General features: G+C 34.1%; 56 protein-coding genes (2 of these 56 cut by a window edge). 22 read left to right on the top strand and 34 right to left on the bottom strand.

The features are described 5' to 3' along the window. Positions 1 to 326, bottom strand: the 5' portion of a protein-coding gene (locus AC4FQ5_RS10565; protein ID WP_491143089.1) for a DUF445 domain-containing protein. Its footprint begins 919 nt before the window's first position; 326 of the gene's 1,245 nt are visible here — the first part of the coding sequence; it begins with the start codon at positions 324 to 326; the stop codon falls past the left edge of the window. Positions 327 to 473: 147 nt separating this feature from the next. On the opposite strand from AC4FQ5_RS10565, the gene msrB reads away from it, so the two are divergent. The 3 genes from msrB to AC4FQ5_RS10550 all read left to right on the top strand — a co-directional run bounded on the left by msrB (position 474) and on the right by AC4FQ5_RS10550 (position 2,231). Beyond that, positions 474 to 959, top strand: coding sequence for a peptide-methionine (R)-S-oxide reductase MsrB (gene msrB, locus AC4FQ5_RS10560; protein WP_491143087.1), 486 nt, complete (start codon positions 474 to 476; stop codon positions 957 to 959). A gap of 126 nt (positions 960 to 1,085) precedes the next feature. Further along, positions 1,086 to 1,841 (top strand): murein L,D-transpeptidase catalytic domain family protein, encoded by a 756-nt coding sequence (locus AC4FQ5_RS10555; protein ID WP_491143086.1) that lies wholly within the window; start codon positions 1,086 to 1,088, stop codon positions 1,839 to 1,841. Between the two features lie 15 nt (positions 1,842 to 1,856). After that, entirely contained in the window at positions 1,857 to 2,231 is a 375-nt protein-coding gene (locus AC4FQ5_RS10550; protein ID WP_491143084.1) for a cupin domain-containing protein, read from the top strand. A gap of 67 nt (positions 2,232 to 2,298) precedes the next feature. Here the strand turns inward: AC4FQ5_RS10550 and fabF are convergent, their stop codons facing one another. The 9 genes from fabF to AC4FQ5_RS10505 all read right to left on the bottom strand — a co-directional run bounded on the left by fabF (position 2,299) and on the right by AC4FQ5_RS10505 (position 12,549). Continuing rightward, positions 2,299 to 3,540: a beta-ketoacyl-ACP synthase II gene (gene fabF, locus AC4FQ5_RS10545; protein WP_491143082.1), complete on the bottom strand. Its 1,242-nt coding sequence runs from the start codon at positions 3,538 to 3,540 to the stop codon at positions 2,299 to 2,301. Positions 3,541 to 3,604: 64 nt separating this feature from the next. After that, positions 3,605 to 4,030, bottom strand: coding sequence for a PaaI family thioesterase (locus AC4FQ5_RS10540; RefSeq protein WP_491143080.1), 426 nt, complete (start codon positions 4,028 to 4,030; stop codon positions 3,605 to 3,607). An 8-nt stretch (positions 4,031 to 4,038) separates the two neighbouring features. Then, positions 4,039 to 4,641, bottom strand: coding sequence for a TetR/AcrR family transcriptional regulator (locus AC4FQ5_RS10535; RefSeq protein ID WP_491143078.1), 603 nt, complete (start codon positions 4,639 to 4,641; stop codon positions 4,039 to 4,041). A 238-nt stretch (positions 4,642 to 4,879) separates the two neighbouring features. Further along, on the bottom strand, positions 4,880 to 5,296 hold the full coding sequence (locus AC4FQ5_RS10530) for an OsmC family protein (protein ID WP_047443176.1): 417 nt from the start codon (positions 5,294 to 5,296) through the stop codon (positions 4,880 to 4,882). 91 nt (positions 5,297 to 5,387) lie between these two features. Continuing rightward, positions 5,388 to 6,260 (bottom strand): helix-turn-helix domain-containing protein, encoded by an 873-nt coding sequence (locus AC4FQ5_RS10525; protein WP_491143076.1) that lies wholly within the window; start codon positions 6,258 to 6,260, stop codon positions 5,388 to 5,390. A gap of 131 nt (positions 6,261 to 6,391) precedes the next feature. Then, positions 6,392 to 9,076: a TonB-dependent receptor domain-containing protein gene (locus AC4FQ5_RS10520; protein ID WP_491143074.1), complete on the bottom strand. Its 2,685-nt coding sequence runs from the start codon at positions 9,074 to 9,076 to the stop codon at positions 6,392 to 6,394. Positions 9,077 to 9,522: 446 nt separating this feature from the next. Next, positions 9,523 to 10,173, bottom strand: coding sequence for a hypothetical protein (locus AC4FQ5_RS10515; protein ID WP_491143072.1), 651 nt, complete (start codon positions 10,171 to 10,173; stop codon positions 9,523 to 9,525). Between the two features lie 86 nt (positions 10,174 to 10,259). Next, positions 10,260 to 10,946, bottom strand: coding sequence for a response regulator transcription factor (locus tag AC4FQ5_RS10510; protein ID WP_047443171.1), 687 nt, complete (start codon positions 10,944 to 10,946; stop codon positions 10,260 to 10,262). A 55-nt stretch (positions 10,947 to 11,001) separates the two neighbouring features. Then, on the bottom strand, positions 11,002 to 12,549 hold the full coding sequence (locus tag AC4FQ5_RS10505) for a sensor histidine kinase (protein WP_491143070.1): 1,548 nt from the start codon (positions 12,547 to 12,549) through the stop codon (positions 11,002 to 11,004). Between the two features lie 191 nt (positions 12,550 to 12,740). On the opposite strand from AC4FQ5_RS10505, the gene AC4FQ5_RS10500 reads away from it, so the two are divergent. Then, the gene (locus AC4FQ5_RS10500; protein ID WP_491143068.1) at positions 12,741 to 13,229 is read left to right on the top strand and encodes an SRPBCC family protein; all 489 of its coding nucleotides are present in this window, start codon (positions 12,741 to 12,743) and stop codon (positions 13,227 to 13,229) included. Between the two features lie 37 nt (positions 13,230 to 13,266). On the opposite strand, the gene AC4FQ5_RS10495 is transcribed toward AC4FQ5_RS10500, so the two are convergent. From AC4FQ5_RS10495 to AC4FQ5_RS10480, 4 genes are all read right to left on the bottom strand, one after another. Next, entirely contained in the window at positions 13,267 to 13,608 is a 342-nt protein-coding gene (locus tag AC4FQ5_RS10495; protein ID WP_242803541.1) for a hypothetical protein, read from the bottom strand. 56 nt (positions 13,609 to 13,664) lie between these two features. Next, positions 13,665 to 15,710, bottom strand: a complete 2,046-nt coding sequence (locus AC4FQ5_RS10490; RefSeq protein WP_491143106.1) for a S9 family peptidase — start codon at positions 15,708 to 15,710, stop codon at positions 13,665 to 13,667. Positions 15,711 to 15,875: 165 nt separating this feature from the next. Beyond that, positions 15,876 to 16,616, bottom strand: a complete 741-nt coding sequence (locus tag AC4FQ5_RS10485; protein ID WP_491143104.1) for a uroporphyrinogen-III synthase — start codon at positions 16,614 to 16,616, stop codon at positions 15,876 to 15,878. Positions 16,617 to 16,627: 11 nt separating this feature from the next. Beyond that, positions 16,628 to 17,296 (bottom strand): DUF4271 domain-containing protein, encoded by a 669-nt coding sequence (locus AC4FQ5_RS10480; protein WP_491143065.1) that lies wholly within the window; start codon positions 17,294 to 17,296, stop codon positions 16,628 to 16,630. A 76-nt stretch (positions 17,297 to 17,372) separates the two neighbouring features. On the opposite strand from AC4FQ5_RS10480, the gene AC4FQ5_RS10475 reads away from it, so the two are divergent. The 4 genes from AC4FQ5_RS10475 to AC4FQ5_RS10460 are packed head-to-tail and all read left to right on the top strand — an operon-like array spanning position 17,373 to position 20,713. Continuing rightward, a complete protein-coding gene (locus AC4FQ5_RS10475) occupies positions 17,373 to 18,089 on the top strand; it encodes a polyprenol monophosphomannose synthase (protein ID WP_491143063.1) in 717 nt (238 codons plus the stop codon). After that, complete coding sequence (locus AC4FQ5_RS10470) at positions 18,086 to 18,454, top strand: DUF4296 domain-containing protein (protein WP_491143062.1); 369 nt, start codon at positions 18,086 to 18,088, stop codon at positions 18,452 to 18,454. Before AC4FQ5_RS10475 ends, AC4FQ5_RS10470 begins: the two co-directional genes overlap by 4 nt. A 3-nt stretch (positions 18,455 to 18,457) precedes the next feature. Then, positions 18,458 to 19,591 (top strand): tRNA guanosine(34) transglycosylase Tgt, encoded by a 1,134-nt coding sequence (tgt, locus tag AC4FQ5_RS10465; RefSeq protein ID WP_491143061.1) that lies wholly within the window; start codon positions 18,458 to 18,460, stop codon positions 19,589 to 19,591. Between the two features lie 9 nt (positions 19,592 to 19,600). Then, positions 19,601 to 20,713, top strand: a complete 1,113-nt coding sequence (locus tag AC4FQ5_RS10460) for an LptF/LptG family permease (RefSeq protein ID WP_491143059.1) — start codon at positions 19,601 to 19,603, stop codon at positions 20,711 to 20,713. Here the strand turns inward: AC4FQ5_RS10460 and AC4FQ5_RS10455 are convergent. Continuing rightward, the gene (locus AC4FQ5_RS10455; RefSeq protein WP_491143057.1) at positions 20,707 to 21,420 is read right to left on the bottom strand and encodes a biotin--[acetyl-CoA-carboxylase] ligase; all 714 of its coding nucleotides are present in this window, start codon (positions 21,418 to 21,420) and stop codon (positions 20,707 to 20,709) included. The genes AC4FQ5_RS10460 and AC4FQ5_RS10455 overlap by 7 nt on opposite strands. Before the next feature lie 87 nt (positions 21,421 to 21,507). Here AC4FQ5_RS10455 and rsfS point away from each other — a divergent pair, with 87 nt between their 5' ends. From rsfS to AC4FQ5_RS10425, 6 genes are all read left to right on the top strand, one after another. Beyond that, positions 21,508 to 21,876, top strand: a complete 369-nt coding sequence (rsfS, locus tag AC4FQ5_RS10450) for a ribosome silencing factor (RefSeq protein ID WP_129535260.1) — start codon at positions 21,508 to 21,510, stop codon at positions 21,874 to 21,876. Between the two features lie 16 nt (positions 21,877 to 21,892). Then, on the top strand, positions 21,893 to 23,875 hold the full coding sequence (gene ftsH, locus AC4FQ5_RS10445) for an ATP-dependent zinc metalloprotease FtsH (protein ID WP_491143055.1): 1,983 nt from the start codon (positions 21,893 to 21,895) through the stop codon (positions 23,873 to 23,875). A gap of 132 nt (positions 23,876 to 24,007) precedes the next feature. Further along, positions 24,008 to 24,589, top strand: coding sequence for an LUD domain-containing protein (locus AC4FQ5_RS10440; protein ID WP_491143053.1), 582 nt, complete (start codon positions 24,008 to 24,010; stop codon positions 24,587 to 24,589). Between the two features lie 23 nt (positions 24,590 to 24,612). Next, entirely contained in the window at positions 24,613 to 25,485 is an 873-nt protein-coding gene (locus AC4FQ5_RS10435) for a phosphatidate cytidylyltransferase (RefSeq protein WP_491143051.1), read from the top strand. 76 nt (positions 25,486 to 25,561) lie between these two features. Then, positions 25,562 to 26,215: a phosphatidylserine decarboxylase family protein gene (locus tag AC4FQ5_RS10430; protein WP_491143049.1), complete on the top strand. Its 654-nt coding sequence runs from the start codon at positions 25,562 to 25,564 to the stop codon at positions 26,213 to 26,215. 277 nt (positions 26,216 to 26,492) lie between these two features. Next, positions 26,493 to 27,818 (top strand): peptide-N-glycosidase F-related protein, encoded by a 1,326-nt coding sequence (locus tag AC4FQ5_RS10425; RefSeq protein WP_491143047.1) that lies wholly within the window; start codon positions 26,493 to 26,495, stop codon positions 27,816 to 27,818. 111 nt (positions 27,819 to 27,929) lie between these two features. Here AC4FQ5_RS10425 and AC4FQ5_RS10420 read toward each other — a convergent pair whose 3' ends face one another. Beyond that, on the bottom strand, positions 27,930 to 28,301 hold the full coding sequence (locus tag AC4FQ5_RS10420) for a helix-turn-helix domain-containing protein (protein ID WP_491143045.1): 372 nt from the start codon (positions 28,299 to 28,301) through the stop codon (positions 27,930 to 27,932). A gap of 159 nt (positions 28,302 to 28,460) precedes the next feature. Here AC4FQ5_RS10420 and AC4FQ5_RS10415 point away from each other — a divergent pair, with 159 nt between their 5' ends. The 4 genes from AC4FQ5_RS10415 to gwsS all read left to right on the top strand — a co-directional run bounded on the left by AC4FQ5_RS10415 (position 28,461) and on the right by gwsS (position 31,891). Continuing rightward, complete coding sequence (locus AC4FQ5_RS10415; RefSeq protein ID WP_491143043.1) at positions 28,461 to 28,664, top strand: hypothetical protein; 204 nt, start codon at positions 28,461 to 28,463, stop codon at positions 28,662 to 28,664. A gap of 91 nt (positions 28,665 to 28,755) precedes the next feature. After that, entirely contained in the window at positions 28,756 to 29,715 is a 960-nt protein-coding gene (locus tag AC4FQ5_RS10410) for a hypothetical protein (protein WP_491143041.1), read from the top strand. Then, positions 29,696 to 30,619, top strand: coding sequence for an ATP-grasp domain-containing protein (locus AC4FQ5_RS10405; RefSeq protein WP_491143039.1), 924 nt, complete (start codon positions 29,696 to 29,698; stop codon positions 30,617 to 30,619). Before AC4FQ5_RS10410 ends, AC4FQ5_RS10405 begins: the two co-directional genes overlap by 20 nt. A gap of 168 nt (positions 30,620 to 30,787) precedes the next feature. Further along, positions 30,788 to 31,891: a grasp-with-spasm system SPASM domain peptide maturase gene (gene gwsS, locus AC4FQ5_RS10400; protein ID WP_491143037.1), complete on the top strand. Its 1,104-nt coding sequence runs from the start codon at positions 30,788 to 30,790 to the stop codon at positions 31,889 to 31,891. On the opposite strand, the gene AC4FQ5_RS10395 is transcribed toward gwsS, so the two are convergent. The 4 genes from AC4FQ5_RS10395 to AC4FQ5_RS10380 form a co-directional block, all read right to left on the bottom strand. Beyond that, on the bottom strand, positions 31,888 to 32,235 hold the full coding sequence (locus tag AC4FQ5_RS10395) for a DUF1801 domain-containing protein (protein WP_491143036.1): 348 nt from the start codon (positions 32,233 to 32,235) through the stop codon (positions 31,888 to 31,890). The genes gwsS and AC4FQ5_RS10395 overlap by 4 nt on opposite strands. A gap of 28 nt (positions 32,236 to 32,263) precedes the next feature. Continuing rightward, positions 32,264 to 34,102 carry an ABC transporter ATP-binding protein gene (locus tag AC4FQ5_RS10390; RefSeq protein ID WP_491143034.1) on the bottom strand — a complete coding sequence of 613 codons (1,839 nt, stop codon included), beginning with the start codon at positions 34,100 to 34,102 and terminating at the stop codon, positions 32,264 to 32,266. 50 nt (positions 34,103 to 34,152) lie between these two features. Beyond that, the gene (locus AC4FQ5_RS10385; protein ID WP_491143032.1) at positions 34,153 to 35,079 is read right to left on the bottom strand and encodes a M28 family peptidase; all 927 of its coding nucleotides are present in this window, start codon (positions 35,077 to 35,079) and stop codon (positions 34,153 to 34,155) included. A 179-nt stretch (positions 35,080 to 35,258) separates the two neighbouring features. After that, positions 35,259 to 35,648: a DUF4293 domain-containing protein gene (locus AC4FQ5_RS10380; protein WP_300350007.1), complete on the bottom strand. Its 390-nt coding sequence runs from the start codon at positions 35,646 to 35,648 to the stop codon at positions 35,259 to 35,261. Between the two features lie 145 nt (positions 35,649 to 35,793). On the opposite strand from AC4FQ5_RS10380, the gene rho reads away from it, so the two are divergent. Beyond that, positions 35,794 to 37,674: a transcription termination factor Rho gene (gene rho / locus AC4FQ5_RS10375; protein ID WP_491143030.1), complete on the top strand. Its 1,881-nt coding sequence runs from the start codon at positions 35,794 to 35,796 to the stop codon at positions 37,672 to 37,674. Between the two features lie 176 nt (positions 37,675 to 37,850). Next, a complete protein-coding gene (locus AC4FQ5_RS10370) occupies positions 37,851 to 38,447 on the top strand; it encodes a superoxide dismutase (RefSeq protein ID WP_491143028.1) in 597 nt (198 codons plus the stop codon). Between the two features lie 73 nt (positions 38,448 to 38,520). On the opposite strand, the gene AC4FQ5_RS10365 is transcribed toward AC4FQ5_RS10370, so the two are convergent. The 9 genes from AC4FQ5_RS10365 to AC4FQ5_RS10325 all read right to left on the bottom strand — a co-directional run bounded on the left by AC4FQ5_RS10365 (position 38,521) and on the right by AC4FQ5_RS10325 (position 49,887). Then, positions 38,521 to 40,242 carry a T9SS type A sorting domain-containing protein gene (locus tag AC4FQ5_RS10365; RefSeq protein WP_491143026.1) on the bottom strand — a complete coding sequence of 574 codons (1,722 nt, stop codon included), beginning with the start codon at positions 40,240 to 40,242 and terminating at the stop codon, positions 38,521 to 38,523. A 3-nt stretch (positions 40,243 to 40,245) separates the two neighbouring features. Beyond that, the gene (locus AC4FQ5_RS10360; protein WP_491143025.1) at positions 40,246 to 41,190 is read right to left on the bottom strand and encodes a hypothetical protein; all 945 of its coding nucleotides are present in this window, start codon (positions 41,188 to 41,190) and stop codon (positions 40,246 to 40,248) included. Between the two features lie 83 nt (positions 41,191 to 41,273). After that, the gene (locus AC4FQ5_RS10355; RefSeq protein ID WP_491143024.1) at positions 41,274 to 43,109 is read right to left on the bottom strand and encodes a T9SS type A sorting domain-containing protein; all 1,836 of its coding nucleotides are present in this window, start codon (positions 43,107 to 43,109) and stop codon (positions 41,274 to 41,276) included. Between the two features lie 3 nt (positions 43,110 to 43,112). Next, a complete protein-coding gene (locus AC4FQ5_RS10350) occupies positions 43,113 to 43,943 on the bottom strand; it encodes a hypothetical protein (protein WP_491143022.1) in 831 nt (276 codons plus the stop codon). 378 nt (positions 43,944 to 44,321) lie between these two features. Further along, the gene (locus tag AC4FQ5_RS10345) at positions 44,322 to 46,127 is read right to left on the bottom strand and encodes a T9SS type A sorting domain-containing protein (protein ID WP_491143020.1); all 1,806 of its coding nucleotides are present in this window, start codon (positions 46,125 to 46,127) and stop codon (positions 44,322 to 44,324) included. After that, entirely contained in the window at positions 46,127 to 47,092 is a 966-nt protein-coding gene (locus AC4FQ5_RS10340; RefSeq protein WP_491143019.1) for a hypothetical protein, read from the bottom strand. Before AC4FQ5_RS10340 ends, AC4FQ5_RS10345 begins: the two co-directional genes overlap by 1 nt. Before the next feature lie 14 nt (positions 47,093 to 47,106). Next, the gene (locus AC4FQ5_RS10335) at positions 47,107 to 47,841 is read right to left on the bottom strand and encodes a hypothetical protein (protein WP_491143017.1); all 735 of its coding nucleotides are present in this window, start codon (positions 47,839 to 47,841) and stop codon (positions 47,107 to 47,109) included. Between the two features lie 390 nt (positions 47,842 to 48,231). Then, entirely contained in the window at positions 48,232 to 48,516 is a 285-nt protein-coding gene (locus tag AC4FQ5_RS10330; protein WP_491143016.1) for a DUF6146 family protein, read from the bottom strand. Positions 48,517 to 48,699: 183 nt separating this feature from the next. Continuing rightward, positions 48,700 to 49,887: an endonuclease/exonuclease/phosphatase family protein gene (locus AC4FQ5_RS10325; RefSeq protein ID WP_491143014.1), complete on the bottom strand. Its 1,188-nt coding sequence runs from the start codon at positions 49,885 to 49,887 to the stop codon at positions 48,700 to 48,702. A 247-nt stretch (positions 49,888 to 50,134) separates the two neighbouring features. Here AC4FQ5_RS10325 and AC4FQ5_RS10320 point away from each other — a divergent pair, with 247 nt between their 5' ends. Together AC4FQ5_RS10320 and AC4FQ5_RS10315 are read left to right on the top strand one after the other, a co-directional pair. After that, on the top strand, positions 50,135 to 53,002 hold the full coding sequence (locus tag AC4FQ5_RS10320; RefSeq protein ID WP_491143012.1) for a carboxypeptidase regulatory-like domain-containing protein: 2,868 nt from the start codon (positions 50,135 to 50,137) through the stop codon (positions 53,000 to 53,002). Between the two features lie 26 nt (positions 53,003 to 53,028). After that, complete coding sequence (locus AC4FQ5_RS10315; protein ID WP_491143011.1) at positions 53,029 to 54,417, top strand: M949_1556 family lipoprotein; 1,389 nt, start codon at positions 53,029 to 53,031, stop codon at positions 54,415 to 54,417. A gap of 104 nt (positions 54,418 to 54,521) precedes the next feature. On the opposite strand, the gene AC4FQ5_RS10310 is transcribed toward AC4FQ5_RS10315, so the two are convergent. The 5 genes from AC4FQ5_RS10310 to AC4FQ5_RS10290 form a co-directional block, all read right to left on the bottom strand. After that, on the bottom strand, positions 54,522 to 54,992 hold the full coding sequence (locus tag AC4FQ5_RS10310) for a DUF6702 family protein (protein ID WP_491143010.1): 471 nt from the start codon (positions 54,990 to 54,992) through the stop codon (positions 54,522 to 54,524). Positions 54,993 to 55,050: 58 nt separating this feature from the next. After that, positions 55,051 to 55,803: an LOG family protein gene (locus AC4FQ5_RS10305; RefSeq protein ID WP_491143009.1), complete on the bottom strand. Its 753-nt coding sequence runs from the start codon at positions 55,801 to 55,803 to the stop codon at positions 55,051 to 55,053. A gap of 7 nt (positions 55,804 to 55,810) precedes the next feature. After that, the gene (locus tag AC4FQ5_RS10300; RefSeq protein WP_491143007.1) at positions 55,811 to 56,524 is read right to left on the bottom strand and encodes a nucleotidyltransferase family protein; all 714 of its coding nucleotides are present in this window, start codon (positions 56,522 to 56,524) and stop codon (positions 55,811 to 55,813) included. 88 nt (positions 56,525 to 56,612) lie between these two features. Next, entirely contained in the window at positions 56,613 to 57,020 is a 408-nt protein-coding gene (locus tag AC4FQ5_RS10295) for a RapZ C-terminal domain-containing protein (RefSeq protein WP_491143005.1), read from the bottom strand. A 130-nt stretch (positions 57,021 to 57,150) separates the two neighbouring features. Further along, positions 57,151 to 57,671, bottom strand: partial view of an aminoglycoside phosphotransferase family protein gene (locus AC4FQ5_RS10290; RefSeq protein ID WP_491143003.1) — the 3' portion only. It continues 499 nt past the right edge of the window; the window shows 521 of its 1,020 coding nt (coding positions 500-1,020); the start codon falls outside the window, past its right edge; its stop codon occupies positions 57,151 to 57,153.

Raw genomic sequence — 57,671 nt, 5'->3', positions numbered from 1 at the left:
GGACGGATCGTTTCGGGTGAAAGAAAATTTGAAACCACAAAACTTCCCAGATTATCGCCCAATTTCTGTTTGCTGTTTTCAATCAGATTGGTATGCGGAATCGGAAGTCCCAACGGATGACGGAATAATGCAGTTACGGCAAACCAATCTGCCAAAGCTCCGACCATTGCAGCTTCTGAAAATGCACGTACATAGCCGATCCAGTGAGAATCATTGGTTTTTTGAAAAATTGTTGTCACAACAAAAATAACCGCCATCAAAACAAAAAGTCCTGTTGCGAAAGCTTTGTACTTATTGAGCTGTTTTCTTTTGAGTTCGTCATTCATATTCTCAAATTTAGTAAATTTGATCATGGAAACCGAAATAAAAGTTATTTATAAATCAATAACGGATTAAAATTTGCATTCCATTTTTCACTTTTTACAACAATCATGAAATTTTTTATTTCAATATTTTTATTAACCTTTCTGCAGATGTGCTCTCAGACTAAAAAACCTGTCAAAACTACTCCTATGGAAAATACAGAAGCAAAAAACAATCCATATTATTCAAGAACAGACCGTACGAAACTGAATGTTTCAAATGCTGAATGGAAGAGAATTCTTTCGCCTGATTTGTACGCAATCGCAAGAGAAGCAGCTACAGAGAGACCTTTTACCGGAAAATATAATGAATTTGACGAGTTGGGAGAATATTATTGTGCAGTTTGCGGTAATCATTTGTTCAGATCAGATTCTAAATTTTCATCAACTTGCGGATGGCCAAGCTTCTTTGAGGCAGATAAAGAAGGGACTGCTTACAACAGAGATTCTTCTCACGGAATGGAAAGAGTTGAAGTAGTCTGCAAACGTTGTGATTCTCATTTGGGGCATGTTTTCAATGACGGTCCGGCTCCTACAGGAACACGATACTGCATGAATTCTGTAAGTTTAGAGTTTGTTCCCGATTCACAAAAATAAAAGCTTATTATCAGATAATCATTGCGTTAAACTTTCTTAAATTCAGTTAAACTTTCCGAGATTTCACGGATTGCGTATTATGTTTTCATAATTTTGTATCCGCAAATTTAATTTAACATAATATTAATGAAAGGATTTTATAGCTTATTAGGTATTGTGTATTTGGTCTCAACTTCATTTTATCTTTCACCGGAGAAGACGGATAATAAAGAGATTAATAACACAAAAAAAATAGAAACTTTAATTGAAACAAAATCAGTAAAAAATACAAATAGCCTGAGTGCTTCTGAGGAACTTTACCAATCAATCTCATTCGAAAACACCAATAAACTTCAATTTGATGTCTTTGCAAAAGCTTTATTAGGATTTGAAAATCTCAAAAAAGCAGGAAAATTAGGACAAGAAGCACATTTATTAACGATCTGCGATTTCTCTTTATCTTCCAATACAAAAAGACTTTGGGTGATTGATACTCAGGAAAAGAAAGTTTTATTCAACTCACTTGTTGCCCACGGAAAAAATACTGGCGAAGAATTTGCCACCAACTTTTCAAATACGGAAAGTTCGCTTCAAAGCAGCATGGGATTTTATGTTACTGAATCAACGTATAATGGGGATAACGGATATTCTTTAAAACTTTTAGGAATGGATAAAGGTTTTAATGATGCAGCTTATAAAAGAGCTGTTGTGATGCATGGAGCAGATTATGTGAGTGAAGAATTTGCAACGGTACACAAAAGAATCGGAAGAAGCTGGGGCTGTCCTGCAATTCCACGAGCTTTGACAGAGCCTATTATCAACACGATAAAAGGTAAAAATTGCCTTTTTATTTATTATCCTGACGAAAATTATCTCTCTTCCTCAGAATGGTTGAAAGCATAATCGATTTTAAAGGAAATGAATAATTCAGATTTTATACCAGCTGTGCGATTAAAAAATAATCCCGATGGCAGCAGTACTTTTGAAAAAGGAAAATTGCCGGCTTTGAAATCAATCAATACTTCATCTTTTTGGATAAGTAAACATACCGAAGAGTGGGAAAAAGATGTTCACCCTGCTCCAAGAAAACAATATGTGGTGACTTTAAAAGGGAATGTCAGATTTAAAGTAAGTGATGGTTCTACATTTCTTATTGAACCCGGAATCATTCTTTTGGCGGAAGATACTGAAGGAATTGGGCATAGTTGGGAAATGGAAGATCAGGTCTGGGAAAGAGTATATATTCCTATGGACGAGAATTCAGCAGATTTATTTGTTTCAGATGAGACTTAATCTCATATTTTATATTTAAATAAAAAAGCAGTCTAATATGGACTGCTTTTTTATGTTTTTTACAAAATCATTTAAACTTTTTGAAAATCAAAGTGGCGTTATGTCCCCCAAATCCAAAAGCATTGCTTAAGGCATAATTAATTTCTTTTTCCTTAGCCTCATTAAAGACAATATTGATGTCTCTAGGAATTCTCTCATCCACATGATGATTGTTGATCGTTGGTGGAATGATCCCCGTCTGAATAGCTTTTATTGAAATAATTGCTTCTGCTGCTCCGGCTGCACCCAACAAATGTCCAGTCATTGATTTGGTAGCGCTGATGTCGAGATTGGTATTTCCTTTAAAAATTTTATTGATGGCATTCAATTCAATTAAATCTCCAAGCGGAGTAGAGGTTGCATGAGGATTGATGTAATTGATGTCTTCTGCATTTGCCCCGGCTTCTTCCAAAGCAAGCTGCATCGCTTTTATGGCTCCGGCTCCGTCCGGATGAGGTGCCGTCATGTGATAAGCATCGGCTGTCATTGCAGCTCCCACTAATTCTGCATATATTTTTGCGCCACGGGCTTTTGCATGTTCATATTCTTCAAGAACCAGAGATCCTGCACCTTCCCCCATTACAAAACCATCTCTGTCTGCATCGTAAGGACGGCTTGCCGTTGCAAAGTCATCATTTCTGGTAGACATTGCTTTCATTACAGAAAATCCGCCAACCGAAGCCGGAGTAATGGCTGCTTCAGAACCTCCGCTGATGATTACTTTCGCTTTTCCTAGACGGATATAATTGAAAGCATCCATGATTGCCGTATTTCCTGTGGCACATGCAGAAACGGTTGTATAATTGATTCCCTGAAGACCAAATTTCATAGAAATCATTCCGGAAGCCATATTGGCAATAAATTTAGGGACGAAAAAAGGATTGAAACGAGGATTGCCTTCACCTTTTGCAAATTCCATTACTTCATGCTCAAAAGTCCACATTCCGCCTTGTCCGGTTCCCCAGATGACACCTGTGTCAAACGGATCCATTTTTTCAAAATCCAAACCGGAATCCTGAATTGCTTCCGCAGAGGAGTATAATGCGTATTGCGTGAAAAGGTCACTTCTTTTTATTTCGTTGTGGGTAAGATGAACTTTCGGATCAAAGTTTTTCACTTCACAGGCAAAATGAACCTTAAATTTTTCAGTATCAAAATGCGTGATCAGATCTGCCCCGCTTTTTCCGTTGATGCTGTTTTGCCAAAAATCTTCGACATTGTTTCCCAAAGGTGTTACTGCACCCATTCCTGTGATGACAACTCTTTTCATATATAGATTTATTCTTTATTAAAGCTTAACATAATCATGCCAATGTAAATGGTGATTTTTATGTTTAATTATTGATTTTAAATAAATTAGAAGTTCCTCTGGCGATCAGACGGCTTTTATCCGCATTCCAGATTTCGCATTGTGCATTCACAAACTGTCTTCCTCGTTTGATCACTTTTGTTTCGGCAATGATATTATCGTTCTCTTTGGCGGTAGAAAAATAATCAATTGCATTGTTGATGGTGGTGATGAATGATCTTTCGTTTAAAGAAAACATTGTTGCACCAATAATATCATCCACAATTGCTGCGGTTACGCCTCCGTGGAGATTTCCCATCGGATTGAGCCATTCTGCTCTTACTTTATATTGAAAAACGATCTGACCCTCTTCAGCTGAGATCACGATTGGATTTAACCAACGCATAAAAGGAGAGGGAGATTCGGAAAATTCTTTCCCGATAAACGATTGTAGTTTTGCGAGTTTGTCCATAGCAATATTTATGATGGAATTTTTATTTCACGATCGATGATTGATAATACTCTGTCTAAAGCGAGGTTGAGATATTTTTCATCGTCTGTTGTTTTTGAAAGTAAAATGCCGCCTTCAATCAGCATGATGAAGAGCGATGCAAATTCTTCCGCATTAATTTCTTTATTAAATTCGCCGCTTTCCTGCCCTTTTACAATGATTTTTGATACAGTTTTCTTCCAGTTTTCGAAAGAAATGGCAACCTGCTTTTTAAGATCCGGAAAAGTATCGTCAGATTCTGTGGCTGCATTCATAATTGGGCAACCTCCGTTTGCAAAAACGAAATGCCAGTTTTTTCGGTAAAATGCAACAAATGCGTAGAGTTTGTCTGATAAAGTAGGAAATTCATCGCCGAAAGATCTCAACAAATTTTTTCCAAGCAATCCGGAATTGAATTTGTAAACTTCAATGGCTAGCTCATCTCTGTTCTCAAAATTACCATAAATACTTCCTTTCGTCAAACCTGTCGCCTCAGAAATATCAGATAATGATGTTCTCGTGTAGCCTTTGCTGTTGAACAAGGCTGCTGTTTTTTCGATGATGAACTGTTTTGTCTTTTCTGCTTTAGACATTTTACCAAATAAAGTATGCAAATATAACAAAAATATACCGACTGGTATATTTTATTTCAAAATAAAGTCTGAGAATAATTATAAACTCAGACTTATATTATTTTATGACTTATATACTCAATCTGTCTTTCCGTAGAAATCTATGCAAAGATTTTATATTCAATCTCTAAAAAATTAGTTTGGATTCCTGCGGAATGACAAAATGGGAGTTTGCTTTCTAGAAAATTCTTACGAATCTTTAAGCTAAAGTAGCATTCAGAGTGATCTCAAAATTGAAAGCCGCACTTACCGGGCAACCTTCTTCAGCAATTTTCGCATACTTTTGAAAGTCTTCTTCAGAAATTCCCGGAACTTTTGCTGTTAAAGTCAATTCAGATTTTGTAATTTTTCCGATGCTTGGATCTAGAGTGATTACCGATTTTGTTGTCAGTTCTTCAGGAGTAAAACCAGCCTGAGAAAGTTCTGCGCTCAGTTTCATGGTAAAACAACCTGCGTGAGCTGCTGCCAATAATTCTTCAGGATTTGTTCCTACACCATCCTCAAAACGACTGCTGAAAGAATATTGAGTTTGATTTAAAGTTGTGCTTTGAGTTGTCAAATGACCTTTTCCTTCTTTTACGGTACCGTTCCAAACGGCTGTTGCGTTACGTTTCATAATGTTTGAATTTTTTAATGTTAAATATTAATTGCTTTTTGATGATACAAAGATATGGAGTGTATGTTCTTAAATAAATAGATTAAAAGCATTAAATGTTGTACTTTTTTCCCGATGTATAATTTTTCTTAAAATTAATCGGTGTGCTTCCAACTTTCTGTGTGAAAAGTCTGTTGAAGTAGGCAGGATCTTCGTAACCTAAATCATAACCAATCTCTTTCACTGTTTTTTCGGTGTAAAAGAGAAGTCTCTTTGCTTCCAGCAAAATTCTGTTGATGATGTATTGATTGGGCGACTCCAGATTCAGATTTTTAAACTTGTGTGCTAATGTTTTTGGGGCAATATGAAGCATTTCTGCATAGTCAGAGACATGATGTTTTTCTCTGTAATGAATTTCCAGATAACGACTAAAATCTCTGAAAATATCTACTTCATGATGGTTTATCATCAGATTTTCTGTTTGTATATTCTGAACTTTCCATTTTCTTGTGGCACGAATGATTATTTGTTTCAGATACGTTCTGATCATTTCTTCAGAAGACGAATCTTTAGACTGCAGTTCATCTTTAATGTTGTCAAATAAGCTCTTGATGATCTCGTTTTCAGAATCATTAAGCTCAACTTTTGGATTTTCAAATACGTTATGAAAAAGCAATCCGTCGCAGGCAACTTCTTTATCATGGATTTGAATACAATAAAAATCTCTGTTATAGTAAAGAAGAGATGCCTCATCCGTATTTCCTTTTTTGATATCGAGAAGTTGATACGTGATGAAGAAAAGACTTGGAGATTCTGTTTTGTAATGATTAAAATCTACAGTCAGTTCGTATCCGGCAGGCAAATACAATACTTTAATGTATGGTTGTGATTTTATACGTTCCACACTTTCAAAATTGTTTTGTGAGAAATGTCCGAAACCAAATTTTTTATAATCGTCTTCCAAAAATAAGTTCTGCAAACTCATGCATTTTCTTTAATTGAAAGGTACAAAAAAAGCATGATGCAATAAGATTAAATTATTGACATCATGCCTCGAATTTTATTTTTTGAAATGAGTTAATTTAAAAACTAACCCTATATTCTATAGCTTTCAAACTAGAAAGTTACATCCAGTCCAACATAGAAATTGGCTTTCATAATCGGAGCGTAAACCATTCCGCCATCAAAATAGTTTCCGAAAGGATTTTTGAAATCTACAATCGCATTTTTCTGATTATAAGAAGTTAGGTTTTCACCACCAAAATAAGCTCTGATTTTCTGATTGAAATTTCTTGAAATCTGGGCATTCAAAACCGCATAAGATTCGGAATACGTTGGAATATGAAATTCTGCAGGATTGCTTGAAGTATTTGGAAGTCTTTGCTTTCCGACAACGTTTAGAGTAGTATCAAAGCTCCAGAAAGCTCCCTTTGTACTTTTATTTGTAGAATAAGCTAAGTTGACGAAACCTCTGTGCTTCGCCATAAAAGGAACCTGTCTTCTTCCGTCCAGATAATCCGCCTGAACATCGTAATATTTGTAAGCCAGTCTCACGTCAAAGTTTTTGAAAGGGGTAAAATCCCATTGCGTTTGAAAACTGTTTGCAAAAGATTTTCCTTCTAAATTATAAAAAGTCAGTTGCTGAGGTGAACGGTCAAGATCTACCAAAACCTGATCCTGAAAATCTGTTCTGAAAAAATCTGCCATCAAAGTCGATTTTCTTCCGAATAATTTGAATTCCTGTTGTAAACTTGCTCCATAATTCCAGGCAATTTCAGGTTTCAAACCATAAATGTCTCCACCGTTCTGAAGAATCTGAATATTTCTGTTGGATGCAAAATACTGTTGGTTTTCAGCAAAAACGGAAGCGGTTCTGAAACCTCTTCCAGCCGATAATCTCAAAATCGTTTGCGGAGTAAAATCATATTTAAAATTCAATCTCGGTGTAAATTGGGTTCCAGCCAAATTATGGAAATCGGCTCTTGCACCTGCAACCAACGTGTATTTTAAGCTTGTCAAAGTATATTCGGCAAAAATTCCCGGAACCACCTCGTTTCTTTTAAAACTGTCTGATAAATAATTCTCATCATAAGAATCGTACATAAAACTTGCTCCGGTTTTATACTTATGATTGGTATTTCCGATGATGCTTTCAAAAATTAAATTTGAATAATAAGTGTGTTGCTTTCCTGAATAATTTCTCAAACCGAAAAAGCTGTCCTGCTGATGATAAACATATTGATTCATCCAACCTAAACTTTGATAAGGCTTTCCTTTGAAAACGTATCCCGTTTTGTTCCAGACCTGAAATCTTGAAATGTCAATTCCGACACCGTAAGCTGCCTGATCTTCCTGATCTATTTGTTTATTGAAAGCGGTTTGTCCCGCAGTTCTTTCATCTTTTACGAAATTAATTCCAAAGTGCGAACCGAAACCTGATTTTTCTAAGTCATTAAAATTCAACAAATAAGCTGCATTGATCTGCGACCCTTTAGGACGATCCAAAAAACCGTCATCATTCATGTCAGTGTTTCCAAAAGTTCCGTTTCCGTGAAGTAAGAATGTCTGCGTCCAATGTTCATTGATCGGGGCAACATGGGTAATATTTGCTTCGGCTCTGCCGTTAAAATCTGAAAATAAATTTAAAGAAGTTTTTGGTTTGTCTGAACTTTTGATCAATTCTGTATTGATCTGTCCTGTAATGCTTTCGTAGCCGTTTGTGACTGTACTTCCGCCTTTTGTCAGTTGAATACTTTCAATCCAACGTCCCGGAATAAGATTTAAACCATACGCAGAAGCGATTCCTCTGATCTCAGGTAAAAGCTCTTTGGTTAAACTCGTGTATTTTTGGTCTAAACCCAACATTTTCAGTTGTTTGGTTCCGGTTACAGCATTGCTGAATGATACATCAACGGTTGCGTTGGTTTCAAAGCTTTCAGATAAATTGCAACAGGCAGCTTTTAATAATTCTTTTGAATCAATATTAAAAACCAGACCTGCATCTTTTTTACTGATTGAAGTTGCTGCTTTTGAAGCAGTTACTTTCACTTCTTCAATATTCTTTTCGTTATCGCTTTCTTTTTTGGTTTCTTCAATATGATTTTGATGATCAGCTTCTTTTCTGTTTTCATCAGAATGTACTTCTGCTCCTTTTTGTCCTAAAGGAATTTCTCTGTCATAAAGACAACAACCAGGAAGTTTTTTATAGACAGAATCCGGGGCTTTATACTTTTCGTTATCATGACCTACATCAGCGATTTTTTTAAGAATTTTATCTGATGAGGTTTTTGAATTGTCAAAATTTAAGGAAACGATCTGAGTTTCAGAATTCCAGTTTGCCGAATTGGCTCCTGCATCTTTTGCTGCTTTTTCAATTCTGGCTTTACAAGATTCGCAGTTTCCTTTCACAAAAAATTCGTTTTCACCTTTAGAATGATCATGATGTTCTGTTGCTAAACCGGTTTTTGGAAGATCTCTTTCGTAATGACAACAGCTTGGAAGACTTTCATAAGTTTTGTCAGAAGCCTTGAATTTTTCATTATCGTGTCCTGCTTCCGCTACTTTTTTCAGAATATCGTCAGTAGAAATATTTCCGTTGGTTTCTAACGTAAGTGTTTGATTGTCGATTGAATACCTTGCCGCAGAAGCTCCTGCTTTCAATGCTGTGGTTTCTATTCTTTCTTTGCACATATCACAGTTTCCTTTGACTTGGAACTGGCTTTTATTCAAGGTTTGCGCAAAAATAAATTGTGTGAATAACAGGAATAAACCAAGAAATATCTTGGTGGTATATGATTTCATTTGTTTGAAATTTAGATTAATTAAAAAACGATTCATTAAAATTTTTAATGAATGACCAATTGATAATTAACCTAGTTTTGGAGGTTGCCAAATGTCTTTTAAACTGTCTGAAATATGAGGATCAGAATATTGAAATTCTAATTTTTTATCCGTTTTAAATGGAGAATGATTGAAAAATACCGTCTTAGCAGCAAAATTTTCAACAAAATTATTACAAGTTACACAAAACGCACAACAGTCATCGTTGCATGCTGATTTATCATCTTTCTTTCCGTGGTTGCTATGATCTTTATCGCAGCAGCTGTGTTTTTTTGAATCTGTTTTGCAACAATTTTCCTGTGAAGCCTGGGCATAAAAATTATCTTTAGGAATCAAAAAAATTCCTAAACAAAAGATAATGAATAAAACCTGAATGTACTTCACGTTTGCAAATCTACAAAAAATAATTAAAGTGCTTCACCCACTTTTTTAGCACAGTCATGCCAAGGTTCGCCGTGAGCTGGATTCAGTTTAGGTTTTGGACCAGTGTTATTGGCAACAGCTTGAGGAGCCGGAGCGGGCTGTGAGACTACTTGCGGCTGAGCATTTTGTGTAGTTGGTGGTGCAGGTTTACTATTTAATGGCTGACCAACCGGAATATCACATCGATGACCGGGCTGTCCGTGTGGAGGATTCATTCCAGGTGCAGTTTTTACCTGTTTCCCGTTTTGATCAATCATAATTTTTCCGGGACTTACTGCATTTGGATCAATCTGAATCGTATTATTGCCATTCACTGCTACATTCTGAGATGCTGTTGCGGTGGGTTGAGCTGACGGTTTGCTGTTTAAAGGCTGACCTACAGGAATGTCACATCTATGTCCCGGTTGCCCGTGAGGAGGATTCATTCCCGGTGCAGTAGCAACTGATTGTGAAGCCGGTGCAGCAGTTGGAATTCCTGCCTGATTTAATAATGAAGGTTGTGGCGTATTATTAACTTGAGGAGCGGCTGATTGCTGAACTGCTGCTTCTTCTTTTATGTAAGTAGGTCTTTCGTCTTTCTTGCAAGAAATCACCAATATTCCGGTTGCAATTATTCCTAAAAATATATTTTTCATGATAAATAAGCGTAAAAAACAAAATTAGCAAAACATTTCCAAATGCTTTGCTAATTTATATATTATGTTACGATTTTAACGTTCGTTTAGTTCTTAACCAAAAGTCTGAAACCTTCGCCGTGAACGTTGATGATTTCCAGACCATCATCATCTTTCAATAATTTACGAAGTTTTGCAATGTAAACATCCATACTTCTTGCGGTAAAATAATTCTCTTTTTTCCAGATTTTTCTTAAAGCCAGATCTCTCGGCATAAAGTCGTTTCTGTGAAGACAAAGTAATTTTAAGAGTTCGTTTTCTTTTGGTGAAAGTTTGTACTCATTATCACCTACTCTCAATTGTCTCAGCATAGAATCAAAGAAAATGTTGCTGATCTTAAATTGCTCCTGCTCTTCGTTCTCCAAAGTAGAACTTCTCTGAAGAATTGCTTTGATTTTGTATAAAAGTAGCTCAGTATCAAATGGTTTTGTAATATAATCATCTGCTCCCAACTGATATCCTTTTAATATATCTTCTCTCATATTTCTTGCGGTAAGGAATATGATCGGCGTATTTTTATCGATTTTTTTTACGTCTTCCGCTAAAGAGAATCCGTCTTTTTTCGGCATCATTACGTCGAAAATACAGATGTCGAATTCGTTTTCTGTAAATTCTTTCAATCCCTGCTCACCGTCAACTGCTAGAGTTACTTCAAAATTGTTGATAGAAAGGTAATCTTTCAATACCGCTCCGAAACTCTGGTCGTCTTCTACTAATAATATTCTGTTGCTCATATTTTGTTTATTTGTTTAATTAAAATTTGTTTTGTTGATAATTTCATTTATATATCTAAACCATCGGAAGTTTAATAATAAATGTACTTCCTCTGTCTTTTTCTGAATCTACAATCACTTGACCTTTGTGAAGTTCAATGATTTTTTTTACGTAAGAAAGTCCGAGTCCCTGTCCTTTTACGTTGTGGATATTTCCTGTTTCTTCTCTGAAGAATTTTTCAAATATCTTGGTTCTGTTTTCTGTTTCCATTCCCATTCCTTTATCGGAAATTTCAATTACATACCAATTGCCTTCATTTCTTGTTTTAACGCTGATTTCCGGTGTTTCGGGAGAGTACTTATTGGCATTGTCCAAAAGATTCACCAGCATATTTGAGATGTGGAATTCATCAATTTTAAAATTGTATTTTTCAGCATTAAATTCCTGTCTTAATGTTCCGTTTCTCTGCGTAACGATCAATCCGAATGATTCAGTCGTCTTTTTGATTAGCTCTCTTACATTGGTTTCTTTCAGGAATAATTTCACTTCATTCCTTTCAAGTTTTGACATATTAAGGACATTCTCAACCTGTTTTTTCATTCTCAGATTTTCCTGTTTGATTAAGCTGGAATAATATCTTACTTTCTCAGGATTTGTGGCAATCTTATCATTCGCTAAAGAATCTGTTGCCACAGAAATTGTCGCTAAAGGAGTTTTAAACTCATGAGACATATTATTGATAAAGTCGGTTTTGATCTCAGCGATTTTTTTCTGCTTCATCATATAATTAATGGAAATGATATAAATTCCCAAAATCGTCAATAGAGAAAGAAAAGTTCCTAAAAGCATTGGCCAGTTATTCATCGCTAAAGAATATTCCTTTTTCGGAAAAACTAAAGCTAAAGTATACAACGTTCTGTCTTTCGTGTCTGTAAACAGAGGGTAAGAATACGTGTTTGCTTCTTTTTTTTCTTTAAAAACCTTATTCACGACATTGGTAAGTTTGTTGTTTTTGTCACTGACTCCATATCCGAAAGTTGCTGTAATCCCTTTCATATTAAGTTCTTTTCTGAGGATAGAATCTAAAACTTTGGCTTCAACACGTTTTGTAATCGGCATACTGCTCCCATTTACCTTTACAAACTCTTTCATCCCCCAATCACCACTCTCAATGTCCTGATTGATCTCAGAGGTTAATTGTTCTCTGTGCGTCGTATCTTTTTTTATTTTGTAAGCAGCTTCATCTGTGTATAGGGTAGTTAAACGTAACGAATCTCCTGTTTTGTTGAGTGGTAGCTGTTTTTGCTCGATAAGATTTTTAGAGTAAACAATTGATCTTTGAGTTCCGGAATCTATCGTTTGCTGAATCGTTGTTAATGACGGTTGTTTGCTGTTTGCTTTAATGTTATCTCGGAAGTTTTCATAGTTTTCATTTAATAATTTTTCAACTTCCAATTCAGAAACTGTTTTTGTGGTATTTTCGAGAGCGGTATATACTTTATTGGAAAACTCCTGTTCCAAAGCTCCGTAATATCCTTTAAGCCAATAAAACTGCAGCGTTACAAAAACAATTAATGAGATCGTCATGAAAACTGAGATTATCGGGATGAACTTGTTATTCATTATAATAATTTGTAATTACAAATGTTAAAATTAAATATTTTATGACCATATAAACAAAAAATGCGCCAATAAATTGTGTTGTATTTCTTAAAATCGTGTTTTTTAACATTTTTTTGGGAATTACCGGGTTTTTAAAGGGTAAATAATGTTTTTAGGTTTAATTTTTTTAATTTTAAATAAAAATATATCTAATGAGTTCAGAAATTGTTTTTAATAAAGATTTTGATGCAAAAAGTATCTATGTAATGAAAGTGTATGATGCTGAAGTCCTTCAGGTTTGGAATCATTTTACCAAGCCAGATCTGCTCGATCAATGGTGGGCTCCAAAACCATGGAAATGTGAAACTGAAAATCTCAACTTTGAAGAGGGCGGAGTTTGGCTGTATTCTATGAATGGTCCGGAAGGAGAGAAAATGTATTCTCAGGTAAGATATGGTGAGATCAATGATCACCGGAGTTTTGACGGAGTTGATGCGTTTTGTGATGAATCCGGAAAAATTGATGAAAGCTTGCCTCAGACAAAATGGCTTTTAGGTTTTACAGGGGTTGAAGAAGGAACCAAACTCTCTGTAAACATGCATTTTCAAACAGAAGAAGACATGAAAAAACAACTGGAGATGGGTTTTGAAGAAGGTTTTAAAATGGGCTTGAATCAGCTTGAAGAACTTTTAAAGAAATAATTGAAAAAGGAAAGCATTTATGCTTTCCTTTTTATTTTTAAATCAATTCTTCTTCCTGAAAGTAATGAATAATCGCTTTCTTCATCAAAAGCTGTTGCTCATTAGGTTTCAATTCCGGAAGTTTTTCCACTTCTTCAAAGTGCGGATATCCATCTTTATCGTAATGGGTAAATTTAAAATACCCGAAAGGTTCAAGCAATCTGCAAACTGCAATGTGTAGAATGTTCAATTTATCGTCTTTCGTATATTTTTGTTGTCCGCTTCCCAATTCCTGAACACCGATTAAAAATAGAATGGTGTCAATCTGCGGATGTTTTTCTGTGTCGAAATTTATTTGAAAAAATTCTTCAACCTTAGCCCATAATTCTGCTTCTGTCATATTTTAAGAATTTGTTATCTTATTTAAATCAAGTAAAATTTAAACCTGATTTTTAATTAAATTTTGTTTTCAAGTTTCATCAAAAACGCATACTCCAGTGCATCTTCTTTTAATGATTCAAATCTTCCGCTTGCGCCGCCGTGACCAGAACTCATGTCTGTTTTAAACAATAAAAGATTGTCATCGGTTTTCAATTCACGTAACTTTGCAACCCATTTTGCAGGTTCCCAATATTGTACCTGTGAATCATGAAACCCGGTCGTAATCAGCATATTCGGATAATCTTTGGGTTCCACATTATCATATGGCGAATACTGTTTCATATAATAATAATATTCTTCATCATTCGGATTTCCCCATTCATCGTATTCTCCTGTCGTCAAAGGAATTGTTTCATCCAACATCGTTGTTACAACATCCACGAAAGGAACCTGTGCAACGATTCCGTTGAATAATTGAGGTTCGTAATTTACGACAGCTCCAACCAACAAACCACCTGCACTTCCGCCCATTGCGTAGAGATGTTTTGAAGAGGTATAATTTTCTTTAATTAAATATTTAGCGGCATCGATGAAGTCGAAAAAAGTATTCTTTTTAAACAACATTTTTCCATCCTCATACCATTCTCTTCCCAGATATTCTCCACCACGGATGTGGGCAATGGCATATATAAAACCTCTGTCAAGAATCGAAAGCCTCACATTAGAAAAACTTGCGTCGACCGTATGTCCGTAACTTCCGTATCCATACAAAAGAAGAGGTGTGTCGGCTGTCTTTTTTGTTTCTTTGTGATAAACCAGTGAGATTGGGATTTTTGCTTCACCATCTCTTGAGCTGGCCCAGATCCTTTCAGAAATATAGTTTTCTGAAACAAATTTCCCTCCCAAAACTTCCTGCTGTTTCAGAAGTTTGGTGGTTTTTTCCTTCATATTATATTCAAAAGTAGAGCCCGGAACCGTAAGTGAAGTGTAGCCGTAACGTAAAACGTCTGTATTAAATTCCAAATTAAGACCGATATATGCTGTATAAGTAGGATCAGAAAAAGGCAAATCATGAGATTCTCCGTTTTTTTCGTTGATGATTTTTATCTGCAAAAGACCTTCTTCTCTTTCCTCCAAAACGAGATAATCTTTGAAAATTTCAAAACCTTCCAGCAAAACTCCGGCACGGTGTGGGATTACGTCTACCCAGTTTTCCATTCCGCAATTATCAATTTTTGTTTTTACGATTTTAAAATTCGTCGCATCATCTGCATTCGTGATGATATAAAATTCATCTTCATAATGCTCTACAGAGTATTCCAAATCATCAATTCTTGGCTGAATCACTTTCCATTCTGCAAAAACATTATCAGCAGGTATAAAATGATGCTCATCAGAAATCGTACTCGAGCTTGCGAGGAAAATATACTCTAAGGATTTGGTTTTAAAAACGGTCACATCAAAAGTTTCGTCTTCTTCATGGAAAATTAAAACGTCTTCCGTCGGATTTGTTCCCAATTTATGCCTGTACACCTTATAAGCACGAAGGCTTTCGTCTTTTCTTATATAAAAAATATGTTCATTGTCATTTGCCCAGACTGCTTTTCCGGTTGTGTTTTCTATTTTATCTGAAAGAATTTCACCGGTTTTTAAATTTTTAAAATTTAAGCTGTAGATTCTCCTTCCTACATTATCTTCTGAAAAAGAAGCCAATTGATTATTCGGGCTTACCGCAACATTGGCAACTTCAAAAAATTCCTGACCTTCTGCGAGAATGTTGACATCGAGGATGATTTCTTCAGGATTTTCCATGGTCTGGAATCTTCTGCAGAAAATAGGATACTCTTTTCCTTCCTCATAGCGTACAATGTACCAATATTCGTTGAAAAAATAGGGTATAGACTCGTCATCTTTTTTATAACGGGCCTTCATTTCCTCATAAAGTTCTTCCTGAAAAGCTTCTGTATCTTTCATCATTACTTCTTCGTAAGCATTTTCCTCTTCAAGGTATTTGATGACTTCAGGATTTTCCCGGTCATTCATCCAGAAATAATGATCAATTCTTTTATCACCGTGAATTTCGAGTATATTTTCTATTTTTTTTGCTTTGGGAGCTGTCATCCGAATGTTTGATTTTTTAATTGAATAAATATTGCTCATTTTTAATGCAAAAAGCAGTTTGGAGCGAAATATTTTATCAATATTAATTTTTGTTCAAATTTAATTAAAAAAAAGCCATCTTTCCTTTGAATGAAAAGACGGCTGTATGGTTTAAAGTTTAAAAAACTATTTGTGTAAACTTTTAATATATTTTTCAAGTGCCATTGTCATTGATGGTGTTTCCTTTGTAGGAGCCATTAAATCGATTTTTAAACCTGCTTCTTCAGCCGCTGCCGAGGTAGTGGGACCAAAAACTCCGATCTTGGTGTCTTCCTGCTTAAAATCCGGAAAGTTTTGCTGTAAAGATTTGATTCCTTGCGGACTGAAAAAGATCAACATATCATAGTCATTGATATTGATGTCTGTCAGATCGCTGCAAACCGTTCTGTACATAATTGCTCTCGTCCACTGAATATTGGCTGCATCTAAAGTTTTCGGAATATCCGGGCTCAAAACATCGGATGAAGGCAGTAAATATTTTTCGGAAGGAAATTTCTTAAACAAAGGCAAAAGATCTGCAAAGTTTTTTTCTCCGAAGCTTATCTTTCTCTTTCTGTAAACGATATGCTTTTGAAGATAGTTTGCAATTGCCTCAGACTGACAGATGTATCTCATCGTATCAGGAACAGAAAATCTTAGTTCTTCTGCCAATCTGAAATAATGATCTACGGCATTTTTACTGGTAAAGATGATACCGGTATACTGCGTTAAATCTATTTTCTGAGTTCTAAGCTCTTTATTGTCAACTCCTGCGACGTGGATAAAAGGACGGAAATCAATCTTTATTTTTTCCTTCTTTGCAATTTCCAAATATGGAGAAGACTCACTAGGTGCTGGTTGAGAAACCAATATAGACTTTATTCTCATCATGTACTTTATTAAATAAATAATAACTTCCATAGCATCAATAAAGGTGCTATTTGAAGCGTGCAAATATACAAAAATTTATAATACCATTTCTGAGGTAAGATGTTGTTTCTGTGAAATAAGTAGAAAAAAACTTTGAAAATAAAAACAAAAACAAAAAAATAAAAATAGTATAGAAATGCTTCATTTCTGTCTATGGGGAAGTAATAATGGGTTATACAAAGGATTATCACTAAAATAGAGAGGATGAAGCTGAATTTTGTAGAGGTAAAATAAAAAATATTCCATTTTTTTCCGTCACCGATGCTTTGGTAAAATAAAAAACCTAAAGCAGTCCTGGTAAGATAAAATAGTGAAACAACAGCGAGGCTATATCCGAATTTATTCATCTGATAGCCAAAAAGCTGCAGTTTTGCCGCATACTCAGGAACTACAGGAACGTATTGTGAGATTAAAACCGCTAAACTTAACGTGATTACGCACGATGTAATGATCCAGCTTGGCAAATTATTGCTGGAATCATAATATTTCTGCAGAAGAAAATCTTTGAGGTTGGCTTCTCTCTCTATAACATTCATCATGAAGATGTAAAGGAAAAGGCATCCTGTCAATATAAAAATTACCCAATCATTATTTTCGGGTATTCTTATCTGGTTTGTAAAACTATGTGATATGGGCAACGGGAAATTTTTTGCAAAATTATAGATTATTTTGTATAAAATAAAAAGCTTAAATAACTTATCTTTGCAAATTCAAATGAAAAAACTCGTCATCATTCCAACATACAACGAAAAGGAGAATATCGAAAAGATAATTTCTGCTGTTTTCGCATTGGAACAAGAGTTTCATATTCTGGTTGTAGATGATTCTTCGCCTGATAAAACGGCAGACATCGTCAAAGAATTACAGAAAAAGCATCCTCATACCTTACATTTATCGATAAGACACATCAAAGACGGATTAGGGAAAGCGTACATTCATGGGTTTAAATGGGCGTTGCAAAACAATTACGACTACATTTTTGAGATGGATGCCGATTTTTCTCACAATCCGAATGATTTGCCTAAACTTTTTGAGGCTTGTCTGGATGCTGATATGGCAGTAGGATCAAGATATTCGAAAGGGGTAAATGTTGTCAATTGGCCAATGGGAAGAGTTTTATTGTCTTATTTTGCCTCGAAATATGTTAGATTCATTTTAGGACTTTCAATTCATGATACTACAGCAGGTTTTGTTTGTTTTTCGAGAAAAGTTTTAGATGAAATCGGGTTAGATAATGTAAAACTAAAAGGATATGGTTTTCAGATTGAAATGAAATTCAGAACTTTTAAGAAAGGCTTTAAAATTGTAGAGGTTCCCATTATTTTCACCAACAGAGAATTGGGCGAGAGTAAAATGAATGGCGGAATCATACACGAAGCTGTTTTTGGTGTTTTAAATTTAAAATGGAAATCAATCATCAATAAGTTATGAGCAGACTGATTTGTTTTTTTATGTTCTTATTTTTGGTTTCTTGTAGCGAATACATTGATAAGCCAAAAAACCTTCTTGATACAGATAAAATGTCTGAAATTATGGCAGATCTGTCAATTAATGATCAGGTCAGCAATACGTATCAAGGCAAAAATTTAGAAAGCGGAACAAGATATATCCTCAAAAATCATCATGTAAAAGCTGATGATTTTGTTGAAAGCTATAAATATTATGTGGCAAAGGGAAAAATGAATAAGATTGTGGATGATGCGCAGGCGATTCTTCTTGAGAAAGATCCAAAAGCGAAAGATTTTGTGAAAAGTAAAACAACTCCCAAAACAGATCTTCCCAAATTAGAAAGATAAAATATGCAGCAATTTTTTAAGATAGAAAAAACTTCGCAGGGAAAAGCCAGAGCAGGAGAATTGGTAACAGATCACGGTGTGGTACAAACTCCGATTTTTATGCCGGTAGGAACTGTTGCGAGTGTGAAAACTGTACATCAGAGAGAATTGAAAGATGATATCAAAGCCCAGATTATTCTTGGGAATACCTATCATTTATACCTTCGTCCGGGAATGGAAGTAATGCAGGAAGCTGGAGGTTTGCATCAATTTATGAATTGGGATCTTCCGATTCTTACCGATTCCGGTGGTTTTCAGGTTTTTTCACTTTCAGGAACCAGAAAAATGTCTGAAGAAGGAGTGAAATTTAAATCTCATATTGACGGAAGTGTTCATTTATTCACTCCGGAAAAATCAATGGAAATCCAAAGACAGATCGGAGCAGATATTTTTATGGCTTTTGATGAATGCGTTGCTTATCCAAGTGAATACAATCAGGTAAAAGCTTCCATGGAAATGACACATCGATGGTTAAAAAGATGCATCGACTGGAATGAAAAAAATCCTGAATTATACGGTCACAAGCAAAGATTTTTCCCGATTGTTCAGGGTTCTACCTATTCAGACTTGAGAAAAATTTCTGCTGAGGTTATTTCGGAAGCCGGTGCAGAAGGAAACGCAATCGGCGGACTTTCTGTGGGCGAACCGGAAGAAGAACTATACAGAATTACCGATGAGGTGACTGATATTTTACCAAAAGATAAACCAAGATATTTGATGGGAGTAGGAACTCCGTGGAATATTCTAGAATCAATCGGACTAGGAATTGATATGATGGATTGTGTGATGCCTACACGAAATGCCAGAAACGCGATGCTTTTCACATGGCAAGGCGTGATGAATCTCAAAAATGAAAAGTGGAAGAAAGATTTTTCGCCTTTGGATGAGTTTGGGACGAGTTTTGTTGATCGGGAATATTCTAAAGCATATGTTCGCCATTTATTTGTTTCAAAAGAATATCTGGCAAAGCAGATTGCATCAATTCATAATCTTGCATTTTACTTAGATTTGGTAAAAGTGGCAAGAGAACATATCGTAGCGGGAGATTTCTACGAATGGAAAAACTCTGTAGTGCCTGTTTTAAGACAAAGACTTTAAAATTTCAGTATGTTTAAGATTATAGACAGATATATCATTAAAAAATACCTTGGAACTTTCAGTTTCATGTTAATTTTGCTGTCTATTGTAGTTTTGGTAATTGATGTTCAACAAAAAATTCCCAGAATTGAAAAAGCTACCGATCTTGATCCGAAATTGAATCTGACTTATTTCCTGATTCATTTTTACCCTTTCTGGATCATCAATCTTATTGTAACTTTCCTTGCTATTCTTGTTTTTATATCCGTGATTTATTTTACTTCGAGGATGGCAAACAATACAGAGATTGTTGCAATTATCAGTAGTGGAGCAAGTTTTCACAGGTTCGCAAAGCCTTATCTGCTTACTTCCCTATTGATTGCTGTGATATCGCTTGTGGTGAATCATTTCGTTCTTCCATGGGCAAATATTAAAAAAAATGAGCTTGAAGCTTACACTTATAACCAGACAAATAAAGATAAAATTTTAGGTACAGCTCCTGTTTCGGCACAGTTAAGCAAAACGGAATATATTTTTGTCAACTCATGGAACAAGCGTGAAAACAGAGGTTACGGTTTTGTTTATCAAAAGTTTGATAAAAGCAGAAAAATGATCTACGAACTAAAAGCAAATGATGCTGTTTGGGATCCTGCTAAAAAACAGTTTGTGCTCAACAGCTATCTCGAAAAAACAATCAATAAAAACGATTCTGAGAAATTAGGCCAAGGTTTTGAAGTAAGGAAAAGCTACGGACAGGCACCTGAAGAATTATTCCCAAATGAACTTCTGGGGCAGAATAAAACAACTCCCGAACTCTTAAAATTCATCGACAGAGAAAGAGAAAAAGGAAACAGCAACTTAAATACTCACCTCAATGAGTTGTATCAGAGAACTTCGATGCCTGTTGCGATCATTGTCCTCACTTTTTTGGCGCTTTCACTTTCTTCACAAAAGAAAAGGGGAGGGCTTGGAATTAATCTGGCAATTGGTATTTCCTTAGCCTTTGTATTTGTGTTTTCTTTTGAAGCTTTAAAAGTGGTTTCGGAAAACAAAGTCCTGGCTCCAGCATTGGCAATGTGGATGCCGAATATTATCTTTTTCCCGTTGACTTTTGTTTTGTATATCAGAAGAGCCAATCAGTAAAGAAGTTTTATTTCTTTGTGGTAAAAAGACTTTATTCCGTCTTCAAATTCAATCCAGATTTCGCTTTTTTCGTCTGCTTTTCTGATGATGCCATTTTGTCGCTTTCCATCAATTTCAAAAACAGAGATTTCGTCTTTACGGAACAGATTTGAATTAAATTTCTCTAAAATTTCATCTTCAGAATCTAGGTTTTTAAATTTTTCAACTAAAAATTCATGTAGATTTTCAGTTAAATTATTTAAATCAAATTTTTCTCCGGTTTGAGTTAAAATAGATCCTGCATTAGAAATTTCGTCAAATTTTTCCTGAAGAACATTAATTCCGGCTCCGATAAGAAAATAATTTTCACCATTAAATTTTTTCTTTTCAATTAAGATTCCAACGACTTTTTTATTGGCAAGAATAATATCGTTTGGCCATTTGATTTTTGTTGTCTTCTCAGTCAATTTGGCAACAAATTCCCTGATTGCGATGGCGGTATAATAATTGAATATGAAATCACTGAGCGTAATGTTTTGTGTTTTTACAGCTAACGTGTAAGCGAGATTCTGCTCAGGTATGGAAGTCCAGCGATTTCCATACTGTCCTCTTCCTTTTGTTTGATTAAAAGTATAAAAACCAACAAAATCCGAATGCGGGTAAAGTAAAACCTGAGATATTTCGTCATTAGTAGAAGAACACTCTTTTTGATAAAACAGTTGGCTCATTTAAGAAAACTTTAAGAACATTAAAGCCCTAAAAGTAAGGCTAAAGTAAAAGAAAAACAATAAATTTGCAGATTATAGTATATTTTAATGAACAAAACAGTAGAAAAGCAAGCGCTAATAGATAAAATTGTAGAAGCTATCCAGGATGTAAAGGGTGAAGACATTATGATTTTCGACCTTTCAAAAATTGAAAACTCGGTAGCAGAAACATTTATAATATGTAGTGGAAACTCAAATACACAGGTTTCAGCATTAGCAGGAAGTGTAGAAAAAAAAGTGAGAAACGATCTTCAGGACAGACCTTGGCATGTTGAAGGTACAGAAAACTCAATGTGGGTATTGGTAGATTATGTAACGGTCGTTGTGCATATCTTTCAGAAAGAAACCCGTCAGTATTATGATATTGAAGAACTTTGGGGTGATGCGAAGATCACCAAAATAGAAAGTGAAGTATAAATTTTAAAAGTATTAAATGAATAATAAAGGATTTAACTGGTTTTTTCCAATCGCAATAATTGCACTTTTGTTATTTTTTGCCTCAAACTTTTTGAGCGATAATAATGCAAAAACTATTGACGAAGATGCTTTCTTCAGAGAAATGCAGGCGGGAAAAGTTCAGAATGTGTTGATCGATAAACAAGCTCAGAAAGCAGAAGTATTTTTGACACAGGCTGCTAAAACAGCAACGGTAAAGAAAGAAGATAAAACAAGTCCTTTTTCAAATTTAGGTATGTCTTCCAAAGCTGATTATAGCCTGAAATATGGAGATTTACAGCTTTTTTTAGAGAAATTTGAAACAATCAAAAAAGATAATCCGGCAATAAAGACATCCAAGGATTATGCAGACGGCAAAAGTCCGTTTACTGAAATTTTATTTTCAGCTTTGATCTGGATCGCAATTTTAGGACTATTCTATTTCATCCTGTTCAGAAAAATGGGAGGCGGTGGAGGTCCCGGAGGACAGATTTTCTCCATAGGTAAATCTAAAGCCAAATTATTTGACGAAAAGGAAAAAATCCAAACTACATTTAAAGATGTTGCGGGATTGGAAGGAGCTAAAGAAGAGGTACAGGAAGTTGTAGATTTTCTGAAAAATTCTGAGAAATACACAAAATTAGGAGGTAAAATCCCTAAAGGTGTACTTTTAGTAGGTCCTCCGGGAACCGGTAAAACGTTATTGGCGAAAGCTGTGGCGGGTGAGGCTAAAGTTCCTTTCTTCTCTCTTTCGGGTTCAGATTTTGTTGAAATGTTTGTTGGTGTAGGAGCTTCAAGAGTAAGAGATTTGTTTGCTCAGGCAAAAGCTAAATCTCCTGCAATCATCTTTATTGATGAGATTGATGCAATCGGACGTGCAAGGGGGAAAAACAATTTCTCAGGCGGAAATGACGAAAGAGAAAATACATTAAACCAATTGCTTACAGAAATGGACGGTTTCGGAACCGACGTGAATGTAATTGTAATGGCTGCAACCAACAGAGCCGACATTTTAGATAAAGCATTGATGAGAGCAGGTCGTTTTGACCGTTCAGTGTATGTTGACCTTCCTGAATTACATGAAAGAAGAGAGATTTTTGATGTTCACTTGAAGAAAATCAAATTGGATGATACTGTTGACAGAGATTTCTTGGCAAAACAGACTCCAGGCTTCAGTGGTGCAGACATTGCTAATGTTTGTAACGAAGCAGCGTTGATCGCAGCTAGAAACAGCCACGAATCTGTTACCAAACAGGATTTCTTAGACGCAGTAGACAGAATTATCGGTGGTCTTGAGAAGAAAAATATGGCAATCAAGCCATCAGAGAAAAAGAGAGTAGCTTTCCATGAAGCAGGTCACGCAACGATCTCTTGGTTGGTAGAGCATGCTTCACCTCTGTTGAAAGTAACAATCGTTCCGAGAGGACGTTCATTAGGTGCAGCTTGGTATCTTCCGGAAGAAAGACAGTTAACGACTACTGAACAAATGTTGGACGAAATGTGCGCAACTTTAGGAGGCAGAGCAGCAGAACAGGTGATCTTTAATAATATTTCTACCGGAGCGCTTTCAGATTTGGAGACAGTTACCAAAAGAGCTCAGGCAATGGTGACAATCTACGGATTGAGTCCTAACATTGGTAATATTTCTTATTATGACAGTTCGGGGCAGTCAGAATATAGTTTTGGTAAGCCTTATTCTGAAGCTACAGCTTCAAAAATTGATACGGAAATCAAAACAATTATTGAACATCAGTATGAAAGAGCAGTAAGAATTCTGAGTGAAAACAAGGATAAACTGAATGCTCTAGCAAATAAGCTTTTAGAAAAAGAAGTGATTTTCCGTGAAGATCTTGAGGATATATTCGGTAAAAGAGCATGGGATCCTGAATTGACAGAGAGACCTGTAACGAATACCATTCCTTTACACGAGAAAGTAGAAGAAAGCGAAATTCAGGCGCCGGAAACTCCTGCCCAGCTTTAAAATATTTAAATTCAATTGAATACAGCCCGGTGATTGTAAAATTGCCGGGTTTTTTCATTTTAAAGCGATATTATTAGAAACAATTCTAATTAATTTTCTATTTTTGTATTAAGTTGACTAAAAAACATTAAGTTGAGTTTATTTAAGAGAATTGTAAGCAAACTAACCAATCAGCCAGAGGAAGACGACAAGCAAAGTCTTGAAAAGCTGGGAGATTCGCTGAAAAATGCTGATCTGGATTATAAGTTTGCCCAATTATTTACGCATTCCGGCGGTTTTTTTAACTATTGTGCCGATGAATCGGAAGCTTTGCAGACACTAAATCAGATCCTAAAAATTGAAGGGGTAAATTCTGTATTTTGTTGTGATAAAGATCTGCAGAATTTTTTGAATGTTGTAAAGATTTCTCAAACTCCACAGCTTGAAGCAGGTAATGATGCCGCATTTATCACCTGCGAATACCTTATTGCCTACGACGGCAGAATCATGCTTTCGCATAATAATATTTTACATTATCATTCTTCCAGATTGCCTTCGAAAATTATCATCATGGCAAATGTTTCTCAGATCGTCAATAATCTTAATGATGCGATGGGGAAAATAAAACGTACGGGAAATATAAAAAATCTTACCTCAATCAGCGGAAATCATTCTAAACTAGACACTGCGGCTAATAACAATACCAAACTGTTTCTATTGCTGTTAGAAGACTAGCATTATATTCTAAATTTTAAATTTTGGACAAAAATCTTATTCAGAGAACCATTTCGGGGATTGTTTATATCGCAGTCATTATTCTCTGTACCACACCTTTCGGGGCTCAGCTTCTGGATCATATTTCTCCCGGACTTGTAAAGCAGCAATATCTTTATTACGGACTGATCACTTTTCTTTTATTAGTAGGAACGTGGGAATGCATTAAAATCATGAAATTTGGTGACGGTTACGAAAAATGGATTGTCTTGCCAATCGTGCTGTTGATCTTTTATATGTTTTCAAAAAGGTTTTTTCATCACGATTTTTATTTCAATTTCAGACTCTCGGAAATTCTTGCACTTGCACTGATCGTTATTGCGGTTGTCACTTTATTTAAATTTACAAGCGAGCTGTACTTTGATAGCGGCAAGCTTATTTTCACTGTTATATATGTTGCTTTACCATTTTCTTTTGCATTGGGTTTACCAAAATATTCATCTTATGATAGTAATTTTTCATTAGAAGTTATTTTCCTTTTTATTCTGATCTGGAGCAGTGATACTTTTGCTTATCTGGTCGGAAAGTTTTTCGGAAAACATAAAATGGCTCCCAAAATTTCGCCCAAGAAAACCTGGGAAGGTTATGCAGGCGGAGTAGTTCTTACTTTGGTTCTCTCTTATTTTGTTGAAATGTATCAGCCGCAGCTTCGCGGAAACTGGATGATTGTTGGTTTTCTGATTGCTGCATTTGCTCCTTTGGGAGATTTAGTAGAAAGTCAGCTCAAAAGAACTTTTGCCGTAAAAGACAGCGGAAATATCATTCCGGGGCACGGTGGTGTATTAGATAGGCTTGATAGTTTTTTAATCTGCGTTCCTGTCGTATATTTGTACTTTATTTTAGAAAAATTTATTTAAACTCATGAAGCCGCACGATTTTCAACTTTTAAAATAATGCAATTGCTCATGACAAATAAAAAATTAATATCCTCATATGAAATTACATAAGGAATCGAAAGGAACGATCATTGTAGCGAGTCTGCTTTTTGCTGTGGTAGCGGCTTTATCTATTTATTTCCTCGAAATGTGGTCACTATTGATCATTATACCGCTATTGATTATTTACAGTTTGGTTTTTTGGTTTTTCAGAGTTCCGAATCGTGATATTTTAGATCATACAGAGAATGTAATTGCACCGGTAGACGGGAAAGTGGTCATGATAAAAGAGGTTGAAGAAACAGAATTTCTGAAAGAAAAGGCAATTCAGGTTTCTATCTTTATGTCACCTTTGAACGTTCACATCTGCAGATTTCCGGTATCAGGAAATGTAGTTTATAAAAAATATCATCCCGGAAAATATCTGGTAGCGTGGCACGAAAAATCGTCTACTGAAAACGAAAGAACGACTGTTGCTGTTGAAAGTTTAACCAATCATAAAGTAGTATTCAGGCAGATTGCAGGGTATGTTGCAAGAAGAATTGTTTTCTACTGTAATGAAGGTGATTCAGCAAAAGCCGGACATGAATTTGGGTTTATTAAATTCGGTTCCAGAATGGATATTTTCCTGCCTCTTGATACGGAAATCATCTGTAAGATCGGAGATAAAACAAAAGGCGGAATTGATGTAATTGCCAGAATGAAAGATTAATGTTCAGAATTAAATAATAAAATAAGCAGACCGTTTCGAAAGAAGCGGTTTTTTCATATAGGAAATTTGACAATGTTTTTTAAAGACAGAGTTACAAATTTTTATAATGATCGAGTGTGAATCGGTATTAATAAATAATCATCCGGATATTTTATTGTCTAATTTTTAAAATTATTTACTTTTTGTTAAAAATAACATACTCATTTGATACTTTATTATTGGTATTCTTCATTTTAAAGTTTATTTTTGAAGATAAATTATTAATATTAAAGATTAAATGAAAAAAACTCTACTTCCTTTACTTTTGTTTATAGGATTTTGCATCAATGCGCAAACCAATATCAATGTGTTTTCTCAGATCGTTTTTTATGACGGATATGCAGGAAATGTATCCAACCCGGTTCCGGCAAATACAATCAGACTTGCCAATTACAGATATGCAAAAAAACTGACCGATGCTGAGCTCAATTCTTTCCAGAATAAAATCCAGATGAATGTGACCATTGGTGCACTGTGTGATAATTATGACCGGATTGGAGGAGTACACATTGCTTTAGTTCCAAAAAACCAGGTTTCTTATACGCTGAGCGATCCTTTGGTGAAGAGAATTGAAATCGGGAGATACATTACACCGTTTATGAACAAAAATGTTTTCCCTACTGAGGTTCCTTATACGTATGAAGTAGATAATCTTTACGCTGTTTTCAGCAACACAACACTTAGAAATACGTATGATATTTGGGTGGAACTGGATGTTTTTGGAGTTCCTTATGCGGCTAATACACAAGTTGCAGGTTGCTCGGGAAGAAATGATGTTTTTGCCGGAACGCTTGATTTTATTACTTATAATGATCCTGCGGTGACCAATACTTACAATAATTTGTTACCATTGCTAGATTCAAACGAACTGAACAATTATAACAACACAGATCAGGCAGGACAAACCGTAAGACTGGTTACTTTCAATTTAAATCAAAGTACCACCAATGCCAAGTTTTTTATTGTTACAACGCCGCACGGAGCCAATACCAATGGTGAAGAGTATGTGAGAAGACAAAACTTTGTTTCTTTAGACAACGCTCAGATTTTAACCTTTACACCGGGAGGAAAATCATGCGAGCCATACAGACAGTATAATACTCAGGCAAACGGGATCTACGGCTACAACCCACAAAGTGCTGCATGGTGGACGTCTTGGAATAATTGGTGTCCTGGAGATGCTGTTCCCATCAGAAGTTTTACCTCTCCTTCACTTGCAGCGGGTAACCATGTCTTGAAATATGAAGTTCCTTCAGCTGTTTTTTATAATCAGGACGGGCGTATTGTGCTTTCAATGTATATGCAAAGTAACAATCAGCTTTTGGCGGTTAACGATATTTCAACGGTTGATGTATCTGTATATCCTAATCCTACATCAGATTTTGTAAACATCAGATCAGATAAAAAGGTAAAAAATATAACAATTTATTCTCTTGAAGGGAGAAAACTGAATGAAGTGAGAGATTCAAAAGTAGATCTTACCTCTTATCCTGCAGGATCATATCTGTTGGATATCACCCTTGAAGGCGGGATGCAGTTTAAACATAAAGTGATCAGGAAATAATTTTCTGACTATGAATAAAAAAAAGAGAAACCCATTAAAGTTTCTCTTTTTTTTGTTTAAAATTCGATCCTATGATACATTAGAAAAAGCATTTATTAGGATACAGAAATATTATTTCTGTTGAAATTTTAAGATTTTAATTTCTTTTAAAAGATTTTCGTTCTCCTTTTCTAACTTTTCAAGATACTTTTTTTGAGCTTCTAAAAAGAAATCTGGAATATTAGAATAAGCAATATTGCTTCCAGAATGATCATGGAAAGTAGAGTAGTCAAATTGAAATGAAAACTTTGTATCATCATCTTTAATATCTTCAACCTCAACATCCAAAAGTGTAGAAATTTTCTTCCATTCCAGATCAGTTATTTTTATTTTTCCGGATTCTCTTTTTTGGTATTGGGGTTGGCTTATTTTTAGATATGTAGCAATATCAGTCTGTGAAACTTTTTTTGATTTCCTAATAGTTTTTAGTTTTTCTTTTTTCATTGATTGTTTTGTGTTCTTACAACGAATTTAAGAATAATTTTCGTATTTCAAAATTTATAGGCTATAAAATGCCATAGTTTTTGTTTTTTTAATTGAATTTTCTTCTCTAAGTTTGAATTGTCAATAATGGCACATAACAAATTTAATTATTTATTATTCATGAAAAAGTTAGAAAATCTTAAAAACAAGGAAATTAAAAATTTATCAAACCTCAGAGGTGCTAGTTTAGCAGTTTATCCACAAATGACTATAAGAACAGAAGGGAATTGTACAATTGAGGATGTTATACACTATGATGAAAACGGAGATGAGATTTACAGAAAAGACATAACAAAAAGTTGTCCTCAATTGTCTATTTATTAAATTTGGCACAGTTCCTTTAAAGAGATTAGTCTCGTCATTTAGTGATGACAAGGCTAATCTTTTTGTCTTACCTTTTTTAAAAGATAATAAAATGATAAAAAGATGGTACCTATTTGTGTGCATTGTGATTTTTTCATTCACCCATGCGCAGCAAAAATATTATGAATCTATGATTGCTATAGATGTAGCGATTAAACAAAATAATTATAAAGAAGCGTATGATATATTACAAGGGATAAAAGAGCCTTTATCAGATTTGGATAAGAGAAAAGCATTAAATATTTATCTGAAAAACGATAAAAAGAAACCGGCTCTGAAATTGATAAGTAAATTGGGTGAGATAAATTATCCTGTAAAATATATGCTGACTAAAGACTCATTGATATTGAAGACAATGAGTAAAGAAAAGTTTTACAAAGCATACAACAAGGGGCTGAAAAAATTTATTGTAGACAACAATCAAGAGTTTAGTAACATCATAACCGAATCTATTTATCTGGATCAATATGTACGAACCAATCAATCATTTTCTCAACTAAAAAGAGAAACTGACTTTCTGAAAGATACAGATCTGTCTAATTATAAAAGAATAGCACAGCAAATCGATAAATATGGTTTCCCTACCGCTAAAACTATTGGTTATGAAAAACTCAATAATCTTGACGTCATTTTATTCCATAGTAGTCGTTATAATGACAGCATCTACACCAAAATAGTATCTCATTATGAAGCTGCCATAAAAAATAAGAATTTGAAACCAATACAATTAGGATTTTTAATAGACGATCATGATGCAGTTGTACAAGAAAAGGCAACAACATTTGGACTTAAAACGCAGACCTCAAAGGAAGGACAAAAGCTATATGAAGAAAAAAAAATAACTATTATGGATTTGATTGAGAATAAAAAATATATTGAATTTAAACCAATAAAAGATATAAAAAACGTAGATGCTCTGCGAAAAAAATATTTTCTTCCGATGGTATGGCAGCAAGCTATATTAAATGAGATAAAAGAGCTACCACCTGGATATGAAAGAAAATACGATTAATATAATTACCCAAGCCAATGATACGGTCTCCAATACCGTATGTGAATATCTTTTAGGGAAAAAAATACCTTTTAACAGAATAAATGACAACGATTTTTATCCTGTAACTTTTGATGTTAAAACTATAAATAAAAAGCTTAAGATATGGGACAGAAGAGGAAGTGTAAATACAGTTCCTGATAGTATTGATGATTATCAACTGCTTCATTTTTTACAAAAAGACCGAGACAGCCTTGCAAAAGCCTACGAAAGGATTCACAAAGAAGAGTCAAAATATATCGGGGATTATGAAGAAGAACGCCAATCAAATAAAATTTATGATTTGTTTTTGGCACAAAAAGTAGGGCTAAATATTCCAGATTCAATAATAACAAATATCAAAAAAGATTTATTGTCATTTTTTCAAAACCATCAACGAATCATTACTAAATCCATTACTCTTTATCCCAAAATTTTCTTTGATAATAAAGAGTATAGCTCTAATAAAACTGTTATTGTATCACAAGATCAAATTGATAACCTAAATGAAACTTTTGCAACTTCTCTATTTCAAGAATATGTAGAAAAGAAAATAGAAATTAGAATTTTTTACTTTGAAGATGTGTTTTTTTCTATGGCTATTTTCTCACAAAATGATAAAAAGACTGAAATAGATTTTAGAAATTATAATTACGAAAAGCCTAATAGAAATATTCCTTTTAAACTGCCAAAAGAAATTGAAAATAAGCTGAAGAAATTTATAAATATTAAAAAGATAAATTCCTGTTCCATAGACTTAATATTGACGCCTGAGAATGAATTTGTTTTCTTAGAAATAAATCCTCAAGGACAATTTGAATGGGTTTCTGCTTATTGTAATTACCACATAGAAAAACAAATTGCTAATCATATCTCAAAAAAATGAATCCCCTAATAAAAAATATAAAATACCTACCAATAATCTATCAAAATTTAGAGAAAAGATTAACAAATACGAATAATGAAGTAAGATCCATCAAAGTCAAAAGCATCAATGCAAATATTCAAACTACACAACATTTCCATCGTTCTATCTCTAAAATAGTAAATTTTGATGAGTAAAGAAGTTATAAAGTTATATACCAATTGCATTCCTGTGAAAGGAGCAACACAAAGTATTATTTGTGATTTAAACAGAAATACATTTGACGTAATTACCAATGATTTATACCAAATTTTTAAACAATTTGATGGAAAGAAAAGCATTGAGGAAATAAAGGCATATTACAAAAGTAAATATGATGATATAATTGACGAATATTTTGAGTTTTTATTTGATAACGAGTATATTTTTATAACAGATACACCAAAATGGTATCCAAAAATGGGCTTAGAGTATGATTATCCTTTTGAAGTATCCAATGCAATTTTTGACAGAAGTAGATCTTCAAACTATGATATTTATAAAGCATTTGATAAGTTAGAAAATATGTATTGTAAGTTTTTAGAAATACGTTTTTACGACGAAATTTCCTTGCAAGAAATAGCCGAATATCTTAATTATTTTGAAGGAAAGCAATACATTACATATTCTATAGGTTTGATTTTGCCTTTTTCTAAAGAAACAAAAAAAGAAAATTTAGAAAAATTATTTTTAAAGCATCCTAGAATTTCGTTTTTCATGATTACTAATAGCGATAAAAATGAATTGATACCTTCTAAAACAGAGACGATGGGGTATATAATTTACGCAAAAACCAATGTTGAAAGTGAAAAATGTTGTGGTATTATAACACCTGAATATTTTTCATCAAACATCAAACTTTTCACAGAATCCCTCCATCACAATTCCTGTCTTCACAAAAAAATATCTATTGACGTAGATGGCAATATAAAAAACTGTCCATCGATGCCTCAAAACTTCGGCAACATAAAAAATACAACATTAGAAGAGGCGCTAAATCATAAAGACTTCAAAAAATACTGGAATCTTACAAAAGACAGCATTGAAGTCTGCAAAGATTGTGAATTCAGATACATCTGTACAGATTGCAGAGCTTACACCGAAAGGACTCATGAAAATGAAGATGGTTTAGATACTTCAAGACCTTTAAAATGTGGTTATAATCCTTACACCGGAGAATGGGAAGAATGGAGTACAAACCCTTTGAAACAAAAAGCGATGAGGTATTATGGAATGAATAATTTTAGAAGCTAAACAATATACCTCTTAACCTCATCAATCAGCTTTAAAATAAATTTTACCGGCAAATCTTCATCCATATCAATTAAAAGAATTTTAAATTTCTTTCTGCCTTCAGAAAGCAATTCGGGATAATCAAGCCGATCACCGTGATAAAAGCTGATATAATGTTTCTTGTGTTTTTTGCTGTAATATAGGTAACACAGCATTTTCTTTTTAAATTTAAAAAACGGCAACCCGAAACTCAGTGTTTCAGTAATATTTTCTGTATCCGATTCTAAAATTTTCTTTCTTAAAAACAAAAGAGCACTTCTTTCAGGTTCGTCAATTCTGAAGAAATACTCTTGTATGGGATTCATTTTAAAATAGATTTAAAAAGATTTAATTTTAATCAAAATTTTGCAGCTCAACGAGTTTGTGATAAGTTCCTTTTTTCAGGATAAGATCATGATGAGTTCCCTGTTCTACGATATCGCCTTTTTCCATAACTACGATCCAGTCAGCTTTTTGAATGGTAGAAAGTCGGTGTGCAATAACAAGCGAAGTTCTGTTTTCCATCATTTTTTCAAGAGCATCCTGCACAAATTTTTCAGATTCAGTGTCTAAAGCAGAGGTTGCTTCGTCCAGAATCATGATGGGTGGATTTTTAAGAACGGCTCTTGCGATAGAAACCCTTTGCTTTTGTCCGCCAGAGAGCTTTCCGCCATCGTCTCCGATATTGGTGTCGTAGCCATTCGGAAGTTGAGTGATGAATAAGTCTGCATTGGCAATTTTGGCAGCAGCAATGACTTCTTCTCTGGATGCTTCAGGTTTACCCATCAAAATATTGTTGTAAACCGTATCATTAAACAGGACAGATTCCTGGGTCACCATTCCCAGTAATTTTCTGTATTCTGTCAGTTTTAAATGTTTGATATTGGTTTTGTCAATTAAAATTTCACCTTCGGAGACATCATAAAATCTAGCTAAAAGGTTAGCGATGGTTGTTTTACCGCTTCCGCTTTGTCCGACTAAAGCAACAGTTTTCCCTTTAGGTATTGTTAAATTGAAATTTTTAAGGATCAAATTAGACTTATCATAATAGAAACCAATGTTTTTGAACTCAATATGGGCATCAAGATTAGAGATAGAAACAGGCTCGGCAACTTCTTCAATTTTCACATCGGCTTCAAGAATCTCCAAAACCCTCGTTAAAGAAGCTTCACCCTTCTGAATATTTGAAATAGAGGTCGACAGGCTTTTCATCGGAGGCAAAATCTGGAAAAACATTCCTAAAAACACTAAAAAATCTTCCGGAGAAATACTCTGCTCTACGATAATTTGTTTTCCTCCGTACCATGCGATAATTAAAAATGTGATTGAGCCCAGAAACTCGCTCATCGGCGATGCGAGTTCTTTTTTTCTTCCCAGCCTTATCGAGCTGTTGATCCACTTCTGCATAGAACCCATAAAACGGTTGTTCATTATTTTTTCGGCACTGAATATTTTAATAACCTTTGATGATTTTAAGGTTTCATCTACAATTGAAAAGATAGTTCCCATCTCGTTCTGAGCTTCATGAGAATCTTTTTTAAGGCTTTTACCGATTAAAGCGATCAGTGTTCCCATAACGGGCAAAACTAAGAGAGAGAAAAGTGTCATTTCAGGGCTTAAGAAAAATAAAGTCACCAAAGTGCTGATTAACATAAACGGAGAATTAATAAGATCGACCAAGCTTCCTAAAATATTCCCTTCTACTTCACCTACATCATTTGACATACGAGACATCATATCGCCTTTTCTGCTTTCTGTAAAAAACGAAACAGGAAGAGACAGAATCTTACGGTACATTGCACCCCGAAGATCTTTTGTAACTCCTACACGATAATTGATCAATAAATAGGATCCGAAATATCTAAAGATGTTTCTTAGCAGAAACATGAATGCCGTAATGATGCAAAGCCATGCCAAAACATTCAGACTGCCATATTCTGTAACCAGATTTTGTACGGTATAGTTTAGATATTCTTTCAGGTAAGATAATGCATCTACAATGTCACCGGAATAAACAGGTGCCGATTCGTATTTTTCTGGTTTGATGGTGCCGAAAAGCATTCCCAACACAGGCAGAATGGCTCCTAAAGAGGCAATCTGAAAAAAAGAATACAAAAGATTGAAAAATAAACTTCCGTAAATATATTTCTGATGAGGTCGGGCGAATTTCAGTATTTTTTTATATTCGTTCATTCAATAAAATTGGATAGCAAAATTAATTAAAATATAATGATAAGACGTTTTTAATTGAATTTTACTTTATCATTATACTTCGGATCGAAGTTTTTTGGGTTTAATTTTTCGAGAGTCTTTCCAAAATTGTTGATGAGTTGGCTAAGATTTTCAAAATCAACGATGTTGATGTCGTCATTTACCTGATGATAATGTTTGATTTTACTCATATCTGCAGTTGAAATAGAATGCGCAATGATTTTTTTCTTCACAAAACTTACATTGTCAGATCTGTAGAATAATTGTTCTGATGCATAAGGATCCGGATGTATTTTTAAACCGTTTGCTGCATTTTTGTTAAACAATTCGTCAAGGTCAGAAAATTCGTCCCCCGTAATAAAGACCGCATTTTTTCCAAATTCAGATTCGGTTGCTACCATTTCAAAATTGAAAAGTGCAGAAAGATTGTTATAAATTTTATCTAAACTTTTATTTTCAGCGATCGCTGTTGAACCCAGCATTCCTTTTTCTTCACCGTTGAATGCCATGAAAACCATTGAAAACTCGGGTTTTTTATCTTTAAAATAATCTGCAATTCCTACTAAAGTCGTGATTCCGCTTGCATCATCATCTGCACCGTTGTAGATGGTGTCTTCGCCTCCTTTTCTGCTCACCCCGATATGATCAAAATGTCCTGAGAAACCCAAAGTTTTTTCTGCTTTTCCCTTTTTGATTCCGCAGACATTGTACGCTGTCTTCCCTTTATAATTGAAAGGAACGAGATAAGAATTACCAGTACAGTATTCTAAATTATTTTCTTTAAACAGTTCAGCAATATAATTAGCTGCGTTGTCATTTTCAGGAGTTCCGATTTCACGGCCTTTCATTTCGTCAGAAGCCAGGGTAGTGATGACCGTTTTTATTCTTTCTGCAGAAACTTCCTGTGCAAAGCTGGCTGCAGAAAAAAGAGATAGAAAAAGATAGGCTAGTTTTTTCATAGGGTAAATATTTATTCTAGTGAATATGTCGCAATTTTATTTGAAATGTTGCATAAAATTTTTAGAAAAAATTATGAATGTAAAATCTCAAAAGAATAATCAGCGTATTTTGACAAATTTAAAATAAAAAAAACAGCTCCAAAAGAAGCTGTTCTTACTCAAAAAAAATCATTGTCAGGTTATCGCAGTCTGTCTACAGATTTTACGAGCCTCTCATCTTTCTTGATAAAAATATTTGCCAAAAACAAACAAATTACCGCAATCAATGGGAAAACCGGCTCAATACCCTTCTCAGGAAAATCTATTCCTCCGGATAAGTTTTGCATCCAGTACACCAATATACCAATCAACAAAGCGTTTATAATGATGCTGATATTATTCAGCATGATCTGTCTTTTTCTGTTTTTAAAGCTAAACAAACTGAATGCGCCTATCAAAACCAAAACAATTGATGAGATGCTTATGATCGGCGTTTTTCCGAAAACTTCTACATCCTGCCCCGTAATATATAGAAAAGCCGCTGCTAAAACCGATAGCAAAATCCAAATAGTCTGTATTCTTTGTAACATAGAATCTTAAATTCAGCAGCAAAAATAACATAAATTTTGCACAATTCAAAAATAAGTGTAGATTTGCAATATACAATGTACTTGAAAACAAAAGTCACCGGACTTACTTTTCTTACTCACAACTAATTACATTTTTACTTTAAATATGTTTAACATAGAAACGTTAAGGTCAAAATCCGTAACGGAATTGGCTAAAATCCTAAAAGATTTGGGCGTTAAGGTTGCAAGAAACAGCACAGATAATGATAAAATCTTCGCCGTTCTTGATTTTCAGGCTTCTAACCCTAAAGTGGCGAAAGATTACTTCAATACTACAGAAAGCAATACAGAAACTGAAGAAAAACCTGCCCCAACAGAGAAAGTGGTGAAAGCTGCTCCTAAAAAACCAGCAGCCAAAAAGCCGGTAAGGTCAAAAGTTGCCACAGAACCTCCTAAAGAAGCAGAGCCTGAAAAAACAGAGGAAGCAACCGAAGAAAAAGAAGTTATTGCAGAAGCTATCGTAAAAGAGCCTGCAAAAGGTGCGGTGGAAGAAAGGCCTGCAAACAATGCTTCGAAACAGAAAAGAAAAAGGGTAGCTCCTGCAAATTTACCTGAAAGCCAAACTCAGGAAAAAGAGGAAGCTCCTGTAAACACAGATTCTCAAGCTGCTGCACCTTCTGCACAAGCCAGAGAAGAAAGACCTAAAAGACCGCAACAGCAACAGCAAGGTCAGTCTCAAAATCAGAAAGGTCAAAACTATCCACAACAAAACAGTGGAAATACTCAAAATAGAAATCAGAACAATAACCAAAATCAGAATTCTAACCAGAACAATCCTAATCAGAATAACCCTAATCAAAACCAGAATCCTAATCAGAATCAGAACAGAAATTCTGAAAGAGAAGAAACTGAATCTAAAAAAGAGTTCAATTTCGATGGAATGGTGAGTATTGAAGGAGTCTTGGAAATTTTACCTGACAACTACGGATTTTTACGTTCTTCAGATTTCAGTTATATATCTTCTCCTGATGACGTGTATGTTTCTACGGCACAGATCAGAAATTTTGGATTAAAAACAGGAGATACCGTAAGAGGTATTGTGCGTTTGCCAAAAGAAGGCGAGAAATATTTTTCTTTATTAAAACCTACAGAAGTTAACGGACGCGATCTTGCATTTATCAAAGACCGTGTTGCTTTTGAATATTTAACTCCGCTTTTCCCGGAAGAGAAATTTAATCTTTCAGGTGATAACTCTACGATGTCTACGAGAATTGTAGATCTTTTTGCACCTATCGGAAAAGGACAAAGAGCCATGATTGTTGCCCAGCCGAAAACCGGTAAAACCATGTTGCTGAAAGATATTGCAAACTCTATTGCAGCCAATCACCCTGAAGTTTATATGATGGTGCTTTTGATCGACGAACGTCCTGAAGAAGTTACCGACATGGAAAGGAGTGTAAATGCAGAAGTTATCGCTTCTACATTTGACGAAGCTGCAGATAAGCACGTGAAAGTTGCCAACCTTGTTTTGGCGAAAGCTCAGAGAATGGTAGAATGTGGTCACGATGTGGTTATTTTATTAGATTCGATTACAAGATTGGCAAGAGCGTACAATACAGTAACTCCGGCATCAGGAAAAGTGCTTTCCGGTGGTGTGGATGCGAATGCTTTACATAAACCGAAAAGATTCTTTGGTGCTGCAAGAAAAATAGAAAATGGAGGTTCATTAACAATTATTGCAACTGCATTGATTGATACAGGTTCTAAAATGGATGAGGTAATCTTTGAAGAATTCAAAGGTACCGGAAACATGGAGCTTCAATTAGACCGAAAAATAGCCAACAGAAGAATTTATCCTGCCATCGACTTGGTTTCTTCAAGCACAAGAAGAGATGATTTATTGCTTGATGAAGTAACTTCACAGAGAATGTGGATTTTCAGAAAATATCTTTCGGAAATGAATCCTATCGAAGCTATGGAATTTGTCAACAAAAATATCAGAGGAACTCTGAACAACGAAGAATTTTTAATGTCTATGAATAGATAGACATACGTTAATATTGTTTATAAGAGCGCAGATTTCGGTCTGTGCTTTTTTGTTTCATTAAATTTAAAATTTCTAATCAAACTGTCAATGTTAAAGATTTATTAAAATAATCTGCAATTTTTGATATTGGCTTAAATATTGGCTAAATTTACATATTAACATTAAAAATTAAACTTATGTCATTCGAATTACCAAAATTAGGATACGCGTACGACGCTTTAGAGCCAACTATTGATGCAAAAACTATGGAGATTCACCATACAAAGCACCACCAAGCATATATCGATAATTTAAATAAAGCAATTGAAGGAACTGAATTAGAAGGGAAAACAATTGAAGAAGTTTGTAAAACAGGTACTGATAAGCCAGCAGTAAGAAATAATGGAGGAGGTCACTTTAACCATTCTCTATTCTGGGAAATTTTAACTCCGGGCGGAAGTTCTACTCCGGTTGGAAATGTAAGCAATGCAATTGAAAACTACGGAGGTTTTGATAAATTCAAAACTGATTTTGCAGAAGCTGCTAAAACAAGATTCGGATCTGGATGGGCTTGGCTAATTAAAAACGAAGACGGTTCTGTATCTGTATCTTCTACTCCAAATCAGGACAATCCTTTGATGCCTGTGGCAGATGTGAAAGGAACGCCGGTTTTAGGTTTAGATGTTTGGGAACATGCTTATTATCTAAACTACCAAAACAGAAGACCTGATTATGTAACTGCATTTTTTGATGTTGTTAATTGGGACAAAGTTGAAGAATTATTTAATAAATAAATATCTTTAAATAGTATAAAAAAGGTTCAGAAAATTCTGAACCTTTTTTTGTTGTTATAATTTTATCCTGAATTTATTTTACAATAACCTTTTTAGTAGTTGTTTTGTTGTTAATATTAATTTTTAATAAGTAAGAAGCCTTTGGCAAGTTTTGTACATTTACTTGAGTTGAACTTCCTTTCAGGATGCTTCTTCCTGAAATGTCAACTAATTCCCAAGAATTAATCTTCTCATTTCCTGAATCTATATTGATGTATGTTGATGCAGGATTTGGATATATATCAATTTGCTTATCCAAATCTTTCTTTTCTTCCATATCTAAATTTAAAACCATATCTTTTTGATTAAGATTAGCCTTAAAGATTTTAGAAGTAGTATTATCTTCGGTACAACGTGCAATAAAAGCATGGTAATTTGCTCTTAATTGAATATGTGTACCAGGCAAAAGATTTATATTTTGTCCTGCTTGCATGGAAATGTTATATCCAGCACCTACAATATAATTATCCAAAGTCGTGATATTGTTTCCAACTACATAATTGAAGTTTATGTTTGGTTCTGATGTCAATGTTAAACTATCTATACAAGGAGAGTACGTAGACTTGTTTTCAGTAATAAGTTGGGGAAGACCATATCTAGAAATTCCGTCACCCAGATTTACAGAATTCATATTTACGTTCATATTCGAACCATATATCTCGGGATTATTTATAATTCCTAAAAAGCTACTGCCAAATCTATTTATATAAATATTACCATATTTATTTCGCTGAAGATTTGTGTAGCTAGCTGAGGAAGGTGTTGTTGGACCATTAAAAATTTGTAAAGAATTGACATTGCCAGTGGAAGAGTTTTGCAAATTCACCGCAAATATTGATGTGTTTGCTAAGAACAAGACTGAACCATTTGTATTAAATTCTGGCAGATAACTTCGAGTTGAATTTACATTTAAAGAATAATTATTGGTTATTAATCCTGTGCTATAATTGAACGAAACGACTCTGTTAACAAGTTGCAAAGTGCTGCCAGGATTTACACTATCTTGCCAAAGTGATACACAAATATAATGGGAGAAATTTTGATGATTCAATTTTGGAGAAGCCTTTATGCTATAGCCTGCTGGAGAAACTAAATTACCCGGAAAATTAAGATTGCTAGTAACAGGAACGCCAGAAAATCCGGTATTATCAATTTTATAGCTAAAAAGGTTATTTCCGCTAGGAATAAGAACCCAGTAGGTGTTTGCCGTATATCCTGCAACAACCGTAACTGCTTCTGAACGAAAAGTGTTTCCAAGATTGTCTAAAATTGGAACATTCTTAAAGTTTTGTAAAACCGCACCCAATGGTAACCCGCCAACAACGGGACCAAGTGACATATCAACGATCGAAAATGAAATCCATTGAGGAAGTGCATTAGGGTCAGTAAGATTCTCGACTTCTGGGGTGACAAAAACATAATATTGATTGCTATTGGCTGGATTTTTTACAATTGCTAACTGTTGTGACGAAGCCCCTCCTGAAAGTCCAGTTCCGTTTAGCATTGGTTGATGCTGTCGATTCCAAATTGTTTGCGAATTACAGTAAAAAAGCAAATTTCCATTTGCGTCACTTGCTGTGCCAGAGGCTTCAGACGTATTCATCTGGCTATTGCTCATAGCTACAGGCATGGTTGGATTGGAAAAATTTACAGCAGCTCGATTTCCAAAATACCAATTATCGTTCTCTCCCTGCGCAAAAGTTGTGATAAAAACTAAGTTTAGCACAAATGTTAGAAAAATATTTTTTGTTTTCACGGCTTATCTATTTTGTTGATTATTAGAATTCATCCGTTTTTTGAGCAACTCAATTTCTTCTTTTTGAATTTTAAGTTGCTTACTTTGCTCAATCGTATAAAGAGTAAGCTCTTCAATTTTCTGTAAAAGTTTAATCTGAAACTCACCCACATTTACTCCTTCTTTTTCCATTTGTTTAGCCGAAGCTATTTCAGGTAAATGTTTTTTCTCTTTGATGTGTTTTTCAACATCTTCTAATGTTGGAAGATTGTATTTTTCTTCAAAAACGAAATCTGCAGTTGGTGAAAGTGTTACTTTTATTTCTTTAGCTTCAAATTTTGCATCAACCTTTACATTATCTGAAAATGATGCTTTACCGTTTACATCTAATTTATATTGTGGAGAAGAAGTTCCTATTCCTACATTCCCATCGACAAACATCTGACCGTCATGACGTAATGAGAATGTAACATCATCAAAACCAAGTCCCTGAATAATATTCTTCATAAAATATCTGTCAGTGTTTCGATTATGTGCCGTTGTTATTGCAAATTCATTTGATCCGACTCCACCATTGTTATGTACGGTTAGTTTATAGAGTGGATTTGTAATCCCTATTCCTACATTTTTTGGTGTATAAATGTCTCCACTAAACCATACGTCACCATTGTTTTGAAATTTTGTTTGTGCAGACCATTCATAAGTAGATCCTATTTTTGGTGCAATAAATAAATTTGTACTTCCCACGCCATCTGGAGTATGAAATATCCAAGAATTTTGTCCTGAACTAATTATATCCCAAAAACTTGCGTGTCCCAAAACGTCTAATGGAACTTGAGGGTTGTCTGTACCTATACCCACATAATTATTTCCTGAAACTGTCGGTGAGACGGTTCCATTTGGAGTGTAAATTTGTGCAGATAAAGTTATTGAAGCAAAAATAGCTAATGATAAAATTTGTTTTTTCATGTTTTATTTAAATTTTTAGTGATTAAAATAATGATGTCTAGATAAGAAAGAGGCTCTTAATATTTGAGCCTCTATTATTGTTATTATTTTACGAGAACTTTTTTGGTGACTTGTCTGTTTACCGTATTTATTTTTAACAAATACATTGCTTGTGGCAAGCTTTGTACATTTATTTGATTAGAAGTTCCTTTTAGAATATTTTTTCCTGAATTGTCTAATAATTCCCATGCAGTAATCTTTTCATTTCCAGCATCTATATTGATGTATGTTGATGCGGGATTAGGAAAAATTTTTATATCTGAATTAATAATTTTACTTTTAATATCTGATATAGATTTATCCTTTTGAGTTTTTGATTGATCACCTTCGTTACATGGCGCTATGTATGCATGGAAATTTCCAGTGTTATATGCTGTAGCATAAAAACCATTAGTTAACTGAATATCGTAAGCGGCTCTGAATTCTACATCAATATTAGGATAAATTGCAGATGCCGAATAAATGCTTCCAAATGCATAATAATTAGCTGAACTTGTAATTGGTTGATTAGTTTCAAAACGCCACTCTTCTGCACATGGAATTGGGCAATTGTTGAAAGAAACATCGGGACCAGGTGGATTTGTATTAAATACTACAACGGTATTTTGAGGTATGCCATTTATTGTATAATTTAATTGTGCAAGGATATTAAAATTTGTAATATTACTTGGTCCGGTAGGATAAAAACTGGCATTTGTTAAATTAAATGAAAAATTACCTCCCGTTGCTGTTGTAATTGTTTGACTACTGATATTTGCATTATTTGCAGCATTATTAACTAAAAGCATAATATTGCTTAAAATTGCATTTGGTGGAAGTGTAAAGCTGCCTGTAACCGGAAATGGAAAACTTGGACAATTGTTTTCTTTTATTGGATTTAAAGTAATGCTAGGATTAAATGATGAGATAGGACAGTTGAAGCCACAAAAATCATCGAAGTAAGCATATCCCCAATGTCCGCCTTGTCCGCAATCACCCAATATAATTTCTAATGTTAATGTTTGTCCTATAAAATTTGATGTATCAATACGCTCGCATAACCAATTAGTAAAAAGTATGCTACCAGATTGCTGGAAAAGTGGATTGGCGGGATCACCCATTACGTTTCTTTGAAAAATAGTTTGAGTTCCATTTTTCAGTATAACTTGATAGTAGGGATTTGTGTTACTTGATATATGTTGCTGTCCTGCATTTTGTAAGACTAAAGCAAACGCAAAACTGATATTGTTTTCATTGACAACAAATTGTCTTGTCATTTTGGTAATATGATAATAATCCGGTGGGGAATTGGGACTTTGTGAAGTTGATGCTATATTGTTATTTAATCTTATAGCATATCTGCCATTATTGACTCTTGGAATTCCAACTAAAGGATCGTTGCTAAAATTATCTATAATGGTTGCTTTCGAACCTGAGCTAGCTGAAATCACACTAGTAGGAGTAGTGTTAAATGCTTGATAACCTGCTGGATATTTGTTTGATGTGAAACTAAAACCTGCTGCTGTACCATTCTCAAACCCACCATTTACACATTGCTGTTTAAGTGGTGTTGCATAAAAATATCTTAATTTTTCTGGATTTTGTTGAAAAAAAACATCTCTTAATTTTTGTTTTTTAGCATCTAATAGTAACGCTTGATATCTATCTCCTGTTAGAGAATTTCCATTTTCATCTTTAACATTATTAATACTATTGATAATATCAGTAAAATCATAAGTATTGATATTTTGATTAATGAAATTCAGTATTTCATTTTCAATAATCTGCGCTTGGTTTAGACGGGTAGTTTCTTCCTGAAGATATTGATCTTCATATGATTGAGCAATCGTTTTTGACAAACAAAAACACAGTGCAAGAACTATATATATTTTCGTTCTCATATCTTATTTGTTTTTTTGATTATTAAAATGCTCAAGTTTTTCAATTCTTTTCTGTTGCTCTTTAATCAGCTTATTCTGCTCAATTGTATAAAGAGTCAATTCTTCAATCTTCTGTAAAAGCTTAATTTGAAATTCACCCACATTTACTCCTTCTTTTTCCATTTGTTTAGCCGAAGCTATTTCAGGTAAATGTTTTTTCTCTTTGATGTGTTTTTCAACATCTTCTAATGTTGGAAGATTGTATTTTTCTTCAAAAACGAAATCGGCAGTTGGAGTAAGGGTTACTTTTATTTCCTTGGCTTCTAATTTACCTTGTAAAGAAGCGTTGTCACCTTTTACTAAAAAGGTGTTTCCTATTCTGGTCCCGCCAGAAAAATCATTATCATAATTTAATACTAAAACATTGCTGTTGTCATGTACAATTGCTCTTCCACCTTGTCCACTTAGTGCATTTTTCAATACCAGATCCCCAGCTCCGTTATATAAAAAGTAATTGTTATCGCTCACAACTCTAAAGTTTCCACGTACGTCTAATGTTGATAAAGGATTTTCGGTATTAATACCTGTGTATCCGCCTTCTGAAATATATACTGTACCCCACAAAGATTTTAATTTTATAGCACGTTGTGTCTTAAAATTTATTCCACCCCACCAGTGAGTATCCAATACCCAACCGGCAGTTGTTTGGATATTTGATATTTTATAATTTTGATGTTCAGAAGGAAAGTTTTCAAATTCTTTTCCGATGAGATTTGTGAAAAATACGTCTACTATCTGTGCTTTTATTGATAAGGTAGATAATATAAAAAATGATGTGAATAATAATTTTTTCATAGTTTAATTGTTGTTAATTTTAGATTTTAACTCTTTTATTTTGTTTAGTGGTTAAAGTGCTTAGTTCTGCGATTTTTGTAATTATAAGTTGATTATTTCATCCACTTTAAACTACTTTTTTTATTTAATTTTATAGAAAAATGTTAATGGGTTATTCCTGATGCTCTATCCAGACATATTCCATTTGGAATATGTAGTTTCGAAGGATTATTATGCCCAATTGCAATATTTCCTCTTATCTTGCCGGATTTTATGTTGTACCACTTACTCCTTTTGGTTAAATTTTGTACTGAAAGATTACCAAACACAAAAGATTGTTTTTGATAATTTAATAAATATTCAAAATAAAAAGAGTCAAGTGTTAGAACTTCTTTAGTATTAATTTACAATGACTTTTTTGATGACTTGCTTATTTCTAGTATTTATTTTTATTAAATAATTTGCTTTAGGTATGCTTGATACATTTATTTGTTTAGTACTTCCTTTTAAGACAATTTTTCCTGAAATATCAAATAGTTCCCAAGATATAATTTCTTTATTTCCTGAATCTATGTTGATGAATGTTGATGCAGGATTTGGATATATTTTTACATCAGAAGCTAGAAGGCTTTTTGAAATTTCTTTTTTATCCGAGTCGACAAAAATATTGTTGATTTTGGCAAAATTTTCGATTGTTCCATCACATAAACCTATATAAGCACGAAACAAACTGCCTCGAGTAGCTTTTACATGAAAACCTGGAAGTAATATTACATTTTGACCTGCCTTATAATTTACAATTAAGTCATCATTAATTGCTGAAGATGCATTAATAAATTGACCCGCTTGGAAATTTTGTGAAGTTGTTATTTGTTGGGTGATATTAAGAATATCAGGACAAGTGTTGTCTAAACTTGGTATTAATTGAGGGAAAGAAAACCCGTTTCGTGTATTTATTGCTGGTGTAATTGAACTTAAGGGATTTAATGTCGGACTCCAAACGTTGGGTGTATTAATAACTTTCCATTCGTAAGACGGATTAGATGGAATTGTATTGCTGTTAAAATCAACTTTCGAGATATTAGAGCTATTAGCCTGACGTTTTATATTTTGAATCAAATATATTTTACCATCTTTTGCTCGTTGTAAACTAGCTGTTGATCTCATGAGGCTAAAATCATAATGAGTAGAAGAAGTATTATTAACACCTACTAAACTTCCGGTACTAATATTGTACATTGCTAAACCAGAATAGCCAATTATTGGATCTGGGTACAAGCATAAGCATGATTCTGCCCCAATAAAATAAACAATATTGCTATCAGGAGAGAATTCGGCACTATTTGGAGTGTTACTTGCGTCACTATAATAATAGCTAAGATTGCTGACAGGAATAATATTCATCTGATTGTTAACAATACCCGTAGTATTATTAAAATTAGCAAGAAAGACCCCGCCTCCTGTTAAAGAATTTACTCTAGATAATAATTTTTTAGCATTTGGTGAGATTTTGATGAATCCTCCATAAATAGCACCTGAACTTACTACAGGAGTTGTATTCAAACCGCTTCCGCTCAATTTGTAAGATAAAAAATTACCATTATTTGCAGTTACGATCCAGTAAGAGTTGCCGTCACTTGCAAAAGTGGATGTCAAAGCATTGGTTGGAGAATTCGTAAATAGTATATTATTCTTAGAAATTACTTTGCCAAGACCTCCGTTTAAAGATATATCAACAATTGCATATCTTAAACCATAACTATAAGATGAATATGGGGAAACGATATCTTGATCATCTATTCTTCTGTCTCCGTGAATATAGAAAACGTAATATAATGAATTTGAGTTTGGTAAAGGAAGTATAATTGATGATTGGTCAGAAGGGTTACCAATTGATTGAAACGGTAAATTTACAGGTGTCCCAAACAAGTCATTTCCATTATCCATTATAACACTATTTTTATTATAAATGTTATACCCATTTGAAAAGAAAAGTAAATCTCCTGTATTTTTATCACTAATTACAGAGCTTTGATATCTTATATAAGGATTCAAATTCGTAGTGTGTGAAAAACCATTAGGCACACTATTGTCAAAAAACCATTTGTTATTACCGAATAGCCAATTATCATTTTCATGTTGAGAAAAGAAAAAATTCGTTCCAAAACTTATAAGAAACAGCAGAAAATATATTTTTTTTTTCATCAGTTTTTTGCTTTTTTATTGTCAGAAGTTTCGAGTTTTTCTATCCTTTTCTGTTGCTTTTTTAAAAGTTCGCTTTGCTCTTTAATTAGCTTATTTTGCTCAATCGCATAAAGAGTCAATTCTTCAATCTTCTGTAAAAGTTTAATTTGAAATTCACCCACATTTACTCCTTCTTTTTCCATTTGTTTAGCCGAAGCTATTTCAGGTAAATGTTTTTTCTCTTTGATGTGTTTTTCAACATCTTCTAATGTTGGAAGATTGTATTTTTCTTCAAAAACAAAATCGGCAGTTGGTGTAAGGGTTACTTTTATTTCCTTTGATTCCAATTTTGCATCAATTCTCATATTGCCTGAAAAAGATGATTTTCCGTTTACGTCTAATTTATATTGAGGTTTTGAAGTTCCTATTCCTATATTTCCATTTTCAATGGATGCAAAATTTGAAGTTTGAGCATTGATATCAAACGTGCCAAAATATGAGCCTTTAGGTAAATTGTATATAGGATCATTAATTGAAACGGTGCTTAAGTTTTGACCTGCTTGATCTTGATGTGATCCCGTATTAGAAATAAGTGTTGCATTTGTGTAGTAATATTTAAGTCCCCCTCTCAAATAGACGACAATATCATTGTTTGCTTGTCCACAAATTACTCTTCCTAAAAAAGATATTACAGGTGTGCCATTTCCCGATTCTGTACCATAGGTGAAATTGTCAACATTTAAGCTATTCCCATTTGATCCCCATCCATTTCCAATTCCAGTAATAGCAACGATACCGTGTGCGCTCCACATAATATCTTCATGGATATTAGGACGAGAAATGAAAAATGTTTTATTTGTTCCATCTGTACTTGTAGATCTAAAAACGACCGGAACATATTGATTGGTATTTCCTGCAGCTGTAAAAGACTGAGAAAAAGCATATTGAATAATTAGTAAAAATAGTAGGCTGAGTAATTTTTTCATAGTTTTAATTGTTATTAATTTTTAGATTCTAATTCTTTTATTCTTTTATTTTGCTCAATCGTATAAAGAGTAAGCTCTTCAATTTTCTGTAAAAGTTTAATCTGAAACTCACCCACATTTACTCCTTCTTTTTCCATTTGTTTAGCCGAAGCTATTTCAGGTAAATGTTTTTTCTCTTTGATGTGTTTTTCAACATCTTCCAATTTTGGAAGATTGTATTTTTCTTCAAAAACAAAATCGGCTGTTGGTGTGAGTGTTACTTTTATTTCTTTTGCTTCAAATTTTTCATCAACTTTTACATTGTCTGAAAACGATGCTTTTCCAATGACATCTAATTTATATTGAGGTGATGATGTTCCTATTCCTAAATTCCCATATCCATCTATTCTCATTCTCTCAGAAGATCCTGTGAAAAAACTCACACCATAAAAGCCAGATAGTCCAACTCCAGGTCCAAAATTACCTCCACCAATGGGGAAAATTCCTAATAAAGACATTCCGTAATTTGAAATTCCATTGGATTTATCAGTTGTATTAAAGCCGATATTTATAATAGTATTTGGAGGTAAACCCCATTGTGTAGAATTAATATCCCCATCAACTTGTAACTTTGCTACTGGATCTGAAATCCCAATTCCAACATTTCCTGTAGTGGGATTCAATGTACTTGGAGAACCATTGGGAGAATAAAATTGTGCAGATAAAGATACTGAGGCGAAAATTGTTAATAATGAAATTTGCTTTTTCATAAAAATTATTTAATGTTATTGTTAGATTTTTGTTATTACTGATATTGCATTTAATTTTTAAGATCAGGTGTAATATGTTATTCTGTTAGTAATTTTATATCACTTAACAGTGTAATAAATACAATTGTTGCATAAAGATTATTTCCAACACAGAGTATTAGATGTAAATGGTATGTTATAAAATTTATTGGGGAATATCTGCGAAAGTATAAAGAAGTTTTTGCGGCAGATATGTTAATGAGAAATTTTGTATTTTCAATACTGAGTTTTTCATGGTTTAATAGCTTGGATGGTTGTTTCACGAAAGTATGAAAAAATCACAACTCGTCAAACTAAAAATTGAAAATTTTAAGTTAACTTTTGTTAAATTTAAAAACATATGGTACTTTTCTATCTGAAACTATCCGAAGCACTCAATCCATTCATTTTAAGCTTGTATTTCCAGTTCACATACACGAAAACCTGGTACAATTTATATTCAAACTTTATCCCGTAATTTTCTTTAGGATCATAGTCGATTGATGATTCAATAACATTTCTGTATCTGCCTGAAGTGTAATAAGAATTCCACTCTGTAACAAGCATTGTATTTCTGCTTTTCAACGTAGATTCTGAATATTGGTTGATTGGTTGAGCAACAGCATTTAAAAAATAATCAAACTGAGTGTCGATCACGGTAAGTTCCTATTCTCCATCATCGTTTTTCTCAGGCTTCATTACAGATTCTTCTTTTTCATTCTTCGGATTAGTCTGAGCAAAAAAATTGAAAGGAATTAGAATTAAGAATAATATTGGAATTAAATTTTTCATAAACATAAAGTTACACAAAAAAAGCACCCGGTGAAGAGTGCTTTATATTTATGGTTCTTTCTGCAAGACGACAAATGCAGGAAAGTGATCACTGTAACCACCTGTAAATTGATCGCCGTTCCATGATCGGAAAGGATAGCCTTTGTAATTTCCTTCTTTGTTGACTAAATACGCCGGAGCATAAATTTCTGCTTTGTACACGGAGTATTCTTTCGGATTTTTATCTAAAACTAAATTTTTAGATACAATAATCTGATCAAATAGATTGGGCGCATCCTGATAAGCTAATGAAGCTACTCCTTTTTTATATAGAGGATACATCAGATTTAAATAAGGTTTTTCGTCATTTAAATCTTTCTCACTTGCTGCTGCTTTCAAATAATTTTTTAAACTTGCACTTACAGGATCATCATTAAAATCTCCCATTGCAAAAAGTTTTGTAGCCGGATCTGCGGATCTGATGCTATCCATTTGTTGTTTCAGTAAAGCTGCTGCTGCATTTCTTTTAGGTAGAGATACTGCTTCACCACCTCTTCTTGAAGGCCAGTGATTCATAAAGAAAGCTACTTTCTCGTTATCAAGTAAACCTGTAACTACCAAAATATCTCTTGTATATTCTCTTTTTCCGTCCGGGCCAAAAACTTTAAGTTCTTTTTTTAAAGAATTTGTCAAGGTAAATCTTCTCTTCTGATATATTAATGCAACATCAATTCCTCTGTAATCATAAGAATTGTAGTGTACAATTCCATAGTCATATTTAGCCAGAGTAGGTTCTTTTACAAGATCCTGAATTACCTGTCTGTTTTCTACTTCTATAAGTCCTACAACAGCAGGAGCAGTTTTTGTATATTGAGAACCCAATTCAGCAATTACTTTAGCGGCATTTTCTAATTTTTTCTTATAAATCTTAGTATTGTAGTTTTTTCCGCTTGCAGGCGTGAATTCTTCTGAGCCGCTTTGGTACCGTATTACTTTTTTACCTACCAATAAACCGTCACTCCATTGCCCTTCATATTTTTCAGCCTCCAAAAATTTAATGGAATCTAAAGGTATGCTTCTGTGAAATGCAGGATTGGTTTTGTCTTTTGTTCCGTCTATATAATCAGCAGAACGAATAGTATCCCAAAGGTTTTCTACATTGAGAAAACCTACTGCTGCCACTCTTTTTACTTTACCTTGTTGCGCAAAAGCTGTTATCGAAAGAATGATCGCTACAAGATTTAAAATTTTTTTCATTAGAGAATATTACAATTATTTAATCTGCAAATTTACTTAATTTTAATTCATACCATTTTAATTAAATGTAAATTTATCATCTAAATATTATCTGTAATTATGATACATTATAGAAATTTAACAATGTTAACAAATTATAATGTTAAAAAATTTATTAAATACAAATTTTTACTAAATTTGTGCCCCCAAAAGTTTTTAACCCATTGAAAACTAACATAAAAAGTATTTAAACAAAGTATATATACACATGATTAAAAAACTATCATTAGTTTCTTTATTTACTTTACTTCCTGCATCTTTTTATTTTGCACAGACTACCGTTTTTGCATATTTGAAGGATGCTCAGGGAAAGCCTGTTGAACAGGCAGAAGTAGATGTAAAAGGAACGGAGAATGATGTGACGGCAGACAAAATTGGTTACTTTCAATTAGTCGATTTGATGCCGGGACATTATGAATTGGTTATCACAAAGCCTAATTACGAAACTAAAGTAATGGCGTTTGACGTGACCAGTGATGAAAAAAGAAAGGATTTAGGAGTTCTTACTTTAAATTCTAGTCTTACAAGCGCAGATCAAGGTTTGGCAATTATTGAAAGCGATGATGATGAAGATAACAGCAGTCAGGCATCAACTGTCGGATTACTACAGTCTTCGATGGATGTTTTCAGCAGAATTGCAGCTTTCGATTTAGGTTTCTACTGGTACAGACCAAGAGGAATTGATGGCAGAATGGGTGAGACTATGTTGAATGGTGTCTCTATGATCAAATCTGATAACGGGAACGTAGATTTTGGAAACTGGGGAGGTCTTAACGAGATTACAAGATATCCGGAGATTTCTCAAAACCACGCTCCATCAGAATATGCTTTTGGTGGTAACAGCTCTGTTATCTATAAAAACACAAAGGCAAGTGAGTACAGAAAAGGATTCCAGTTTACACAATCACTTACCAACAGAAACTACAGAAACAGAACATCTTTGAGATACAGCTCAGGAATGAGCAGCAAAGGTTGGGCATTTACTGTGATGGGGGCTAGAAGATGGGCAGAAGAAGGAATTCAGGAAGGTACTTTTTATGATGCTTATGGTGCTTATTTAGGAATTGAAAAGAAGTTTAATGATAAGCACAGCATGACATTCAATTTTATTGCTGCCCCTTACAGAAGATCTACTGCAAGTCCGAGTACACAGGAAGTTTATGATTACAGAGGAGTACATTACAACTCATATTGGGGATATCAGGACGGAAAACAGAGAAGTGAAAGAGTGAGAAAAGGTTTCCAGCCGATTTTCCAGCTTCAGGATTTCTGGAAGATTACTCCGAAATCAAGTCTTTGGACATCAGTTTCTTATCAATTCGGGAAAGATAAAGGTTCTCGTTTAGATTGGCAGAATGTACAGAACCCTTCGCCAACTTATTACAGGAACTTACCAAGTTATTATGATTCTTTAGATCCGAACGCATCGGTTACACCTCCTCAAGGCGTATCACAAACAACAGCTCAGGATGCTTATCAAACTTCTTTAGCAGCTTGGCAAAATGCCGATCCGAATATTACTCAGCTAAACTGGGATAATCTTTACAGAAGAAATATGCAGCAGCCTGCAGGATCTTACTACGGGCAAACAGGAAAAAGAGCTTTGTATTATCTTGTAAATGATGTAAGTGATGATAAAATCTTTAATGCAGCAACGCATTTTGTTCACAACTTTAATGATACAACTAAATTCTTATTAAACTTATCTTACCAGAATTATCGTTCTGAGCAATACAGAGAAGTAAATGATCTTTTAGGAGCTGATTTTGTCTTAAACAGAGATCCGTTTGCCGCAACCAACCAACCTGGGAAATCAGGATTGTTCAACGAAGGCGAAGAGAATGTTACAAAAAAAGTAGGTGATAAAATGACTTACGATTACATTTTCAGAAGACAAGAGTTTAAAGTAAATCCGGGTATTAAACTTTCTACAGGCAAATTTGATGTTTTCGTTTCTGCAATGGCAGGATATTCTTCTTCAAGCAGAGAAGGGTTGTTTAATCATTATTTATACAAAGATTCATTCGGGAAAGGTCAGGACTACAACTTCTGGAATTATGGGTTGAAAGGTCAGGCAATTTATAAAATTAACGGAAGAAATTTCCTTATTTATAATGGAGCTTATTTTTCACAGACTCCTTACTTAGAAGATTTGTTTATCAATCCAAGAGTAAACGGTTCTGTAGCTCCGAATGTGCAGAATATGGTCATCAATGCTAACGATCTTAGTTATGTGATTTCTTCACCTTTCATAAAATTAAGATTAACAGGATATTTAATCAATTCAAGCAACGAAACTTCTGTACAGAGATTCTTTGCAGATGGTATTCAGCTTAATAATTCTGATGATCAAGGTAATCAAACCGTTGTGCAGAGTGCTTTTGTAACTCAGGTTATGACTGATGTTAAAAGAAGAAATCTTGGTGCAGAACTAGGTGTAGATGTAAAAGTATTGCCTACACTATCTCTACAAGGTTTGGCAAGTTTTGGGCAGTTTACTTATCAGAATGATCCTGTAACTTACTTTGCTTCAGATGCTACCGGAACATTTTCAAACGGACTTTCGTATGTGAACTTGGGAAAAGCTTATATTAAAAATTACAGACAAGGTGGTACACCTCAACAGGCATATTCAGTAGGAGCAAGATACAATTCGCCTAAATATTGGTGGGTAGGTGCAAACTGGAATTATCTTGATGATAATTATCTTGATCCTTCTGCATTGGTAAGAACAGAATCTTTCATTCAGAATAATAATTCAGGAACTCCATATTATGATCTTTCAGAATCTGAATTGAGAAGAGTTTTAGAACCAAACAAATTGCCGTCTGCATTTTTCTTTAATGTAAATGCAGGTAAATCTTGGGTGATTGGTAAGTATTATGTATTGATTTCAGCTTCTGTAAATAATGTGTTTGATAATACAAGATATATCACAGGAGGATTTGAACAAACGAGAAATGCAAAATTCCCGGATTTCAAACAAGATAGTGACAGAGAATTTACATTATTTGCCCCAAAATACTGGTACACTCAAGGAAGGTCTTACTTCGTAAACTTACAATTCAGATTTTAAAAACTTATAATTAAAAAATAATTAAGATGAATATAAAAAAATATTTAAGTATCGTAACAGGAGCTGCATTTGCTGCACTTTCTCTTACTTCTTGTGTACAGAAAGATGAGTGGGATACGCCACCAATAAACTGCAATAACAAATTTGCTGCGACCAATATTACTTTAGCAAATTTTAAAGCTTTGGCTCCTGCTACAGGTTATGTTTTGATAAGTACAGATCAGATATTTGATGGCTACGTTACTTCATCGGATGAAAACGGAAACTTTTACAAAACAATTTCTTTTCAGGATAAACCGGAAAATCCTACTGCAGCTTTGCAGATTGAAGTTGATAAGTCTAGTAACTATGCGGATTTTCCTGTAGGTGCTCATATCAGAATTAATGCAAAAGGATTAAGACTAGGTCTTGATAGAGGAACAGTTAAAATTGGTTCTGTAGATCCTACATATTCTATTGGAAGAATTCCTGCATCTTTATTGTCAAGATATGTATCCGGAGTTTGTAATGGTAACGGTCTTGAAATTGCTGCTCTGAAACCTTTAGAGTTGGCTAGTCTTAATGCTGCAAAAAATGAGCAGTATATTAATATGTTGGTAAAAGTTCCTAATGTGCAATTTTCTTCTGGCGATATTTTACCAGTAAATAAAGCTTTTATTGATTACGTTGCGGGTGCAGGTGTAGATACAGATAGAACATTAGAAGATGCTACAGGAAACAGTGTTGTTTTGAGAAATTCAGGATTCTTTTCTGAAGGTTCAAAATTATTACCAAAAGGAAATGGGGATGCAACATTTGTAGTAAGCCGTTATAACTCAAGCTGGCAAATGCTAATTAGAAAAACGAGTGATCTTAATTTTGTAGGAACGAGAGTAGATTCTGCACCACCAAAAGGAGGTACAGCTATCGCATTTTCAGGTTCTTTCCTTGAAAATTTTGAAAGTTATTCTCCTACAAACCTTGAGGTTTATCCTAAATATGTAAATGATGCATTGATCGGAAACAGATATTGGCAGTTGAAGACATTCAATAATAACAAATATATTCAATTGGGTGCAAATTCAGGATCTGGTCCTTATGTAACTTATTTTGCTGTACCTGTAGATTTTACAGCAGCGAGTACTCTAAAATTTAATGTTAACGTTGGATTCTGGAATGGTAATGCATTAAAAGTTTATTATACAACCGATTATACTGCACTTGGAGATATTTCTGTGGCAACAAAAACAGATATAACTTCATCTTTTACAATTCCTACAACACCACTTTCTGGTTATGGAACTTTAGCTCCAGCCGGAACATATAACATTCCTGCATCTGTTACAGGAAATGGATATATTCTCTTTGAATATTCAGGAAATGGTAGTGGAGTTACCACAACTCTTCAGTTAGATAATATTCAGGTTGAACCATAAGGTGAATACTTTATAATAATTAAGGCTGTCTTTTCTAAGGCAGCCTTTTTAATTAAAAAAACCACCGCAAAAAGCAGTGGCTATTATTTTAAACTAAATTTTTATTAAAACGAAACCTCGTTCACTTCTTTTCCACGTTGGAAATTCATTGTTTTCTGGTTTCCTTTGTAGGCAATATTCACCAAGTTTATTTGTTTAGGAAAAGCGCTTAAAAGAATAGTATTTTTAATTTTTAAACTGCTTATATCCGAAACACCACTTGTCTCAAAATACACCCATACTGTTTCTCCGCTTACCTGGCTTCCTGTGAAAGTGAGGGTTTTGGGAGAATTGTTCACATAAACATCAAAATTGTTGTTTACATATTTCTTCACTTCAGCTTCAAAACCTGCCGTACTTCGGTTGATTTTGATAGCATCTGAAATGTGACTTGTATTCATCTTCGTTGTAAATTTCAGCGTCTTGCTTCCATCAATGTAATCGACTTTCGTCATTGACGAGAAAAAATCTGCCGTCATAAAACTCATGAGTGCGAAGAATGATAAAATACCTGATATGTATAAAAATTTTTTCATCTTAGTTTCTAAATTGTTAATCATTTAGTAAAAATATATGGCTCAAATATAATGCCAATTAAAAGTTAACATTTATTGCATATTTCTCATAAAAAGCTTTAATGTGTTCTACTGCTTCATCAGCAGTGTCTACTACACGATAAAGATCAAGATCGTCTTCAGCAATCATTCCTTCTTTTAATAAAATATCTTTAAACCAGTCCAGAAGTCCGCCCCAAAATTCTGACCCTACCAAAACAATTGGAAATCTTCCTATTTTCTTTGTTTGAATCAGGGTGATCGCTTCAGTAAGTTCGTCTAATGTACCAAAACCTCCCGGCATCACGATAAAACCTTGAGAATACTTTACAAACATTACTTTTCTCACAAAAAAATAATCAAAGTTCATGGAATATAATCTGTTGATATAAGGATTGAAGTGCTGTTCAAAAGGAAGATCAATATTTAATCCGATAGATTTTCCTTCTGAATTGAAAGCTCCCTTATTACCCGCCTCCATGATTCCGGGTCCGCCACCTGTAATGATCCCAAATCCTATTTTTGTGATCTTCTCTGCAATTTCTACTGCCATTTCGTAATATTTGCTTTCAGGCTTTAATCTTGCCGATCCGAAAATAGAAACGCAGGGACCAATCTTAGCCATTTTCTCATATCCGTCAACAAATTCTGCCATGATTTTAAAAACCATCCAGCTGTCTTTGGTAACGATTTCATCCCATGTTTTCTGTCTGAAACTGTTGTGTAATTTTGATTCGTTGATATCTAATTCAGGATTTTGTAAACTTTCATCCCTGCTACCTTCAATTCCCATTGTCTTTTTATTTAAAATATTTTTCGGCTTCTATTACAGATGCCGGTCTTCCTACATCGATCAGGATGTTGTCATGCAGAAAACCGTGAATTTTTTCGGTCTGCATCAGATCCAGATATTCTTCCATTACAGAAAATTTGCCTGTCCGTTTTATTTTATCAAATATAACAGGATTTATGCAATGTACACCGCTGAATGCGTAAGGTTTAAATCCCTTGTTAAACTCAGCCAATCGCTGTTCACCAGTCTGTACATTCAGCCATCCTCTCAAGACCATGTCGTCGTTGAAAAGTAATTTCCGCGAACTTTCTCTGTCTGAGACTGCTAAAGTAGCAAAATCTTTGATCTTCTTGTGGTATTCTACAAAATTATCAATGTTGATGTCAGTTAGAATATCCGCATTCATGATCAGGAAGTCTTCGCCATGATCAAGAAATTTTTTAGCAAAAATCAAACCACCTCCGGTTTCCAGGAGTTCTTCAGATTCATCAGAAACTTCTATTTTACAGTTGAAGTTGTTGTTCTTTTTAAGGAAATCAATAATCTGATTACCAAAATGATGCACATTCACCACAAAATCTGTAATCCCGAAACCTTTGAGATACGTGATATTTCTTTCCAAAAGCGGAATGCCGTTTACTTTAGCCAAAGCCTTTGGATGATGATCTGTAAAAGGTTTTAAGCGTGTTCCTTTTCCTGCTGCAAAAATTAATGCCTTCATAAAATATGGGTAATTGGTAATGAGTAATTTTGATGTATAAATAATAATAGCAGAGCCAAGATATTACTTATTGCACATTGCTGATTACCTATTTATTAAGTTGGTGTTGCTCATCATGATGAAGACTCACTTCCACCTGATCTCCGTATTTTTCTTCGATAAAATGAGCAATTTTTATTGCAGAATAAACCGACCTGTGTTGTCCTCCTGTACATCCGAAGTTGATCTGAAGATTTTCGAAACCTCTACCCAAATAATTGTCGATGTTGATGGAAACCATACTTTTTACCAATTCAAGGAATTTGGGCATATCGGTTTTTGTCTCAAGATATTCCTGAACGCCGATGTCTTTTCCGGTCTGTATTTTATATTCTTCCACTCTTCCCGGGTTTAAAATTCCACGGCAGTCGAATGTAAAACCGCCTCCATTACCCGAGTCGTCTTTGGGTATTCCTCCTTTTTTATATGAAAAACTGTGGATGTCTATGTGCAACATTTATTTTATTTTTTATAATTTATATTTTTTCATTTGTGTTTGTCATTCCAGAGGAATCTAAACCGGATCAATTCAGCTGTTGAGATTCCTACGGAAAGACAAACTTTGTATCAAATCTTATGGATTAATCTTAGTGTTTCAAAATCTCCGCAATTTTAAATTTCGTTTTATCTAAATTCAATTGTTGAATCACTTTTCCCAATTCAGGATAATATTTCATCTCTTCCCAATTTTCAGAAAATGTGGTAATGTTTTGAATTCCTTTATCAATGCTTGTAACAAAATGTTGCTTTCTCTGAATAAGTCCACGGAAACCATAAGCTCCCAAAACCTGTAAGAATCTCATCATCTGAATCGGTTTTACTGAGTTTTCCAGTTGAATCTGGATTTCCTTGTTTTCAAACTGGTGAATGTAAAATTTAAGCATTTTATTTTTAAAATCTTCAGGAAAATTTGCTTTTGCCTGATACAGAAAAGAGATCACATCATACATCAAAGGACCTTTCATCGCCGACTGATAATCGATAAATGAAACTTCATTCTGATCATTCACCATGATGTTTCTAGCCTGAAAATCGCGGATCATTAAGCCTTTAGGTTCAAGATTTTCGATGAGGCTGACCAATCTTTTAAATTCCCTCAGAAGATTAG

Source organism: Chryseobacterium sp. DT-167, assembly GCF_058310155.1.
Note: the sequence above shows the minus strand (reverse complement) of the source record. Positions and strands in the feature narration are given on the sequence as shown.

Coding starts and splice junctions, on each gene's coding strand:
- msrB (WP_491143087.1), top strand. CDS start 474: ATGTGCTCTCAGACTAAAAAACCTGTCAAAACTACTCCTATGGAAAAT.
- AC4FQ5_RS10555 (WP_491143086.1), top strand. CDS start 1,086: ATGAAAGGATTTTATAGCTTATTAGGTATTGTGTATTTGGTCTCAACT.
- AC4FQ5_RS10550 (WP_491143084.1), top strand. CDS start 1,857: ATGAATAATTCAGATTTTATACCAGCTGTGCGATTAAAAAATAATCCC.
- fabF (WP_491143082.1), bottom strand. CDS start 3,540: ATGAAAAGAGTTGTCATCACAGGAATGGGTGCAGTAACACCTTTGGGA.
- AC4FQ5_RS10540 (WP_491143080.1), bottom strand. CDS start 4,030: ATGGACAAACTCGCAAAACTACAATCGTTTATCGGGAAAGAATTTTCC.
- AC4FQ5_RS10535 (WP_491143078.1), bottom strand. CDS start 4,641: ATGTCTAAAGCAGAAAAGACAAAACAGTTCATCATCGAAAAAACAGCA.
- AC4FQ5_RS10530 (WP_047443176.1), bottom strand. CDS start 5,296: ATGAAACGTAACGCAACAGCCGTTTGGAACGGTACCGTAAAAGAAGGA.
- AC4FQ5_RS10525 (WP_491143076.1), bottom strand. CDS start 6,260: ATGAGTTTGCAGAACTTATTTTTGGAAGACGATTATAAAAAATTTGGT.
- AC4FQ5_RS10520 (WP_491143074.1), bottom strand. CDS start 9,076: ATGAAATCATATACCACCAAGATATTTCTTGGTTTATTCCTGTTATTC.
- AC4FQ5_RS10515 (WP_491143072.1), bottom strand. CDS start 10,173: ATGAAAAATATATTTTTAGGAATAATTGCAACCGGAATATTGGTGATT.
- AC4FQ5_RS10510 (WP_047443171.1), bottom strand. CDS start 10,946: ATGAGCAACAGAATATTATTAGTAGAAGACGACCAGAGTTTCGGAGCG.
- AC4FQ5_RS10505 (WP_491143070.1), bottom strand. CDS start 12,549: ATGAATAACAAGTTCATCCCGATAATCTCAGTTTTCATGACGATCTCA.
- AC4FQ5_RS10500 (WP_491143068.1), top strand. CDS start 12,741: ATGAGTTCAGAAATTGTTTTTAATAAAGATTTTGATGCAAAAAGTATC.
- AC4FQ5_RS10495 (WP_242803541.1), bottom strand. CDS start 13,608: ATGACAGAAGCAGAATTATGGGCTAAGGTTGAAGAATTTTTTCAAATA.
- AC4FQ5_RS10490 (WP_491143106.1), bottom strand. CDS start 15,710: ATGACAGCTCCCAAAGCAAAAAAAATAGAAAATATACTCGAAATTCAC.
- AC4FQ5_RS10485 (WP_491143104.1), bottom strand. CDS start 16,616: ATGAGAATAAAGTCTATATTGGTTTCTCAACCAGCACCTAGTGAGTCT.
- AC4FQ5_RS10475 (WP_491143063.1), top strand. CDS start 17,373: ATGAAAAAACTCGTCATCATTCCAACATACAACGAAAAGGAGAATATC.
- AC4FQ5_RS10470 (WP_491143062.1), top strand. CDS start 18,086: ATGAGCAGACTGATTTGTTTTTTTATGTTCTTATTTTTGGTTTCTTGT.
- tgt (WP_491143061.1), top strand. CDS start 18,458: ATGCAGCAATTTTTTAAGATAGAAAAAACTTCGCAGGGAAAAGCCAGA.
- AC4FQ5_RS10460 (WP_491143059.1), top strand. CDS start 19,601: ATGTTTAAGATTATAGACAGATATATCATTAAAAAATACCTTGGAACT.
- AC4FQ5_RS10455 (WP_491143057.1), bottom strand. CDS start 21,420: ATGAGCCAACTGTTTTATCAAAAAGAGTGTTCTTCTACTAATGACGAA.
- rsfS (WP_129535260.1), top strand. CDS start 21,508: ATGAACAAAACAGTAGAAAAGCAAGCGCTAATAGATAAAATTGTAGAA.
- ftsH (WP_491143055.1), top strand. CDS start 21,893: ATGAATAATAAAGGATTTAACTGGTTTTTTCCAATCGCAATAATTGCA.
- AC4FQ5_RS10430 (WP_491143049.1), top strand. CDS start 25,562: ATGAAATTACATAAGGAATCGAAAGGAACGATCATTGTAGCGAGTCTG.
- AC4FQ5_RS10425 (WP_491143047.1), top strand. CDS start 26,493: ATGAAAAAAACTCTACTTCCTTTACTTTTGTTTATAGGATTTTGCATC.
- AC4FQ5_RS10420 (WP_491143045.1), bottom strand. CDS start 28,301: ATGAAAAAAGAAAAACTAAAAACTATTAGGAAATCAAAAAAAGTTTCA.
- AC4FQ5_RS10415 (WP_491143043.1), top strand. CDS start 28,461: ATGAAAAAGTTAGAAAATCTTAAAAACAAGGAAATTAAAAATTTATCA.
- AC4FQ5_RS10410 (WP_491143041.1), top strand. CDS start 28,756: ATGATAAAAAGATGGTACCTATTTGTGTGCATTGTGATTTTTTCATTC.
- AC4FQ5_RS10405 (WP_491143039.1), top strand. CDS start 29,696: ATGAAAGAAAATACGATTAATATAATTACCCAAGCCAATGATACGGTC.
- gwsS (WP_491143037.1), top strand. CDS start 30,788: ATGAGTAAAGAAGTTATAAAGTTATATACCAATTGCATTCCTGTGAAA.
- AC4FQ5_RS10395 (WP_491143036.1), bottom strand. CDS start 32,235: ATGAATCCCATACAAGAGTATTTCTTCAGAATTGACGAACCTGAAAGA.
- AC4FQ5_RS10390 (WP_491143034.1), bottom strand. CDS start 34,102: ATGAACGAATATAAAAAAATACTGAAATTCGCCCGACCTCATCAGAAA.
- AC4FQ5_RS10385 (WP_491143032.1), bottom strand. CDS start 35,079: ATGAAAAAACTAGCCTATCTTTTTCTATCTCTTTTTTCTGCAGCCAGC.
- AC4FQ5_RS10380 (WP_300350007.1), bottom strand. CDS start 35,648: ATGTTACAAAGAATACAGACTATTTGGATTTTGCTATCGGTTTTAGCA.
- rho (WP_491143030.1), top strand. CDS start 35,794: ATGTTTAACATAGAAACGTTAAGGTCAAAATCCGTAACGGAATTGGCT.
- AC4FQ5_RS10370 (WP_491143028.1), top strand. CDS start 37,851: ATGTCATTCGAATTACCAAAATTAGGATACGCGTACGACGCTTTAGAG.
- AC4FQ5_RS10360 (WP_491143025.1), bottom strand. CDS start 41,190: ATGAAAAAACAAATTTTATCATTAGCTATTTTTGCTTCAATAACTTTA.
- AC4FQ5_RS10355 (WP_491143024.1), bottom strand. CDS start 43,109: ATGAGAACGAAAATATATATAGTTCTTGCACTGTGTTTTTGTTTGTCA.
- AC4FQ5_RS10350 (WP_491143022.1), bottom strand. CDS start 43,943: ATGAAAAAATTATTATTCACATCATTTTTTATATTATCTACCTTATCA.
- AC4FQ5_RS10345 (WP_491143020.1), bottom strand. CDS start 46,127: ATGAAAAAAAAAATATATTTTCTGCTGTTTCTTATAAGTTTTGGAACG.
- AC4FQ5_RS10340 (WP_491143019.1), bottom strand. CDS start 47,092: ATGAAAAAATTACTCAGCCTACTATTTTTACTAATTATTCAATATGCT.
- AC4FQ5_RS10335 (WP_491143017.1), bottom strand. CDS start 47,841: ATGAAAAAGCAAATTTCATTATTAACAATTTTCGCCTCAGTATCTTTA.
- AC4FQ5_RS10325 (WP_491143014.1), bottom strand. CDS start 49,887: ATGAAAAAAATTTTAAATCTTGTAGCGATCATTCTTTCGATAACAGCT.
- AC4FQ5_RS10320 (WP_491143012.1), top strand. CDS start 50,135: ATGATTAAAAAACTATCATTAGTTTCTTTATTTACTTTACTTCCTGCA.
- AC4FQ5_RS10315 (WP_491143011.1), top strand. CDS start 53,029: ATGAATATAAAAAAATATTTAAGTATCGTAACAGGAGCTGCATTTGCT.
- AC4FQ5_RS10310 (WP_491143010.1), bottom strand. CDS start 54,992: ATGAAAAAATTTTTATACATATCAGGTATTTTATCATTCTTCGCACTC.
- AC4FQ5_RS10305 (WP_491143009.1), bottom strand. CDS start 55,803: ATGGGAATTGAAGGTAGCAGGGATGAAAGTTTACAAAATCCTGAATTA.
- AC4FQ5_RS10300 (WP_491143007.1), bottom strand. CDS start 56,524: ATGAAGGCATTAATTTTTGCAGCAGGAAAAGGAACACGCTTAAAACCT.
- AC4FQ5_RS10295 (WP_491143005.1), bottom strand. CDS start 57,020: ATGTTGCACATAGACATCCACAGTTTTTCATATAAAAAAGGAGGAATA.